The organism is Paenibacillus sp. MBLB1832 (genome assembly GCF_032271945.1).
In the GTDB taxonomy this organism is placed as follows: domain Bacteria; phylum Bacillota; class Bacilli; order Paenibacillales; family NBRC-103111; genus Paenibacillus_E; species Paenibacillus_E roseopurpureus.
This window is the reverse complement of record NZ_CP130319.1, coordinates 1,769,387-1,827,057: the sequence shown is the minus strand read 5'-3', so window position 1 is coordinate 1,827,057 and position 57,671 is coordinate 1,769,387. Positions and strand designations below refer to the sequence as shown.

General features: G+C 44.5%; 38 protein-coding genes and 4 pseudogenes (2 of these 42 running past the window's edge). 8 read left to right on the top strand and 34 right to left on the bottom strand.

The window, feature by feature from the left end:
- The 3 genes in view from MJB10_RS08115 to MJB10_RS08105 are tightly spaced (at most 32 nt apart) and all read right to left on the bottom strand, a layout consistent with a single transcriptional unit that may run on beyond the window.
- Nucleotides 1-631: the 5' portion of a carbohydrate ABC transporter permease gene (locus MJB10_RS08115; RefSeq protein WP_314803311.1), read on the bottom strand. 200 nt of this gene lie to the left of the window's left edge; the window shows 631 of its 831 coding nt (coding positions 1-631); it begins with the start codon at nucleotides 629-631; its stop codon lies off the left edge, out of view.
- Nucleotides 628-1,581, bottom strand: coding sequence for a carbohydrate ABC transporter permease (locus tag MJB10_RS08110; protein ID WP_314803309.1), 954 nt, complete (start codon nucleotides 1,579-1,581; stop codon nucleotides 628-630). Before MJB10_RS08110 ends, MJB10_RS08115 begins: the two co-directional genes overlap by 4 nt.
- A gap of 32 nt (nucleotides 1,582-1,613) precedes the next feature.
- On the bottom strand, nucleotides 1,614-2,975 hold the full coding sequence (locus MJB10_RS08105) for an ABC transporter substrate-binding protein (protein ID WP_314803307.1): 1,362 nt from the start codon (nucleotides 2,973-2,975) through the stop codon (nucleotides 1,614-1,616).
- A 932-nt stretch (nucleotides 2,976-3,907) separates the two neighbouring features.
- On the opposite strand from MJB10_RS08105, the pseudogene MJB10_RS08100 reads away from it, so the two are divergent.
- A pseudogene (locus tag MJB10_RS08100) lies at nucleotides 3,908-4,045 on the top strand (IS110 family transposase); the annotation flags it as partial.
- Between the two features lie 115 nt (nucleotides 4,046-4,160).
- Here MJB10_RS08100 and MJB10_RS08095 read toward each other — a convergent pair.
- From MJB10_RS08095 to MJB10_RS08000, 20 genes and pseudogenes are all read right to left on the bottom strand, one after another.
- Nucleotides 4,161-5,696 (bottom strand): glycoside hydrolase family 88 protein, encoded by a 1,536-nt coding sequence (locus MJB10_RS08095; RefSeq protein WP_314803305.1) that lies wholly within the window; start codon nucleotides 5,694-5,696, stop codon nucleotides 4,161-4,163.
- Between the two features lie 7 nt (nucleotides 5,697-5,703).
- Entirely contained in the window at nucleotides 5,704-6,060 is a 357-nt protein-coding gene (locus MJB10_RS08090) for a Rieske (2Fe-2S) protein (protein WP_314803304.1), read from the bottom strand.
- A 15-nt stretch (nucleotides 6,061-6,075) separates the two neighbouring features.
- Nucleotides 6,076-7,137: an amidohydrolase family protein gene (locus MJB10_RS08085; RefSeq protein ID WP_314803302.1), complete on the bottom strand. Its 1,062-nt coding sequence runs from the start codon at nucleotides 7,135-7,137 to the stop codon at nucleotides 6,076-6,078.
- Between the two features lie 112 nt (nucleotides 7,138-7,249).
- Nucleotides 7,250-8,080: a carbohydrate ABC transporter permease gene (locus MJB10_RS08080; RefSeq protein WP_314803301.1), complete on the bottom strand. Its 831-nt coding sequence runs from the start codon at nucleotides 8,078-8,080 to the stop codon at nucleotides 7,250-7,252.
- Nucleotides 8,081-8,103: 23 nt separating this feature from the next.
- Nucleotides 8,104-9,033: a carbohydrate ABC transporter permease gene (locus MJB10_RS08075; RefSeq protein ID WP_314803299.1), complete on the bottom strand. Its 930-nt coding sequence runs from the start codon at nucleotides 9,031-9,033 to the stop codon at nucleotides 8,104-8,106.
- 10 nt (nucleotides 9,034-9,043) lie between these two features.
- Complete coding sequence (locus MJB10_RS08070; protein WP_314803298.1) at nucleotides 9,044-10,357, bottom strand: ABC transporter substrate-binding protein; 1,314 nt, start codon at nucleotides 10,355-10,357, stop codon at nucleotides 9,044-9,046.
- A 185-nt stretch (nucleotides 10,358-10,542) separates the two neighbouring features.
- Complete coding sequence (locus MJB10_RS08065) at nucleotides 10,543-13,350, bottom strand: cache domain-containing sensor histidine kinase (RefSeq protein WP_314803296.1); 2,808 nt, start codon at nucleotides 13,348-13,350, stop codon at nucleotides 10,543-10,545.
- A complete protein-coding gene (locus MJB10_RS08060) occupies nucleotides 13,347-14,663 on the bottom strand; it encodes a response regulator (RefSeq protein WP_314803294.1) in 1,317 nt (438 codons plus the stop codon). The genes MJB10_RS08065 and MJB10_RS08060 overlap by 4 nt, the downstream gene beginning before the upstream one ends.
- A 121-nt stretch (nucleotides 14,664-14,784) precedes the next feature.
- The gene (locus MJB10_RS08055) at nucleotides 14,785-16,575 is read right to left on the bottom strand and encodes a golvesin C-terminal-like domain-containing protein (protein WP_314803293.1); all 1,791 of its coding nucleotides are present in this window, start codon (nucleotides 16,573-16,575) and stop codon (nucleotides 14,785-14,787) included.
- A 424-nt stretch (nucleotides 16,576-16,999) separates the two neighbouring features.
- Nucleotides 17,000-17,670, bottom strand: a pseudogene (locus MJB10_RS08050) (ABC transporter ATP-binding protein).
- Between the two features lie 109 nt (nucleotides 17,671-17,779).
- Nucleotides 17,780-17,872, bottom strand: a pseudogene (locus MJB10_RS08045) (RNA polymerase subunit sigma); the annotation flags it as partial.
- A gap of 67 nt (nucleotides 17,873-17,939) precedes the next feature.
- A pseudogene (locus MJB10_RS08040) lies at nucleotides 17,940-18,128 on the bottom strand (IS4 family transposase); the annotation flags it as partial.
- A 312-nt stretch (nucleotides 18,129-18,440) separates the two neighbouring features.
- Nucleotides 18,441-19,682 (bottom strand): Gfo/Idh/MocA family protein, encoded by a 1,242-nt coding sequence (locus MJB10_RS08035; RefSeq protein ID WP_314803290.1) that lies wholly within the window; start codon nucleotides 19,680-19,682, stop codon nucleotides 18,441-18,443.
- Between the two features lie 65 nt (nucleotides 19,683-19,747).
- On the bottom strand, nucleotides 19,748-21,121 hold the full coding sequence (locus MJB10_RS08030; RefSeq protein ID WP_314803288.1) for an ABC transporter substrate-binding protein: 1,374 nt from the start codon (nucleotides 21,119-21,121) through the stop codon (nucleotides 19,748-19,750).
- A 46-nt stretch (nucleotides 21,122-21,167) separates the two neighbouring features.
- Nucleotides 21,168-21,989 carry a carbohydrate ABC transporter permease gene (locus MJB10_RS08025; protein ID WP_314803286.1) on the bottom strand — a complete coding sequence of 274 codons (822 nt, stop codon included), beginning with the start codon at nucleotides 21,987-21,989 and terminating at the stop codon, nucleotides 21,168-21,170.
- A gap of 15 nt (nucleotides 21,990-22,004) precedes the next feature.
- On the bottom strand, nucleotides 22,005-22,928 hold the full coding sequence (locus MJB10_RS08020; RefSeq protein ID WP_314803285.1) for a carbohydrate ABC transporter permease: 924 nt from the start codon (nucleotides 22,926-22,928) through the stop codon (nucleotides 22,005-22,007).
- Between the two features lie 203 nt (nucleotides 22,929-23,131).
- Nucleotides 23,132-24,841 carry an extracellular solute-binding protein gene (locus MJB10_RS08015; protein ID WP_314803283.1) on the bottom strand — a complete coding sequence of 570 codons (1,710 nt, stop codon included), beginning with the start codon at nucleotides 24,839-24,841 and terminating at the stop codon, nucleotides 23,132-23,134.
- A gap of 37 nt (nucleotides 24,842-24,878) precedes the next feature.
- On the bottom strand, nucleotides 24,879-26,507 hold the full coding sequence (locus MJB10_RS08010) for a response regulator transcription factor (protein ID WP_314803281.1): 1,629 nt from the start codon (nucleotides 26,505-26,507) through the stop codon (nucleotides 24,879-24,881).
- A 28-nt stretch (nucleotides 26,508-26,535) separates the two neighbouring features.
- Nucleotides 26,536-28,302, bottom strand: coding sequence for a sensor histidine kinase (locus tag MJB10_RS08005; RefSeq protein ID WP_314803279.1), 1,767 nt, complete (start codon nucleotides 28,300-28,302; stop codon nucleotides 26,536-26,538).
- Nucleotides 28,303-28,787: 485 nt separating this feature from the next.
- Nucleotides 28,788-29,006: a hypothetical protein gene (locus tag MJB10_RS08000; protein ID WP_314803277.1), complete on the bottom strand. Its 219-nt coding sequence runs from the start codon at nucleotides 29,004-29,006 to the stop codon at nucleotides 28,788-28,790.
- Nucleotides 29,007-30,021: 1,015 nt separating this feature from the next.
- Here MJB10_RS08000 and MJB10_RS07995 point away from each other — a divergent pair.
- A complete protein-coding gene (locus MJB10_RS07995) occupies nucleotides 30,022-31,002 on the top strand; it encodes an aldo/keto reductase (protein WP_314803275.1) in 981 nt (326 codons plus the stop codon).
- On the top strand, nucleotides 30,983-31,873 hold the full coding sequence (locus tag MJB10_RS07990) for a creatininase family protein (protein WP_314803273.1): 891 nt from the start codon (nucleotides 30,983-30,985) through the stop codon (nucleotides 31,871-31,873). Before MJB10_RS07995 ends, MJB10_RS07990 begins: the two co-directional genes overlap by 20 nt.
- A 236-nt stretch (nucleotides 31,874-32,109) precedes the next feature.
- Here MJB10_RS07990 and MJB10_RS07985 read toward each other — a convergent pair whose 3' ends face one another.
- Nucleotides 32,110-33,321, bottom strand: a complete 1,212-nt coding sequence (locus MJB10_RS07985; protein WP_314803271.1) for a Gfo/Idh/MocA family protein — start codon at nucleotides 33,319-33,321, stop codon at nucleotides 32,110-32,112.
- 177 nt (nucleotides 33,322-33,498) lie between these two features.
- Between MJB10_RS07985 and MJB10_RS07980 the strand changes: the two genes are divergently transcribed.
- The 3 genes from MJB10_RS07980 to MJB10_RS07970 all read left to right on the top strand — a co-directional run bounded on the left by MJB10_RS07980 (nucleotide 33,499) and on the right by MJB10_RS07970 (nucleotide 36,541).
- Entirely contained in the window at nucleotides 33,499-34,374 is an 876-nt protein-coding gene (locus tag MJB10_RS07980) for a helix-turn-helix domain-containing protein (protein WP_314803269.1), read from the top strand.
- 563 nt (nucleotides 34,375-34,937) lie between these two features.
- Nucleotides 34,938-35,261, top strand: coding sequence for a hypothetical protein (locus MJB10_RS07975; RefSeq protein ID WP_314803267.1), 324 nt, complete (start codon nucleotides 34,938-34,940; stop codon nucleotides 35,259-35,261).
- Between the two features lie 341 nt (nucleotides 35,262-35,602).
- Nucleotides 35,603-36,541, top strand: a complete 939-nt coding sequence (locus MJB10_RS07970) for an alpha/beta hydrolase family protein (RefSeq protein ID WP_314803265.1) — start codon at nucleotides 35,603-35,605, stop codon at nucleotides 36,539-36,541.
- 245 nt (nucleotides 36,542-36,786) lie between these two features.
- Here MJB10_RS07970 and MJB10_RS07965 read toward each other — a convergent pair whose 3' ends face one another.
- From MJB10_RS07965 to MJB10_RS07945, 5 genes are all read right to left on the bottom strand, one after another.
- Nucleotides 36,787-38,490, bottom strand: coding sequence for an S-layer homology domain-containing protein (locus MJB10_RS07965; protein ID WP_314803263.1), 1,704 nt, complete (start codon nucleotides 38,488-38,490; stop codon nucleotides 36,787-36,789).
- 102 nt (nucleotides 38,491-38,592) lie between these two features.
- Nucleotides 38,593-43,230, bottom strand: a complete 4,638-nt coding sequence (locus MJB10_RS07960; protein WP_314803261.1) for a sugar-binding protein — start codon at nucleotides 43,228-43,230, stop codon at nucleotides 38,593-38,595.
- Nucleotides 43,231-43,361: 131 nt separating this feature from the next.
- Nucleotides 43,362-44,927, bottom strand: coding sequence for an extracellular solute-binding protein (locus MJB10_RS07955; RefSeq protein WP_314803259.1), 1,566 nt, complete (start codon nucleotides 44,925-44,927; stop codon nucleotides 43,362-43,364).
- 52 nt (nucleotides 44,928-44,979) lie between these two features.
- Nucleotides 44,980-45,861: a carbohydrate ABC transporter permease gene (locus MJB10_RS07950; protein WP_314803257.1), complete on the bottom strand. Its 882-nt coding sequence runs from the start codon at nucleotides 45,859-45,861 to the stop codon at nucleotides 44,980-44,982.
- A gap of 29 nt (nucleotides 45,862-45,890) precedes the next feature.
- A complete protein-coding gene (locus tag MJB10_RS07945; RefSeq protein WP_314803256.1) occupies nucleotides 45,891-46,799 on the bottom strand; it encodes an ABC transporter permease in 909 nt (302 codons plus the stop codon).
- A 299-nt stretch (nucleotides 46,800-47,098) separates the two neighbouring features.
- On the opposite strand from MJB10_RS07945, the gene MJB10_RS07940 reads away from it, so the two are divergent.
- Nucleotides 47,099-49,270: a helix-turn-helix domain-containing protein gene (locus MJB10_RS07940; RefSeq protein WP_314803254.1), complete on the top strand. Its 2,172-nt coding sequence runs from the start codon at nucleotides 47,099-47,101 to the stop codon at nucleotides 49,268-49,270.
- Nucleotides 49,271-49,374: 104 nt separating this feature from the next.
- On the opposite strand, the gene MJB10_RS07935 is transcribed toward MJB10_RS07940, so the two are convergent.
- The 5 genes from MJB10_RS07935 to MJB10_RS07915 all read right to left on the bottom strand — a co-directional run bounded on the left by MJB10_RS07935 (nucleotide 49,375) and on the right by MJB10_RS07915 (nucleotide 56,450).
- Complete coding sequence (locus MJB10_RS07935; RefSeq protein WP_314803252.1) at nucleotides 49,375-51,132, bottom strand: right-handed parallel beta-helix repeat-containing protein; 1,758 nt, start codon at nucleotides 51,130-51,132, stop codon at nucleotides 49,375-49,377.
- Between the two features lie 254 nt (nucleotides 51,133-51,386).
- Nucleotides 51,387-52,907, bottom strand: a complete 1,521-nt coding sequence (locus MJB10_RS07930; protein WP_314803249.1) for an extracellular solute-binding protein — start codon at nucleotides 52,905-52,907, stop codon at nucleotides 51,387-51,389.
- A gap of 41 nt (nucleotides 52,908-52,948) precedes the next feature.
- Entirely contained in the window at nucleotides 52,949-53,989 is a 1,041-nt protein-coding gene (locus tag MJB10_RS07925; protein ID WP_314803247.1) for an SIS domain-containing protein, read from the bottom strand.
- Nucleotides 53,976-55,127, bottom strand: a complete 1,152-nt coding sequence (locus MJB10_RS07920) for a hypothetical protein (protein WP_314803245.1) — start codon at nucleotides 55,125-55,127, stop codon at nucleotides 53,976-53,978. Before MJB10_RS07920 ends, MJB10_RS07925 begins: the two co-directional genes overlap by 14 nt.
- A 144-nt stretch (nucleotides 55,128-55,271) precedes the next feature.
- Nucleotides 55,272-56,450, bottom strand: coding sequence for an ROK family protein (locus MJB10_RS07915; protein WP_314803244.1), 1,179 nt, complete (start codon nucleotides 56,448-56,450; stop codon nucleotides 55,272-55,274).
- A 136-nt stretch (nucleotides 56,451-56,586) separates the two neighbouring features.
- Here MJB10_RS07915 and MJB10_RS07910 point away from each other — a divergent pair, with 136 nt between their 5' ends.
- Nucleotides 56,587-57,671, top strand: the 5' portion of a protein-coding gene (locus MJB10_RS07910; RefSeq protein ID WP_314803243.1) for a glycoside hydrolase family 38 N-terminal domain-containing protein. 1,354 nt of this gene lie beyond the right edge of the window; the window shows 1,085 of its 2,439 coding nt (coding positions 1-1,085); its start codon is at nucleotides 56,587-56,589; its stop codon lies beyond the right edge, outside the window.

Below are 57,671 nucleotides of genomic sequence, written 5' to 3'. Positions count from 1 at the left end.
AATATTCATTCCACATGCTCATAAAGCTAAATATCACCAATGCAAGTACGCCAGGTTTGGCCATTGGCAGCATAATGGAAAGGAATGTCCTCCATTCGCCAGCGCCATCTACATAAGCAGATTCCCGCAGCTCCCTAGGCAAATCACGAAATGTGTTCCTCATTAAAAAAATTCCAAAAGGTATCCCAAGCCCCACCATGGAGAAAATGACTCCCCACAACGAATTGACTAACCCTAAGCTTTTTAATTGATAAAATAACGGAATGATGATGGTTTGGGTCGGCAAGGTAAGACCAATTAAAAATAAATAAAATACCAAATCCCTTCCCTTAAATGAAATCTGAGCAAGCGCATATCCTGCCGCAGATCCCACAAAAACGACTAGTATTAATCCGAAGAAAGTGACATAGGCCGTATTGTACAAGTATTTTCCGAAGTGTCCTAATTCCCAAGCGCTTATATAATTGTGAAAAGAAAAGGATGTTGGCAAACCGAATGGATAATTTAATATGTCCGTATTCGATTTTAAGCTCCCCAAGATCACCCAAATGACCGGAGTAACCAACATGATCAATAGTATCGTTAGTACGGTCCGCAGCAGGAGTTGACCATATTGAAGCTTTTCAGTCATGAACTCTCCCTTCTTTCCCTTACATAGTTGAATAGAACGGTAACCACAATGACGATAAGGGCCAATATTACACTGCCTGCTGCGCCATAACTGACTTTAAACATACTAAAAGCTGCTTTGTATACATAGGTAGCAACCACCTCACTTTTATAAAAGGGGCCTCCCTGCGTGATGATCCACACCATTGAAAAGCTTTTCAATGAATTGATAATAATCATACTAATGACTAAATTCATGATGTTTCGTAACGATGGCAGTGTAACATGAAAAAATTTATCTGTTTTGCTAGCTCCGTCGATGTCAGCCGCTTCGTACAGCGTATAATCAATGGATTGAAGCCCCGCTAAATATAAGACCATATAAAAACCGTAGGCCACCCATATGCTGGCAACTACGAGTGAAGGTAATACGGTCACGGGGTCCCCTAGCCAGTTAAGCGCCATTTGAGGCAGGCCTACCATCTTCAATAACGCATTGATGGGGCCAATAAATGGATCATAAATTTTACCCCAGATGACAGCAACGACAGGCAATGAAAGGACAGCCGGCAAATAAAAAGCAGACCGGAAAAACATTCTCCCCTTTTTCAAACTAGAAATCATAATGGCAAGAATCAGGACGGGGAAAATAACCAGGACACACTCCAGCAGTACCCAAACAATATTATGGAGCAGCGCATTGATAAAAATTTGATCTTTGATAACTGTCGTATAGTTCTGAAGACCAACGAAATTCATATGTTCCGTGTTCCCATTCCAATCGAAAAAACTGAGTTGAACTGCTTTTACGATCGGATAAAGGATAAATACACCATAGAAAAACAAGGCCGGTAATAAAAAGGATAAAACGGTAACCATTTTTCTCCATGCAACTGCATGAGATCTACGCTGCACAATCACAGTTCTTTCATCCCCCTCTCCCGCGAGGGAAAGGGAATTAAGATGACTCATCTTATTCCCTCCTTGTGCCCACTAATCAGCTGCTATTTGCTCTTTGTTAATTTAAATCCGGCACTAGCATCCTTGTCAGCACCAGCTTGAATGTTCGCCATTGCATCCTTTGGTTTCACAAGTCCGCCAATGATACCTTGCAGGTTTTGATAATAGGCACTTTTCGTCTCAGCTCCGATGAAAACGCTCGGATTATAAGCGGCTCCTTGCTCAATCGATTTAATTGCTTGTTGAAGAAGCTTACCTACCGGTGGATTACTTCCGAATGCTTTAGAGGCAGAAATGGAATTGGAATTCGGATCTTGCCCTAAGAATTTTGCATAATCGTTCGAAAGGATGAAGTTAATCCATTTGACGGAGAGATCAACATCTTTCACTTTGGCCGGAATAACCCATGAATTAGCCGGGCCTCCTGTCGGTAACGTACTTTCACCAGCTACAAAGGAAGGTAAAGTGAACATGCCAACATTCTCTTCTGCTTTTTTCGCAATAATATCCGTAATAAACCAAGTTCCTATCGCGATCATCGCTTGCTTCTTATCTAAAAATCTTGCTTTTGCGTCATTATCCGAAATCGTTACGGATTCTTTATCGATAAAGCCTTGCTTAACCCAATCGCCTAAAGTTTCAACCGCTTTTACATAAGCATCATCGTTCCACTTCGCTTGGCCATACAACACTTTGTCGACCGTTTTATGTCCGGCAGTAGCTTCTAGAATGTTTCCAAATAACCAACCGCTTGCGAATCCATCTCTTGCTCCGACGGAGATTGGGGTCATTCCGGAAGCTTTAATCTTTTGCAACGCGTTCATGAAATCCGTGCTCGTTTTAGGAACTTCGATCCCCAGATTCTGGAAGATATCCTTGTTATAATAGATTTCAATCGCATCAATCGCATTCGGAACTTCGAATATTTTGTTGCCAGAGATGTAGTTATAAGCGCCTGGATTTAATTTATCAGCCCAACCGTTCTTCGCGTAGAAGTCATCCAGCTGCATAATGAGATTGGCTCCTGATAGTACCGCGACTCTGCCTGGCCCCGAGCTGATATTTATCGCATTGGGGAGATCCACGCCTGAATTTAATAAGGTTGTTATCTTACCGCTCTCTACTTTATTGTCCATTTCAACGAATTCCAATTTATATCCAGGGTTTACCTTTTCAAACAAGTCTTTAATTTTCTTGTTATTCTCTTTATCCACGTCATTGACAGCTGCCGCAATGACTACTCGCACAACTTTTGTGACAGCGCTTTCTTTTTCGCTCGGTTTAGATGAGTCTGATGCTGTTGTTGCCGGGGCTGAAGTACTTGAACTTGTATTGCTAGTACCACATGCCGTAATCGTGACCACGACTAGAAAAAGCGTTAATAAAATACCCATTGATTTTTTCATTCGCATTTTCCCCCAGGATTTAATTTATTGGTTGACTATTAGCCAAACTTTTCAACGAAAACATGTTTCTTTGTGATCAACGACTTGAAATCGACTCCCTGACCCAGCTTCCAAAAACAGTAATTGATTTGAGTATGTATTAACTTTACTCTTTCCTCTCACCTCCAGATTTAGCTCCATGCCAATCGTGAATATATTGTATATTGTATAATCTTTGCATGTTTATCTTAGCATTGGTCATCCCAATTGACAAGTATTTATTTCCAAATTTTTATACGTCAGCTTCTATAGATGCTTGACTATAAAAAAACCGGTGTGCGTTATCCGCATACCGGCTTCTCCACTATCTTCAGGGGTCATAAAAAATATCACATAGCTACAAAATTGTAATTCAAATCAACACCCGCCATCATAATTTAAAGCTAATACGATTGTTAGGATAGCAAAGGTATCCTTCTGCTGGTGTGTACGAGGTACGCTGTTATTAGAGCAAATAGGAAGCAAGACCTTTCTACAAGGTCTCGCTTCCTATTTTTTATACCTAATTTGTCTGTCCTATAATTGGGTTAGATCCGCCAGTATGTATCTGTGAATCGTTAACGTTCCTTCGCTTAATGCGTATTGTCTTAATTTCGAACGGTGCTAGTTCTAGGGGATTCAAATAGTCCCTTTATTCCCTTTATTCATCTGCGTTTGCGTTATACTTTCACCTAATAAAATAGGCGTTCACCCAACGGAGTGAACGCAGCTGAAATAATTAAACTCCACTACCTAGTGAGAACTAGAGGAAGAATCTTTCCTCCCGCGCTTTCGCTTGAGCTATGCCCCCACCAGTGGACAAACTCTATTAGGAATAAAAAATAAACCCTCAATTTGCACGGGTTTTATTTCTTCATTCCAAACTCAATGCACCAACCGCCCATCCCGAAACCGTACTTGCACGAATACCTTATGCAGGCAAAATCCTTGCCATTTCAGGCATAAGTGCGATCGCTTTAGCTGGTGTTTTAGGGGAGTCAGGTGATCTCAGCGGTTATATTCACGGGAACACACTGCTGCGTCATGCAGGCCGTTGGTATATTCGCCCTATTCCCGCACGCCTTCTAAAGGGGCAACATAACAAATCCTTACTCTCTTCATTCTTTAATCGAATCCAATAGGGATATGAAATCCTGCGAATAATCTCTATCTGTTCATTACACATACGAGCAGCTCCATCCAAGCGCCATAGCCCTGATCCGAATTCCCGCTAAAATCCGTCACCTCATACTTCTCATGAAAATTCATCGGAAAGCATGCACGCATATCGATACCCGTGCGTGTATATTTGGTGATGCCTTGCAAAGCATCATCCACACACCGGGCATAACTCGCATCCAGTACGCCTTGCTGAAAGCCGTACTCGTAGCCAAGCGCAATGAGCGCTGTGCCCGTGACCTCCTCCGGCCTGTGCTGAAAATGTACGATACTGCGCCACATGCCGCCTGGCGTTTGCATCGGCTTCAGTGCATGGCTTAACTGGATGAAGCGCTCGCACAGCTCCCCATAGCGCCGATGCCGCCTCACGCCGGTGCTAGCCAGCAGCTTGCCCATGCCCGCCATCGTCCAGCCCATGCCGCGGGACCAGCCTTTACTGCCCGGCCGATTGCTGTTTTGCAGAGGAATGCCGTCGGGTTGATCCAGGACCATGACATCATAGATGGCAATTGTTTGATCGATCGCCAAATCCAAGCTGGACCGATCGTTACATGCATCGTGATAATAAGCGAGGAACGCACATACACAAAAGATCAGCTCGATCTCGACGCGATCATGTGCGGTAATAATGCCTTCCTGGCTTCTAGGTAATGCATGAATCCCGTCGCGCAATTGTTGCAGCGCTGTTCTGTACTTGGCTAAGCCAGTTGCCGCATGCAAGTGGATTAACGCCTGTCCGCAGGCTCCTACATAGAAATATTCCTCAGAAACGTTGCGGAACTTGCCATCCTCCGTTATGCAGAAATCAAAGTACGTCTGCAACGCCCGTCGATACTCGATTCCCCAACCCCATGCATCGGCCTGGGCCTGCGCGTTGCGGACAAAGGAGCCCGACCAGCTTATATCACGAACTAGATATAGCTGTGATAGCGCTTCGAGTGCAAAGTTTTGCTTTTGCCGATCCGTTAGCGCTCCACTACCTTGCTTCGTGTATGAACAAACGATCACAAGCATGGGATTTAAGCCTTCATATTCGGTTCCCGCTTTAATAAATAAAGGACTATACTCACAACCGCCCTGAAGGTGCAAACCTTCGTTTGGAATCTTCCCGTTCATCCAGCCCTCTGCGATGTCTGTGATGTCAATGAACCACCCCGGCTGCCATTCGGGCACGCGAAAGACACGCTGTGTGATGGAAAGCTGCTGGGAGATCGCTTCCTGACTACTTCTTGTCTCCGAGCTCTGCGGCCTCGCTGCACTTACCGTTACCTCCGCTGTTGCATCCCAAGCATGGCCTGCGCCATTGACCAAACGCAGGTAAGCACGCCGAATGACTTTGCCCTTCAGCAGCTGCAAATCGAACGATAACCACCCGACTTTACGTTTTCCTACCTGCTCCCACAGCTGTAGATCACCGTGATGACCAGCTTCGCCAGACTTTTCTTCATCTGCGTATCCAGCTTCCGTGCAAGGAATTCTTACCAATTTCACATAAGTCTCCAATTCCTGCCTCCAATTAATCATGTTGACTCTATCCCCCGAGAACGACTGAGATTTGCCCATTTTCCACGACAACCGGATAGGAACGAATCCTTACCTTATCACTGAAGAGCGACTTCCCCGTCTTGATATCAAATTCCCACCCATGCCAAGGACAGCGCACGATCTCCCCTTGCCGGCCGAAACTGTACTGATGTACTTCAGAAGGAAGCGTCGTTCCGCAGACGAGGCCTTGACAAATTTCCGCCCCTTGATGGGGACAGTAGTTATGAATAGCATAATACGTCCCTTTTACGTTATAAACACCAATGGAACGGTTTTCGATTTGGACGACTTTATGAGAATCCTCTAGAATTTCCTCAATGGTCCCTACCGTATAGGCTGGCATGAAGCACCTCTCCTCTCACAGTTGATACAACACTTTAGCATTGCGATAAAAGATTTTCTCCCGCGCTTCTTCCGAAAGCTTTCGCAAAATTTGCGGCGGCGCGTCGAAATCCCAGTGTGGGTAGTCGCTGGAGAAGAGCAGAATATTCTCCGCATCAATCATTTCGAACATATAGGCAAGGTGCTTCGCATCCGCTGGCTCTTCGATGGGCTGCGTGGTCAGGAAGCAGTGGTCACGCACATACTCGCTGGGCATTCTCGTCAACCATGGCACCTGGGCGCGGAGTGCTTTATAATTCTTGTCCAGCCGCCACATCAGGTGAGGCAGCCAGCCAATACCGCCTTCTGCGAGGACGACCTTCAAGCCGGGGTACTTGGCAAACACGCCTTCACAAATCAGACTAAGCAAGTGTGCCATGTAGTTCTGCGACAGGCTCGTATGCCACTCCAAGTAGCTGCTCGGGTAACCGGCTGCCGTAGGCGCATTGGACACACCGGAGCCCTCCGCTCCCGGATGTAAGATGATGGGCAGCCCCTGACGCTGCGCAGCTTCATAAATAGGATGATAAAACCGCTGGCCATATCCCATTCTCGCGCCAGTACCCATCATCACCTGCACGATATCCGGGTGCCCCCCCAGGCGGTCAATTTCCCGGGCGGCCGCGTGTGGATCCTGCGGTGCTACAACGAGTGCTCCTTTAAACTCCTTATACGTGCCGAGCCATTTATCGATCATCCAATTGTTGTAGGCGCTAGCCAATGCTGAAGCATAGTCAGCGTCAGGGTGATTACAAATATTCATGATACGGTCACCGAGCAGCATGGCATATGCCATGTTGTAAGGCTTCACCAGATGCTCGTATACAAAATCAGGATCAGAGCCTGGGGCTCCGCCACTTGGCGGAATCGCATCCTTGCGATAAGGACCAGCAGGGGAATACCAGCCGTTCGGCACCGCCATCATGCCTGTCTCCCGCAAACGGGTGGCGAAGGGCTCCGGCAAATAAGGCACCAGCTCAAGCGGGCTGGTTAATGCGTTGTGGACATCACAATCAATGACTTTTGTAGGCAGACTCATTTCCGTTCCTCCTCTTGTCTACGGCTAACTTTCAATTTCATTCCCATGTTGAACAAAGACCCGGACTTGCCTGCTTTCGGCACATCCGGGTCGAGTTTAGCGCCAATCGTGCCTATCCTTTTACCGCACCGGAAGTGAGTCCCTGAATGAAATAGCGCTGCAGGAAAATAAACATCAGCGTCACTGGAATCGACACAACAATCGATGCCGCCATCATCGCTCCCCAGCTTTCCTGAAACTCGCTGATATAGTTCAAAATCAAACCTGGAGCCAGCGTCCGTTTCTCAGGCGAAGTGACCAAGGTTAAGGAATACAGCAGGTCATTCCAGCTCCACACGAACCCGTAAATGGCCGTGGAGACCAATCCTGGAACCGCAAGCGGTGCAATAATACGGTGGATAATGGTCAATTGACTGGCCCCGTCAATCTTCGCCGATTCAATAATGGCGTCCGGCAGCTGATCGAAGTAAGCCTTCATCGTCCATGTGCCTACCGGCAGGGAGAACGTAACGAACGCTAAAATCAATGAAAGATAATGATCGAGCAGCCCGTAGGATTTCATCATCGTGTAAATGGTCAGCAGCAGGATCGCATGCGGAAACATTTTGGAAAGCAAAATCAGCATCATAAAAGACGTTCGCCCTCTATATCGGTACTTCGAAAAGCTGTAGCCCGCATACGCAGAGATGACCATTGTGAAAAAGCTGCTGACGATCGAAACATATAGGCTGTTTCTCAGATACATCATGATTGATTTATCCAGTATGACGTTGACAAAATTGCTGAAGGTCAGATGCTCCGGGACAAACGAGAGTGTGAATGTCTCCGTATGTGGCTTTAACGCGGTATTTAACATCCAATAAAGTGGAAAGAAAACAAATAGTCCAATAGCAATTAAGGCAATCCAGAAAAACAAGCGAAAGCCTGTTGTTTTTTCAAACATGCGTGCACCCTCCCTTCTTAGCCTCAGGCATCTTTACTCGCATTGCGCAAGTAGAAGTATCCGAATACGCCCAGCAGAACGACCCAAACCGCTCCGATAGCTGCAGCATTGCCCAAATTAAACTCCTGGAAAGCACTGCGATAAACAGCGATGGACAAGGTTGTCGTCGAGGTAGCAGGTCCACCTTGCGTCATGACCCATGGAAGATCAAAATGCTGAAGGCTTCCGATCGTTCCAAGTAAAAGTACCAAGGAAATGATTTCTTTCATATCCGGCAATACGACATGCCGCAGCACCTGCCAATTGCCTGCCCCGTCAATTCGAGCCGCTTCCACTTGCTCGGTAGAAACACCTTGAAGGCCCCCTAGCAGAAAAGCCATAAACCAAGGCAGCGTCTGCCATGATTTGGCAATAATAACGACCATCATGGAGGTTTCTGTTTGACCGAGCCAATTGATGTTGTTGTCAATAAGGCCGAAGAAGCTTAACACACCATTTAACACGCCGTATTGGGCGTGGAATATCCACATCCATAAAAAACCAATGGCTGTACTGGGTACGATCCAAGCAACCAGCGTTAGCCCTCTAAGTATTTCAGCTCCCTTAAAGCCTTGATTTAGAACGATCGCCCAGATCAGTCCCAGAACGAACGGAGCTAAGGTGCCTCCTGCTACAAATATCAACGTATTCTTGATGATGGCCAAGAAATCAGGATCCGTGAACACTTGCTTGAAGTTGTCTAATCCAACGAAGGAACGGTTTTGTTTCAACAAACTCTGATTGGTCATACTCATGTAAAGCGAATTGATGAAAGGATAAAAAATAACCATCATAAAAACCAGCAAGGCCGGTAGGACTAACAGAAAGCCGAATTGGCTTTCTGTCAGCTTTTTACCTAGCAATGGGTTCTTCCGCGCGTTCGGCTTCAGCCGGGTCGCAGCATGATCACTCATGCGAATCACCTCATTTTTTCAAAGTCGATTTGATCTTGGTTGCCGCATCGTCAAGCGCTTTCTGTGGCGTCTTGGCCCCCATGACACCCGCCTGAAACTCTTCAGTGATAATATTGTCCAGCTCCTTGGCTGAAGCGAAGGGCTCTGTTTCCGCACGCTTAGAGAAGGTTGTCAGTTCAAGAAATTTCTTCGTATAGGCATCCTTTTGGATTAGCTCATTCTTAATGGCTGAATTGAATGTCGGCAGGTTGCCGCTTTCCTTAAAGAACTTTAGCGCTTCCGGCTCGCCAACGACATGCTTGATATAGTCAGCAGCCTTCTGCTTATACTTGGAATCCTTGAAAACCACAAGCACCGTACCACCGATTTTGGACTGCGGCTGATCGCCAGCTTTGATTAGCGGTCTAGCCATCGGGCGTATGATTTTATCCAGATCCTGATCCGCGATGCCATTGGACTTCATGACACCCTTCGCCAGAACTAGATCGTCGTAGAATGCCGATTGGCCTTTGCTGTGGAGCACGCGGGCATCCGTTTGGGCCAGGTCCATTTTAATCAACCCGTTATCGTACAAGCTCTTAAACCACGTCAAGGTTTTCACGCCTGTTTCATTGTTGATGATCACCTTGCCGTCCTTGTCAAACACATTGCCGCCATTTTGCCACAGCCATGCTTGGAAGTTTGTGGAAACACTGGAGGCCACTTTCGTGGAAATCGCGTAGGGAACTATGTTTTTGTCGAACGCTTTTACTTTTTTCAGTGCATCCTCAAAATCAGTGACAGTCGTCGGAACATCCTTCACACCTGCTTTTTCCAGCAGTGTCGGGTTGTACAACATGCCCAGCGCACCCAACGTCCACGGAAGGCCAACCTGTTTACCCTCCACTTGCCCGATCTTCAGAAAATTGGCATCAAAATTGTTTGAAATCCAATTTTTGTCAAACAAGGTGCCCAAATCCTCCAGAAGACCCGCTTCCGCTAATGAATTCACCCAACGAATGTCGACTTGCGCAACATCAATCTGGTCCTTGGACATACCTCTTAGTATTAATTGCTGTTGAGTTTGATCCCATGGCCAACCGAGCCATTTGACCGTCGCGTTCGGTTCCTTCTTGTTCCAATCCTCGATAATCGAATCAATGACGGGCTTGAACGCTTTCTCTTCCCCTGTCCAACCTGCCCATACCATCTCGATCTTCTTATCCGATGGTTTCTCTGTTTTCACAGGCTCGCTTGTGCTTTTGTCCTGTCCGGCTTTGGTACCACAGCCTGCTGCAAGGATAACTAATGATGAGAGTGCGACTAGCATTAACTTTTTTTTCAACTTCATCTGCCCCTTTCGAATCCCGATAACTACTTGATGTGCTTGGTCATGTACTAACTATACGTCCATAAGCAATTCCTCACAATGCGGGTAAATTTCGATTTCTTCCGATTTTTTAATGTCTTCTCCAGCAGGACAACGAATGAAAAAGAACCCCCGCTCTATTAAGCAGGAGCCCTTTAGATTTAGCTCATCAGCGGAATGCTGATCGTAATTTTCGTGCCCATCATCATGTCACTTTCAACCCTCATCTGAGCCTGATCGCTGTAATACAGCTTGAGCCGCTGGTACACATTGCGTAGTCCGATACCTGTATCCGAAGACGCCTCTTCCGTCAGAGAGAGAAGTAACTTATGCAGCGTAGGTTCATCCATGCCCACTCCGTTATCACGAACCTCCACGATAAGCGTTCTTTCCGCTACCATGGCTGAAATACAAATTTTTCCACCGGAAGGAAGCTCAGCAATCCCGTGGTTTACAGCGTTCTCGACGATAGGCTGCAGGATAAATTTTAACACAGGCACATAAAGTGCTTCCTCCGCAAGCTCCCATTCGACCTCAAACCGGCTGCGGAAACGTACCAATTGAATCGTCATATAGCTGCGAGTATGCTCGATTTCTTGCGCCAGCTGCACAAGTTCCGGCCCCTTGCTAATCGTAAAGCGGAAAATCCTCGCCAATGCGCCGACTGTTGTGCTCACATCCTCCGCGCCCGAACGCTTCGCCATCATATTGATGGATTCCAAGGTATTATATAAAAAATGAGGATTAATCTGCTGCTGAAGCATGCGCAGCTCAGCTTGGGATTTGAGCTTGTGCAGCTCCTGCTCCCTCACCTTGCTGTCAATATTCTCCTGCATGAGGGTATTGATTTGAACTATCATCTGATTAAAGCTGCTCTTGAGCTCGCCAATTTCGTCTAAAGACTCATAGCTAAGCTGCTGCTTCAGATCGCCTGCCCCTGCTCGCTGCATGGCTGTCTTCAATGTCTTGATTGGCCGAACCATGGAGCGGGAGAGGAGATACGCGCATAGAGCGGTTATACAAGTGAGGACAGCGAGAATAGCTAAGTTTTGCATCAGCAGGTCTCTGCTTTGTGTGTTAACTTCACTAAGCGGCTTCAGCACCATGAAGCGCCAATCGCTGCCAGCAAGAGGCTGCACCACAGCCAGCTGTTCCTGACCCTGCCAATGAACGACGCGCTCTTTTCCCATCTGGCTGTACAACAAGCTTGCTGCCCAAGCGATAGCTTCTGTATCCTCTGTCCGATAGGGGGCGACTACTCGCCCTTTGGTATCCACAATCGCTGTAGATACGGTCCTGTTGGCGGCTAGTCCCATCACTTCCTCAAACACGTTTTCCTTCCAGTGAACCTCCAGGTAGCCTGCCTTCTGTCCAAACGTTTGCTGGGGGATTTCGTATACTAACGTGAGTCCGGATTGATTAAAAAGATCCAGATGCTCAGGCTGCCACATCATCGCCTGCTCATCCACCATAAGCGCTTTCGTATCCAGTGTGAACAGTTCCAGATTATTGGCATACATGGAGGAATAGATGGCTTTGCCTGCGGTGTCATAGAGAACATAATAAGAGACACCTGTCAATCTGGGGTCCAGACCTGCAGAAGGGGCTATAACCACTTCCCCTGAGAGAAAGGGACCCCTCTTCGTCATATTTTCCAACAGCGATTGAATCGGCCCACTTACCGCGAGTTGCCTCACGAACCGACGGTAGGCTTCCGTCTGGTAATTCACGTTAGCACTCATTTGCCTCGAAACAGCATTAAGTGAATCCACCAGCTTGTCTCGGGAATACATCGTTAGCCAACCCGTATATATCGAACCGACAACCACAACCGGCAAGATGACTGAGACAAGGAAAAACATTAGGATTTTGTTGTGAATCGATAAGCGTTGCCATCTCGGGATCCTGGTCTCCTCCATTTGCAGCGGTCGTAACGGAAAGTTTCTCGCTTGCCTTTTAATCGACATGGATAGCCTACGAATCGGATGACTAATGGGTTTAGAAAACAAATAGGCCAAGAAGAGACATACGCCAAGCGAACCTGCAAATATAAGCAGCAGCGAAGCCCCATTGGCACGAATGCTTTTCCATAAAGACTGTCCGGACGAGGTCAGCACTAACTGGAAGCCGTAAGGCTCGAGTTCTACCGTCTCTTGATGTGCTACAGGCAGATACTCGTCACTCTTCCCTGACAGCGACGCGCTAAAGATGGGACGCTTCTCTGCATCCAGCAAAGAAATACGTGTCTGGAACAATGGCTCCCAAGGCAGAAACTCTTTCAAAAAGTGATCCTGCAGCACAATCATATATAGCACACTATTCTCAATTCCGCTGACGACGATATGATTCTCTAGATGCTCCGCGAGTGCAACGAAACGCGCAGTTTGAGAAGGATCCATTTGCGATTGCACCGCTGTGATACGGTTCATCAGCTCACCGGGTGCATAGTAGACGGGTACACCATTTCCTTTCACAAGAGGCCCGAGCAAACCTGCCTGTTCGAGCTCATCAATTCGCGGCAGCTCATCGTTCTCCAAGCCAGGCTTCGCTGGATCCTTGGCAAAGCTCATCTGCTTGTCCTGCTTGGCAATGAGAAAAATTTTACCTATGAATCGGGTAGGAAACGCTAGGGAATTTAGCTGCTGATTCAAGTGATAAGCAAGTTCTTCCCTGGCACTTGCGTTGGAGGCATCCCCAACCTGTTTAGCCGCATTCAGCACCTCGGGTGTACGGATTAAAGCGGTGAAGGAATCCAATTCACGAAAGAAGGTAACAATATTGCGCCTGATCATATCCAGCCTGGCCGATTCAGCCTGACGCTCAAAGTCCTGCTGCGTGTTCCCTGAGCTCCATACAAAGTTCGCTACAAATAACAAATGCGCCGCGAAAAAGATGACAACCGCAGCCCAGACCAGGCGTTTGCGATGTGAACCCGTGAATTCCTGCTCGCCTTGCCCTATCTCTGTCATTTGGCCCCCCTGTAATCATTCGGTGTTTTCCCCGTCATTTTTTTGAAAATCTCAGAGAAGTACCTTGGATTCTCGTATCCGACCATTTCACCGATTTCGTAAACTTTGTAATAACTGTCTTTAAGCAGTTGCTTTGCCTTCTCTACACGACAGGTTGTCACATACTGCACATAATTCTCCCCCGTCATCTCCTTGAACAAAAAGCTGAAATACGTAGGACTGATATGAATATGTTCCGCTACCTCGGAAAGCGTGATAGAGCGTTGATAATGATTATGGATATAAGACTTGGCCTTATCAATTAAAAAGGTAGAGGCCTCACTGGTTTCCCAAACAGCTGTGGATTCCTCTCGTGCGCTTCCCTCTGCATGGCTAATGCTGCCAGGAGCCTGCTCATCGACAGCCATTCCATTCGCGCTCGTCCCTTTGATCAATGCGTTCTCGGCTTGCCGACGAGAGAGATGCAACTGATCAAGCTTCGCATAGGCGCCCCCTAATCCGATGGAAAGCGTCGTGCGGAGAAGTCCGCGAAAACGATATAACTGCTGTCGCAAGGCTTCCAATTGTGACATACATGCCGTTTCCTCTTCACTATTCACCCCGATCAGCATACAATCTCCTGTGGCTTCATCCACGAGATGATATCCGTGCCCTTCCGCATCCCATAGCTCCGTAAGCACATTGTCTAAAGCAAACAGAACAAGCTCCCACTCCTTCTCCGCGTAGTGCGGCTGACGATGAATCGGATGATCCTGGCGGATCATCATGATTCGATAGGCCTTCCCATCCAGCATAACCTCGCTGACGGACGAGCCCTCATCGATTTCAGCCCGCGTCAGTGGACGGCTCGTCAGCTTATGCAGAAACTCCTTGCGCAGCACACCGGCAAGCAATCGGGAGCGCCGCTCAACGAGCAACAGCCGCTGCTCCTCTTGCTTCTCCTTGTCCATGGTCTCTTTCACACGGAGAAATGTTGCCATCATAGGCTCATCTTGCGTTGGCTTCAGCAAGTAGTCCACCACGCCTACACGAATACTCGCCCGTGCATATTCAAAATCATCAAACCCTGTCAAAATCACCGTTTTGACATAAGGAAACTGCTTGTTGATCTTCTCCGCCAGTTCCAACCCGTTCATTAACGGCATTCGAATATCGGTAATTACGATATCTACGGGATGCTGCTGTAACCAGTGATAAGCATCCAAACCATGCTCGCAGATGCCTGTAACCTCTATATGCAATCGGTCCCAGGGAAAAGCAGCCAAGCCCTCCCGGATATCCGCCTCGTCGTCAACTATGAGTAATTTATACATGATTGATTCACTCCTTAAAGCCATCTTATGCCTGATTCCGAGCTAAATCAACAATCTTTATGGGAAGACAAGACCCACCTCTTCCTATTTCGAAGAGGTGGGTTACTAATAAACGGTACGCTTACTGCTTGACGAACTTCACGGCATCCGCAATCACGTAACCGGAAGTTCCTGTGTTGCTTATTGTAACTGAGCCCGTGCTTCCGCTATTGAACGTATAGGTACCCAATTGAACCCAAGTACCACCATTGATTTGTTGATTGACACCGACCGACGCTGTTCCAGAAGCATGCGTGATGGTAAAAGGCACATTATTCGCGCGATTCGCCGCTGCATTGTAGTACACGTAAACCGAATAAGTACCGGTTACCGGTAAAACTGGAGTAAATGTAGCGTTCAACGCCCCTTTATTCGTATTCCCATCCTGCAAGTAATCGCTGCCGATGCGTAAACTGCTGGTCGAGCTGCTTAACCAGCCGGAAGATTTCGTTACGCCGCCATCCGAGTTATCCACAATGATTTCCATAGAAGGAGCTTCATTGGTAAGTGTGTATTTATTTTGTGCCGAAATCCATTTCGTCAAAAATGCACGGCCCGCATGCTGAGCTACCCATTCTTCGCGACCCCCGTAGGTATCCTCACTGTTGCCGCTATAGGTATGTCCATCTGTGTAGCGGGTCTGCATATCGAGCACCTTCTGCGCATGGTACGGCTCCCAATAGGCGCCTTTCTGAGAGGCCAGGGTATCGTATCCCAGTGCACGAGCTTGCGCATCGAGATGGGCAAAGTTCATCCTTCTGCCAATTCCCCAATCATTCCCCTGAGGATAATAAATATCTGACCCTCCATCCACGAAGATCGTTCCCCCAGGAGCAGCAACCGTCCCGCCGGGCGGGATATTCGTGCCTGCTGTGAAATTTAGATCAACCATTGTATCATAGACAATATCCAAATTGAACAAGGCTGCACTCGGCGTAGCTTTACCTGCCAGTGTATACAGCAACGCCGCGTTACCATTCTGGATAGCAGTTGCCATATAATCCGGATGTATGATGTTATGATTCACCATGGTACCATCCTCATTAATATTGGAGCCTTTAATCCAAGTTGCTACACTTTTTCCATTGATTATTGTGTTGTTCGTAACATCAGACGGACGAGCAAACGCCGAAAGCATCAACTCTACATTTTTATTCATCCATGTCAAATAATTCGGGTGATTCGGCATCATACTGGTGGCCAGCTGAAGGATCATGGCATTCCAGGAATTCTCCTCGCCTTTGGAATCACCTGCTATAACAATGGTTCCCGATGCATTGCGGTAATAAGGAACGGTATATGTGTTGAACCTATTAGCTTCATACTCTACCATCTTACGGACATACTCGCGATCTGTCACGGATAAATCATCCCACATGAGCCAACCGGCAGTGCCAGCAAGAGAGGCCCAGAGCGCCGATTGCCAATGGTTCCCCCACCCACCGCTTGTATTGGCTGCATGTTGGTAAGCAAGAGACGAAATCAGCTTATTGGCAATGGCTGTCGCGCTGCTCACTGAAACGCCTGTGACTGCAGCATCATAGGCACCAAGCTTGAGCGAAGCTGCCAGCGCGATGGCTTCACTGGCTGAAGGACGGATATTATCCTCTGCAGTTCCGCCAAAGCTAAGGTATGTACCCGTTTGCGCATCATAATTCTTTACCGTTGGATACCACTCAGTCAATGCATACTTATTGCTGTTCACTAGGATACTTCTAATTCGTGCTGTATCCGCATCCGTTGGGGCTGCTGCTGTAAAGGTGGACCAAGCTATTGGAGTTACCTCATTGGCTGCGGCGCCAACCTCCTTCACAGATACTACAAACGATAAAATCAACATCAGACATAAACTGCTTAACCATGCTTTTCTCATGTTATTCACCTCATAGATTGTCAATTTGATAACAAAATGTTTCTGCCAGTACAACAAAGTTTTCTTCCTGCATCAACTCCCAATGATTAGAATAAGCCCTTGTAACCGATTACAAAAAAACTACAACATCATCATATCGCTTCATACTCACAACTCACAATGAGGAAAAATTGCGATTTATTCTGTTTTATTACGAAAATAGGACTTGGTAATACTTTGGACCCTGAAAAAAGAAATGGGCAGAAAAGCAAAACCTTCTCTTTTTTGGTGATAAAATTCAAATTTTAACTTCAGACAACCACGGAATGCTGCCCATTAGCGGGGAAAGTCAGCTGAACCATGACTGAACCATTATAAAAACTCAAATAACCCTACGAATTCTCGTAGGGCACTAAATTCCATTTTCGTGTACTTAAAATCGCATTCAATGCAACAACCGCCCATCCCGAAACCGTACTATCCGCCTCGCGTGCTCTGCTACCTGCCGATCTACGTAATCACAATAATCGTCCGCCCATGCTCATTTAACCGTCGGATAATATCCATGATATCCACACCTGTCTTTGAATCCAACGCTCCCGTTGGCTCATCCGCCAAAATAATCGGCGGATCGCCTGCCAATGTGCGCGCAATCGCAACGCGTTGCTGCTGCCCTCCGGATAACTCCGAAGGCATATGCTTCCTCCAATCCAACAAATCCACGGCTTCCAAAGCTTGCAAAACGAGTGACTCTTGTTCTTTTCTCGATAATCCACGATAGATCAATGGTAGCTCTTCATTCTCATAGGCACTTAATCTCGGCAGCAAGTTGAAGCTCTGGAATACAAACCCGATCTTCCGATTCCGTATCTCAGCCAATTGTGAATCCTTTAACGAATGAATCTGCTTGCCGTCGAGCACATAGAAGCCTTCATCCGAAACGTCCAAACAGCCGATGATATTCATCAGCGTGGACTTTCCGGAGCCCGAAGGCCCCATAATAGCAACAAACTCACCTTGCGCAATATGCAGCGAAATGTCATCCAACGCACGAATCGTTTCGCCGCCCATATAGTAAAACTTACTCACATGCTCAATTTGAATTAAGGCTGTCATTGTCTTCGCCTCCATTATTTGATGCCAAATGAATGAAGTCTGCGATTCACCGACCTGTCGACCTTAAGATGTTTACCTTACCACTTCACCTTATCAAACTCATGATATTGATCAAACCGATTGTCCCAATGGAGATTAAATCTTCCAAATCTTCTCCGGTATTGTCGAATTTTTCAAGGTTGTGGACAACAAGCAAGTTAATAAAGTAGGGGAACCACTCTCATGGCTCCCCCCTTATAATTAAATCCATCTTTTATAGCTATAATCGTACAAATTCGGTTTGCAAGCTTAGCTGAAGAAAGCATGATAAAGTTAATTGGAGCAAAGCTAAAACCATCCGACCAATCGAGTGTCAGCATCGTAAAACCTTTGGTAAAGCGACCGGTCCTGTGGTCAATTACGCGTGCTAAAAGTTCGGCTTTCTTACTACGATTACGATTTAAGACGGAGTTGTCAATTTTGTCAACTTTGGCTGTGTTGACGAACAGCGTGCTATCGTGAATCAGATTTAACTCACTATCCACAATCATTCCTATGGTAGGTGGATTCTGTCAGACAACTGTTCACTGAGATAATTTGACTCGTTTGAAATAATTCATCCATTGAAAATAGCTACATACCTAGAATCGCAGACTGTTTAAGTGTGCAATTGCGGGAAGCTAGTTTGATCGTACTCGGAAATCTAAGCCGAGCAATTACTGCTCAACCCCACCAGTTTTCATGTGCTTCTTAAGCCATGTATTGCTTAAAGTAGTGGGATTGCAGACCATTTAATATGGATAAGCCACAAAACTATCCGGATCCAACAAATCCCAGCCCGAAGGCGCTTCGCCATGATCAGGCACCTCAAGCATCTCGCCATTCCGTAGCGAGGACTCATGGGCAATTAAGCCCGGCATCATATAATCTGCTGCTCTCCATGCATGGTTAGGAGGAAGTTTATTGGTTCTGACGGCTTTCATGAAATCATCTACCAGGAATTGATGTGAACCATGGTGGCCATTAGGCATGCCCTCAAACGAATCAGGGAGGCGATAACTGTGATGGACCTTGGCAAGCGAGGCATTAAAATCATGCTCAAGCACGTGATGTGTGCTTTCGCCTTCACTTAACTGCACATACTGATCCTTGCACTGGAGTTCGGGGGTCAGATTCTCCACCTCTCCCCATTTTAAATTGGACCACGCTGATCCACCGGCATGCTCTTCGTAACTGCCACTCGTGCCAAACATACTCATATACACACTGTTTTTACCACCCCAACCAACACGACGAAATTCATTCAACCGCATTATTCCGCCATCCGATGTACGGACAAGAGCGCTTTGATTGCTGAAGGGATTGTCCCAGAGGTTGCCGCCTTTTTTAAATATGCCATCCTCATGCTGGTCAACGAACCCTAAGCATGACACATGTGTTGACTTAGCTCCGGTTACGGAAAGGATCATGCTTGCCGAATGGGTTGGATAATACATCGGAGGTATCCCTGCAACCTTTTTCCAGTCAGCCCCGCCGGAATGTTTAAAGGCATCATAAAACCCATGAAGCATATCGTGCAGATATTGCGCTTCACCATATACAAATTTGCCTAAATGCCCCGCATTATATCTGTCTCTGCAAAGGACTGTGCTCGGATAATAATAGCTTGTTTCTCCGGTCATATAAATAAGTCTGGAACGTTTAATCTCCTCCAGTATAAGGGAGATCTCCTCCTGTGATTGAGCCATTGGTACTGCGCAGTAGACGTGCTTGCCTGCCTTTAACGCTTTCAATGTATGCTCCCCATGGAGGTGGCGCTGAGTAAAAATGGCTACCGCATCCACATCACTTAGCAAGAGCTCATCCAGCGAAGAAAACGTGCGCTCCAAGCCAAAAGCAGCTGCATATTTATTACACCGTTCCGGATGTATATCGGCAAGAACCACCTCATCCACGAATGGATGAGCCTGAAACAACGGAATAAAGCATTTGGAGAATTGCCCTGCACCCACTATACCTACTTTAAAGCCCATGTATAAATCCTCCTATAATGTTGAAAATTGCATGTGGGAGGTGAATATCCCCCCACATGCACATGTTATTTGGCTTGCGCTTTGTTTCCTTTTTCTACAATCGTTTTAATCGCTTTATCAATATCCAGCTCTCCGTTAAAGGCAAGTGATATATTCTTGGTCCATTCATCCATAACTAAATCCCATTTAGCAGAGGATGGGTCCCCAACCGTGATATGGTTCATGGCTTCGACAAACGGGCTGGTATCCAGCTTCTGTGTTTTATAGAAATCAACAAACTTATTAATTGAATCCTTATAAGCAGGGAATACCGTTCCTGTGTCTCCCAGAATATCTTGTGTCTCTTTTCCAGCTAGGAATTTGGCAACAGCCAAGGCTTCTTCCGGATGTTTTGTATTAGCATATATGCTGTCAGTAAGTCCGTTGATTCGCGTAACTTGGCCTTTAGGGCCTGCAGGATTTGCTGTAATTCCCCATGCGAATGGCGCATTTGCTTTCAACGGCTTCATCATCCACGGACCTGTCATCCATAACGCCATTCTTTGTGAATTGAACATCGCTTCTGCGGCTGTCGCGGTCAATTCCGAAGCTGTTGGCGCAACATGATACTTGAACACTAGATCATGGAGAAACTTTATGGCTTCCATTGCTTCAGGACTGTCAATGACCAGGGATCCATCCTCACCTTGAATCTTGCCTCCATTACCAACAAGATAAGAAACGATCATTTGCGGCGAGGTTTCTACTGCGAAACCATATTGTTTAATATTCTTTGGATCAAAGCCGCTTTCGTTCGGATGCTTGCCGTTCTTATCCAGCGTGAGCTTCTGGAGAAATTGGAGGAAGGTACCGCCATCCTTAGGGTTCCAAGCTAAATCAGAAGGCACTTGATCATATCCAGCTTTTTTGAGCAAATCCTTGTTGTAGAATAATGCCAGCGAATCCCAATCCTTAGGAAGTCCATAGGTTTTCCCTTTATATTGCAAATTCTTGACTAACGTATTGTTATACTTGGTCATGTCCACATCTTTGGCTAATGCAGTCATGTCATAAAGCAAATTCTTCTCGGCAAGATCTGGAATAGGCCCTACATAGGTCCAGAACAAATCGGGAACAACTTCTCCGGCAGCTTGTGTTTTTAATTTCTTCCAATAGTCTGCCCATGCTACAACCTCGATTTTAACTTTGATGTTGGGATTTTTCTTCGTGAAGATATCCAATGCTTGTCTGTAGGCAGGCTCCTGGTTCTGGTCCCACATCATATAGCGCAGTTCCACATTTTCTGTCGATTTCGTTGGCTTGCTGCTTTCTTGACTGCTGGAAACCGTGTTTGCTGCCGCTGATTCTGTCGGCTCCTTACTCTTCGTGGAACATCCCGTCAGAATGACGAACAGGATAAGAAGCAAGGCTAATGCTGCAGTTGATCCATTTTTCCTCATTTTTTAATCCCCTTAGTTAATTTTATTTCCAGAGAGATTTCAAATTTCACTTGAAACCGCTCATCTGGATGGATTGGACAAAATACTTCTGAGCGACGATGAAGATGATTAGAATCGGAGCCAAGGTAATCAAGGCGCCAGCCATCATTCCCGTCATGTCCGCTGTGAATTGACCTTGCAGGCTGGCCAATGCCACGCTTATGACTTGCTTCTCCGGTGAATTTATAATGATAAGCGGCCATTGAAAATTGTTCCAGGATTGAACAAATGTCAGCACGCCTAGGGTAACTAAAGCTGATTTCGCCATGGGAAGAATGATAGTCACGAAAGTCCGGACAATGCCAGCACCGTCTATCCGTGCAGCGTCTTCAAATTCTTTAGGAACACCAAGAAAAAACTGTCTCAGCATGAAAACCCCAAAAGCATTACCGAACATTCCCGGAATAATGAGTGCTTTGTACGTGTCAATCCAGCCTAGAGATTTCATTAGAATATACAGCGGAATCATGGTCACAATTTGCGGAATCATCATACTGCCCAGCAGCAGTACGAAGATAAAATCACGACCTGGGAAAGTCATTCGCGAAAACCCGTAAGCAGCCATTGCACAGAACATTAACTGACCTGCTACCAGAATGACGGTTACAAAAAGCGTATTCGACATATAAGTGGCAAAATCAATTTTGTTCCAAACCTTTGAAAAGTTGCTTAGGAGGATTTGATCGGGAATCCATTCCGGCGGATATACGAAAGCACGCTTGCGGTCTTTTAACGATGTAATAAGCATCCAATAAAAGGGAAACAATGATATGACAGCGAAAAATATTAATAGCATGTAAGTCAGGCCATAATCCAATACTTTTTTCATTTGCTTTCTCACCTCCTAGGATAGATCGTATGTGGTATTGCGAAATACGGTAAATTGCAGCAATGTAATGATCATCAAGATCAAAAAGAGAATGACAGACATGGCGGATGCATAGCCCATATCTAGGAAGTTAAAAGCCTGCTTGTAAATTAGAAAATAGAGTACAGAGGTACTGTCTCCCGGACCGCCATTTGTTATGGTATAGACAGCGTCAAAAATCTGGAAGGATCCTATAATCCCAGTTATAAAAAGAAACAAGAGTGTTGGCTTCAATAGCGGCAATGTAATGTGCCAGAATACCCGAGTGACAGAAGCTCCATCAATTTTTGCCGATTCATAGAACATCTTAGGTATACTCTGGATACCTACAAGCATGATTAAGGTAGAGAATCCGGTATGTTGCCAAATGTTTACCATTAACACCGATTTCATTGCCATAGCGGAGGAGAACCAATCCACACGATCCATACCCATTTTCCCCAGCAGGTAATTCATCACACCAGTAGTAGGACTAAGCACCCATTTCCATACAATTGAAATCGCAACAGGGGTTGTAACCCACGGCACCAGATAAATAACACGGAAAGCCTTTACCCCCCGCAAGGGTCGACTCAATGCCAGTACGATAATTAAGGAAAGAAGATATTGGAGCGGTACGTTATACAAGACATAAGAGAATGTAATTCCTAACGATTTGATAAATAAGGGATCATGGAAAAGTCGGTTAAAATTCTGAACGCCGACAAAGGATGGATTGTTGACAAAGTCCCATCTGAACAGACTCAGTACAAATACCGCTAATGTCGGTATTAATGAGAAAAGCAAATAAGCTCCAAAGGTCGGCAATATAAATAAATAGCCATATAACCAATTTCTATTTATTTTTTTCTGTTTATTTAATAGCGGGGGGGCATGTTCAAGCGTTGGATTCGAAATCATACGGCAGATCCCTCTCTCAGTAAAGTAATTGTTCTCGGTAAGCTTAGTACTAAGATTACTTGAAACCTTGCCGATTCGTAACGGGTGTAATTTCTACTTTGGGGAGCTTTTATCTACTACTTGATCTGCAGCACAAAAACAACAAAAAAGCACCCAGCCTTATACGGAGGGTGCAGTATTACAAGTATTTATTTAATGGATTTTCATTTCTGAAGTGCCTTCCAATCATTCACTTCTTTGGTTATTTGGTCACCTCCTAGTTTTTTCCATTTTTCCACAAAGCTATTAAATTGATCAATTGGAGCGACTCCCATAATGATCTTCGAGAACTCCTCTTTTTCTAGTTTCTTCAGATAGGCTTCCTTTTCGAGCATTGCAGGGGTAGGCGAGCCATAAAATTCTGCCGGCATATACCCTTTTTGAAAATATTCCCTAAGCACATTATACGATGAATCGACTATTCCCCTTTGCTTATAGGTTGCATATTGTGTCCGGTCACCTGCAAGATACCTCTGAATGCCATCGTAGTAGTCCTTTTCATCTACGCCCAGCTTGGAAGGATCCTTATTTTCCAATGCTTCTTTGAGATGGGCAGCAACATAAATATCAAAATTAGTGGGAATCGCACCCATTGTTGCCGCCCATTCATTTTTTGAGACAGTAGGAAGACCTACATTCGGATCAAAATCCAGGATAAATTTATGGTGAACATCAATATCTTTGGATTCGTATTTCTCATAATACAAATTCAACATTTTAATCAAGGCTTCCGGATGCATATATTCCTTCCTAACCAACAAGTATTTATTTATGGAAAAGTTAGTACCTGGAATAGCACGTTTATCATCTGCCGACAGCAGGGGGAATGGCTTCCAATCCATCTCCAGATTGCTTAAAGTGCCTTTGGCTATCGGAAAATAAACCAGGTGGTTTACTCCATATAGAATGCCTACTTTATTCTGTGCAATAGCTTCCTCTATGCTTTTTGCATCTTTGAGTCCATACTCCTGATCAATTAGTCCTTCCCTATAAAGCTCCTGTAATTTAGCCAAGGCGTTCTTAGCCTCAGGCATAATGCTTCCGTAATTCAACTTCCCGGATGCGTCTTTTACCCATAGCTGGGGGTAGGCGTGATAACCTTGAAAGAAGCCCTCGACACCGATCCTCGTACCATAAAAATCCTTGGTCAAAGCAATTCCAATGGTATCTGCCTTACCATTACCATCTGGATCCAATCTCGTAAAAGCTTTTGCAATTTCTATCAAATCCTGCATAGTTTGAGGTTCTGATAAATGCAGCTTTTTAAGCCAATCCATTCTAACCCAAACCATCTGCATAAAGTTAAGGTCACCTGCTTGCAGCACAGGTATTCCCTGGAGTTTTCCGTTAATAGTAGCCGATTTTAAAGCAAGTCCTTGATCCCGGTTATAAATTTCCTTTAACTGCGGTGAGGCATACTGATTGTAAGCCTCAGTGAGATCCGCAAGCTTGTTCCCCTTTGCCAACAGTGTTATCTGTTGAGGGTCTGCTACAAACATATCCGGAAGCTCATTAGAAGCAATGCTGACATTCAGTTTCTGTTTATAGGGTGAAGGCTCACCGTCTCCTTTTGCAATGAAGAGATACTTTACTTTAATGCCTAGCACATTCTCATATTCTCTGATCCAGTCATTATTTTGAATATCCTCGCCTTTTATAAATTGAGTAAACGAAACAACACTGGCTGCTGAATTGAGCACTATAGGAGGATCATATTTGCCTAAGGAAGCTGTATTTGCAGTCATATTGACCGAGGGTCTTGGATCACTTGTGCTTTTAGGTGTAACAGCTGCTTTATTATTCGTTGCAGAGCCTGGTATAGCTGCTGTCAATGAAGTGAATAACATTAAACAAGCAAGCCAACTTTTTTTCATTTCCATCCCTCATTTGCTTTGAAATATGGTCAGATGTTTAACGGTCAAGTGGCAAAGAGTCCCGATATTCTTGTGGAGTCATATTCGTCTCCTTTTTAAACCATTTACGAAAATATTTCAATGAATCCAAACCAACAGCAGCCGGTATCTCATAGATTTTAATATGGGGATCCATCAACATGCGCTTAGTCTGCTTCATGCGCGCTTCTGAAATGGTCTCAGAAAGCCCCTCCCCTGTCAATTGTTTATATAGCCGTGATAGATAGGCTGGATTATGAGAAACTACCTCACCAAGTCGGGTTAATGAGAGATCATCAGCAATATGGTCTTCTATGTAATGCTTCAAGCTTTCTACCAATTTATGCCCTTGCTCCTGCCAGCCGCTAAAACGCAATTGGAAGATAAGCTCGGCCAGCAGCGCGTAATACTCAATAATTTCTGACCATTGGGCGAATTGATCCAAACGTGTTAACTTCGTCAAATCCATGCGGCTTCCAATTTCCTCCTGAAGATTCCATTGTTGTATATTGGACAAATACAAGCTTCCCATTGATAAATATATTTCAGCTTTTAACAGATTGATATTTACATTTGGCTGCTGGGAGACAGCCATTATTTCATGAAAAGTTTGAAAAAAGGCCTCGCTTTTATTGTTCTCAAAGGCAAATTGCAAAAAACCTATCCATTTCTTAATTTGGCTACTTGGGTTATGCGTCTCTATCCTCTCTATTTGATCAGACGTTTGATAGTTAATCAAAAGCAGCTCTTGTTCCAAACCCATTCGTTGATTCAATAGTATTTGCAAGGATTCGAATTGCTGATGCAGCTGCTCCCATTCAACATATTGGTTTGCAATGGCAAATGAGATTTTCAGACTCAATAAATTGCCGCATGTTAATTGGATTTCTTCAAAAGTACCTTGAACAAACCGGATTTGCTGTTGGGTACGCTCCAAATCAGGCTGCTTGGGTTGAATAATCCAGACAAATCTAGTGCTGTCCAATTGTATGGACATTAATTTTGCGGATTTGGTGAGATATTCCTCGGCAATATTCTGTATGGCAAATTGGTATAAGGCGCGGTCCGTACGTTGAGAGGATTCCAGCCATTTATCCACTTTGCCGAGTACCAGCAATACTTGCTCCTCACCGTCTAAATCCAGTTGCAGCTCTTTAAACTGCTGTTGGCGTACCTTTATTACCATTTTGTCACCCAAGAGAATATCCTTAATATATTCCTTTTGCACAGCAGCTTTAGACTGATGTAATTGTTCCCGTGCTTTAGCCATAAACTGCTCTTGAGCACGATCCAATTCAATAATTTGAATAGCTTGCTTTACTTTTTCCATTAGCACCTGGTCACCTTCAGTCTTGAGCACAAAGTCCAGGGCTCCATGCCTAAGCGCTTGCTGCGCATAATTAAAATCATCATAACCAGTGAGAAAAATAACTTTACAACTTGGCCATTGCCGCTTAATTTCCAACTGCAAATCCAGACCATTCATTCTAGGCATTCTAATATCAGAAACGACGATATCAATTTTGGTACGATTGAGCCAGTTCAATGCCTCATCGGAAGAATATGCACGATACATCTCCAGATTCAACTCCTCGGCATCCTCTAATGCCTCTGCCAGCCCGTTTACAAACAGCGGCTCGTCATCCACTATCAAGGTTCGATATATGTTCAATTATTTATCCCGCCCTTTCCATACCAACCGGAATTGATATTTGTATACACAACCCGCCCATAGAGCCTCTGCTTAAGGTTAAACCATGTGCTTTTCCGAATTTAAGCTGCAAACGGCGGTGAACATTGACCATTCCTGTAGTTTCAAACGTCTTTTCCGACTGCAGCTGCTGTTGTAATTGCAATAAAGACTCCTCATTTAAGTCGTCTCCATTATCCTGAATGAATATGGTGAATATCCCTTGGGTAATGGAAAAGGAGATTGTTAACTTACCCCCGTGCATTTTATGCTCCAATCCATGATGGTACGCATTCTCTAATATAGGCTGGAGGATCAACCTCGGCAGTATGATATGCCGGCTGTCTCCATCTTGAGGTATTTCTTCTATTAGTACATCAATTCTCGAAGAAAACCTCACAGACTGGATGTTAATATAAGCCTTGGCATGAGCCATTTCCTCTTCAAGCGTTATCTCGTCTGAACCGCTGCGTGTGATAAAGCGAAAGTAATCACCGAGATGTTTCGTGTAATCTTTTACCTTTTCCGTCTCCTCACGTTCCGCAAGCCTATAAAGCACATAATAGCTGTTATAGAGAAAATGCGGATTGATCTGCGATTGAAGCTGCTTCAATTCGGACTTCTGCGAAAGAATCTTCTGTTCATATACCTCACTAATCAGAATATTAATTTGGCCTACCATTAGATTAAATTGCTTGTATAAATAGTTGAATTCGTCGTTATAAAGATGTTGAATGTTTATTGTAAAATCGCCGTTTTCAACCTTGCGAAAGGCGATTACAAGACGTTTCAAGGGTGTATGGATTTGTCTGAAGTTCCAATAGGCAAACAAGGAAATTAAAAACGCAGATAGCAGGGACAAGAGCCAGAACCACTTTTTGTACGCTTCCAGAGGCCCCAGTATCCAGTCCTCAGGTTCATAAACAACTAGGGCCAGGTCCAACAGAGGTGAATGCTCCATACTAACTATATACTGATTGCCATTAATTTTTACCCGTGTCGGTTTAATGGTATTATCCACGAGTGATTCATTCTTCAGATATTCCTTTAGACTTTGCTGCAGTTTAGGATTTTTCCCATCCGAGACGAGCCATCGAGTAGTCGGTTGATATAACAGCGCTCCTCCTTTATCCGAATTGGTTATACTTGCTAAGGTTTGTTTAATTGCTGAATTGGAAAGCAGAAGCTCCATTACGAATAACTGCGGGTCGGATGCCTGAAGCATGGGAGGATAAATTTCACTGAGTAAAAGATGGTTATTCCAAACGGTAAGCCTCGCCCCACTTTGAGCTGCTTCATTGATAACCCTTAACTCCTCATCGGATATCGTATCCTCAAGGCTATTGGCAATAATGCTTCGTCCAAGTTTTGGAATAAAAATTTTAATATTTTCAATGTATGGACTGGAGGTTTCGAAGAAATTCAGTTTACTAATCACATTCAAAATCGCTTTTTGCTTTTCGAAAACATTATAAGTCTCAGGAACCACACTTAGAGTTTGCAGATCATCATCATTAATGAATTCAGTTTTCAGCCTGTTCAAATTTTCTATCTCCGATTGGAGTGACTCGATATAAAAATGTACTTTAGAAGCTATGCTTTGTCCTATCTCGCTTCTCACTTTCGCTTCACTGAACTGATTGATATATAAGCCAACTAAAAGAATAGGTACAATTACCATTAAAAGCGATCCTACCAACTTATAATAGATCGACCATTCTGTCAGATAGACGTATTTTAGATGTTTCCTCATGCTATCATCTCCATCCTTAGCCAATCATAAATCGTTTAATTAGGGCTTGCTGAACAGGTTTTTACGCGACCTTCGCCTGACGCACAGTGTAAAACTGTGAAACTCCGAAATACTCAGTGAATTAAAATTACGATAAAACGGCTGTTGTAACGGCCTTAATTCTTATTGTATTAATGAATGGTTAACTCGTATTTAGTCCAAACCTATAATTTGGTGTCCAATATTACGATTTATTCACGATTGCAAAAATGATGTGAAGACATCTGTCACAATGAGTGAGTTCTCATCCGGCATATTACTGGAAAGTCGCTCTAGGATTTACTGCATGAAATTCGACTACGTCAGGCTTACTTCTTATTAAGATACTCCGAAATTAAAATATCAGACATTGCCTCAGAATCAATCTTTCAGTCCTTAAAGACATTTTAACGTTTTTTGAAGTATCCAAGAATGACAAAGGAGTTATGCATTGAGACCACCCAAATTCATCTTTTCGTTAGAAAAGGCATGCTTTCAATGGTACATTTCGCACTGCCGTTTATGACATACTGAAGCTGAAATTGCTTGAGGACACGGTTATAAATTCCCCAACCAGCAGGCGCATTGAATGTATGGGCCAAAGTAATATAAGGCGGAAAATACGTGTCGTTAAGCTCACTGAGCGTATCAGTTGGGCTTAAATAGAAAAGCGGTTTTTTCGGCATAGACGGCATCCTCCTTTCGTTATCATTTTATAATAATATTCTAGTAAAGACCACGATTTTGGCAACCACATTGTGGATATCGTCTAAATACAACTGTTGATTCCCTCTCTATAATTATAAGTGTAAGCGTTTTTAAATGTAAAACTTGATTGGAGGAAATAATAATGAGGGCCAGCCGCTACAGACCATAAAAGAGATTATAGTCTTATAGGATCAGAACGTCTTCGAGCTACATTTACGGCATACTCTACTCCTCACCTGGTGATTCACGCTGGTATGAGTGTGGTCACGGTACAGCTTTCAAAACGCCTTGGATGAATGCGGTTATCTACCAACTTGCGTCCTCATGGTCATGCGTCCAGCAACACCTTGGCGCTGGAGCCACACAGCCATCACACCGACACATATATTGTTGGGCTTGATCCTGAAATAGCTCAGCCTCGTCCCCTGTCTGGCGCATTATTCTGATGGAATTTGGTCTTTCGAACTTCGAGGTGACAGCGTTCGAATGTGGGTGCATGGTGTGAACGTTCCCTATCAATTCGCTAAAACCTATAAGTTATGCGGCTTACACTACAATCTCAATATGAAGTACATAATCCCACTCCTTTTCCATTTTGTTATCTTTGGTGTGCACACAATCTGCTTAATGTTCATCCAGGTATGAAACTGCTTGTTCCAACGAGATTGGACTCTGTGCAATATCAGTATTCACATAAGAGTCGTTTGACTTCGTCTGCTTAAGGACGATCATCCTATCCCCTTGCAATAGTTGGTTCCCTTAAGGTTGATTTATCCGTACTCGAAGCAAATCTTGGTGAACATGCGGAAAAGTATTGGTTTGAGGGAGATCTACCTGCGGGTTCCGTCGGTGTACTAGACCTAGAGCCATCTACTGGCTATCTGGATGACGTGTACATGCGAATGTAATGAACAAAGTCAAGACGGTTGCACCTTTTAGCAGCAACGTGTGGGACTTTGATATTTCGATCAACAAATTTGAGGAGGACTTAGCATGAAATATAATCGCTTTCGATCAGATTTAGATCAAGTATCTCGACTAGGTTTTGGCGCAATGGGGCTAGGCGGCTCATTCGGTGCCCATGATGAGAATGATTTAATTAGGAGTGTACTTAACTGTCTAGAGCAAGGTGTTAATTTCATTGACACAGCACGCGCTTACGGTAATTCCGAACATATCCTTGGAAAAGCGCTGAAGGCATGGAACGGAGAAAGGCCTTTTCTTGCTTCCAAAGTAGAGTCGCTCGGACCAGGGTCCGTTGGCTGGGGCACTCATATCCCGATCGAATCCGCATATCCCCAAGGTTGGATACGCAAATGTACGGAGATTTCTCTAAAAGAATTGGGTGTTGATGTCATTGATTTAATGCAGCTGCATCAGTATTGGCCGCAGTGGGATAAAGCCGATTATTGGATGGAAGAGCTTCTCCGCTTGAAGGAAGAAGGAAAAATCCGATATATTGGCATTTCGCTTCCCGATCAACGTCATGATATTGCGCTATCCATTGTCCGCAGCGGAGCTATTGACGCCGTGCAAACTGTCTTTAACATTTTTGACCCGCTGCCGCTTGATTGCTTACTGCCGTTTTGTGAGGAGCATGAGGTTGCCTTTCTAGCTAGATGCGTCATGGATGAAGGTGGTTTGACCGGTTTCCTGACAGAAGACACGAGCTTTGATGATTCTGACTATCGCAAGTCATATTTTGACTATGTACCAAGACAGATGTACATCGAAAGAGTAAATAGGCTCCGTAAGTTTATTCCAGATTATGCAAACAATCTAGCAGAATTGGCACTTAAATTCGTGCTCCATCACCCTGCTGTTACATCTGCACTCGTGTCTATGCATATTCCGGTATATGCCAATCAAAATATAGCGGCACTGAACAAAGCACCACTACCAGATGAGATTTTTGAGGAGATTCGTAAATATCATAGATGGGTGCGCAATTTTTATGACACCAAGTTCTGGTAGGATGATGGGTAAAGTACTGTGGTCTGAGATGTTCCCCTATGAAATAAAACAAAAAATCAAAGAATGCCCAGTTGTCTATCTGCCTCTGGGCATATGTGAACCGCATGGTCAGATCAGTGCATTCGGACTGGATACAATTAAGGCTGAATGGCTCTGTACAATGGCTGCAAGCCGCGTTGGAGGTGTTGTGGCACCTTCCCAAAGCTATCATATTCATGAAACGGGCTACCATGCTCGTTGGTTGGAGGACGTTATTGGGGAAACAAATCCGCATATGACCAGCATGCCGCCACATGTGGTGCTGCATTTCTTTCTCTACCAGCTTCGCGCATTCGTTAATAGTGGCTTTAAAGCTATTATCGTCATCTCTGGGCACAGTGGTGGTAATCAGGTTGATTTACGGAGAGCCGCCGAGCTGTTCATGCAAATATCCCCTGTACGGATATGGGTTGTCAGTGATCCGGAACTTGTAGCTGGACAGTACATCGGTGATCATGCGGGTAAATATGAAATCTCACAGCTTAAATACTTACGCCCTGATCTCGTTAATTTGCCCCTCCATCTATTCGAGCAAGAGGCTGGCTCTGGCGGTAAATTCGCTGTTGGCGTTGATGCACACGATGCAACAACCCTAGAGGGGGAGCAGATTATGCATGCCTGCTTGGAAACAGTTTGCCGTAAAGCAGAGGAACTGAACAGGGAGGTTGCACATTTACCACTACTTTCCAGACTAACTTATTCACCCATAGAAACATTATGGCAATCCCTATTGGCTCAAAAAGAAGAGTGGATAACTTCTAATCCACATACCGATCAGAAACCCGTCAGCGAAATGTCGCAATGGAAAACCTACGAAAATTTCAGAATATGATACGTTGTATGGTATTTAGGCCCTATACTTTTGATAGGGCACGTCAGAGTAATTTTTGAACATTTTAATAAAATGATGCCCGGTGGTAACCAAGCTGGATCACGTATATTTGTAAACTTTGTTCAGCCTAGGGAAATAGAAACAATGTGATATTCATTTCAGTTTGTTAGGCGATTAATAAATCACATAAAAGAAAGCGAAGCCCTTCTCCATCACTGGAATGAGCTTCACTTTCTTTACTCTAGATGGCTCCAATTGGCTTTGGGCTCGCCAAAATCAGGAACCGACAGCATCTCGCCGTTACGAAGCGCAGATTCATGTGCAACGATTCCAGGTACGCAGAACTTCGCTGCATGCCAAACATGAATTGGTGGCAGCTTATATTGTGAAATAGCTTTAACAAAGTCATCTGCCAGAAATTGATGAGATCCGAAATGCCCGTTCGGCATGCCTACGAATTCTTCAGGTAAACGTCCTATCGGATGAATCTTGCTTAGACCACTTTCAAAGTCACGACGCAGGCTTACAGGTATGGTAATATCCACATCCTGGTTCACATAATCGTTGCTATGCAACTGCTCTTGTAGATTCTGAATGTCCCCATGTTGAATCGACGTCCAGATCTGGGAATCTCCATTTTCTTCGTAGCTCCCTTGTGTGCCAAACATGCTCATATAGACGCAGTTTTTACCTGCCCAGCCTACACGGCGAAACTCATTGAACCTAGCCATTCCGCCGTCTGAGGTTCTAACCAATGCTGTTTCGTTACTGAATGGATTGCTCCACTGGTTGCCCTCTTCACGGAAGATACCGTCCTCATGCCGTTCCCGATAACCTAGACATGATACGTGAGTTGCCTTAGCTCCGGTAACAGACAAGATCATACTGACAGAGTGTGTTGGATAATACATTGGCGGAAAACCAGCTACCTTCTTCCAGTCACTGCCGCCAGAATGCTGGAAGGCTTCGTAGAATCCATGGGACATATCATGTAAATACTGCGCTTCACCATAGACGAAATCACCAAACTCGCCTTTTGCAAAGCGATTACGGCAGTAAATGGTACTTGGATAATAATAGCTAGTCTCTCCTGACATATAAATAAGTCCGCTACTGGTCACTTCATTTACAATTGCGTTAACATCCTCAAGCGAATGAGCCATAGGTACGGCACAGTATACATGCTTGCCCGCACGAAGTGCTTGCAGTGTATGAGATGCATGTAGGTGCCTCTGAGTAAATATAGCGATAGCATCTACATCACTTCCGCAGAGGTCATCTAAGGAAGAATAAGTTTCCGATATCCCGAATTTATGAGCGACCTCGCCCAACCGCTCAGTATCGATGTCAGCAAGTACAACTTTATCAACAGCTGGATGAACCTTAAATAAGGGAATAAACGACTTCGAAAACATTCCTGTACCTAATACACCTATTTTTATACCCATATGTCATAGCCTCTTTCTTCTTGTAGTGTATATTGCCTTTCTCTTCTCCTAGTATATGGACTTAGAATGCATATGTATTTAGAACAGAATCGTAATTTGGTTGCCAATTACACTATTCAAACAATTTTAGTTACGATATCATAAAAAGGAAGAGTTAGAAGGAAAGGATGATCTTACTTGCAGCGGATCGATATGGCTTACTGGGAACCTTTTGAAACCATTGAATGGTTGGATGATTATTTTATCCCCCCTTATCTGACGTTGGCTCATTTATTCCATGCCCCGGAAGGTTGGCAGAAACCTTATGGTTACCACAAACAATATCAAATCCAATTCGTCTGTTATGGCGCTGCGCATTATGTCATTGAAGGAAAAACCTATGTAACCCGCAAAGGTGATTTAATTCTCCATCGACCTTATCAAAACCATGAAGTACTGACGCTACCCGGGGAGTCTTATTCGTGTATCTCCATAGTATTTCATTTTGGCAATTCGCCTCTCCCTTTTAACGAGTTATATGGAGACTGCCAATACTTTGCCTCCCTTACAGACCATCCAATAATGGAATGGCTTCAGCAGATTGTTACCCATTATCATCAACCGGGTGTTATTCATCAATTGGAATGTCAACAGCTTATTTTAAAGACATTATTAGAATTAGCTAAGTTATCCAAGCAAAGTGAATTAACGCCTATACAAAGAAAAAATATGACACTGCTCCTTCATGTTAAAAACTATATCCAAAATCACTATACAAATGATATTCGCTTATCCGAATTGGAAGAAGTCTCCGGACTCTCTCGTAATTATTTATGCAACCTGTTCAAACAGGAATTCGGCATGCTGCCTCTACAATACGTTACCTGGTTGCGGGTACAGTATGCAAAGGAACTTGCAATTCAAACAAAGCTGTCGATCGGCGAAATTGCTGAAAAAGTCGGGTACGCTGATGTCCATACATTTGGTAAAATGTTCAAAAAAAAGACAGGCTTCAGCCTGTCTCAATTCTGTTCCAATTTTTATATGACGGATGGGAAAAAATCAATGAATTAACATAACTAAGAACTATTTAGACGAGTTCCTGTATTTTAAAGTCACATAGGGGCCTCCATTTTGATTAGGGATATTCGTTCCGACCCCGCTTGAACATGTCGTGGCATCATCGGAGAGCTTTTAATGAATATTGCAATTGTCACTGCCGCATTCCTCGAAAACCAGGATATACTTGCCATTGTTCGTCTTCGTCCATACGGGCATTCCAGGTCTCGCAGTAGAGTTGCCTGAGCCCATGCCGCAAAAATCCCACTGCCCCAACTAGCTTTTCGTACCAAAAAAATACGGCAGCATGCGAATATTGTTAGTTTGCTGCTTTTTTATTTTTTGGTTGTCCCAGAAAATGCAATACTTAAAAAGCTAGCAGCACAGCATCCCTACACGAGTTTGCTGCACGGCTAGCTTTTTAATTCAAACTCTAAATGAGTCAGTTTGAGGTACATTGCGATTTTTGGATTTCATAGAAAATCGCCCCTTTCAATGTTCAGATAAAGGTTATTCATTTCTGCAATTAGCCCTATCGAATCTAACTCATGTCCTGCTTGAACTTTCTCAAGTGCCGCATGCAAGAGAACACCGGCCAGCTCTTGGAAGGCGAGAAATGCCGGTCAGTTTATGAGTCGAATGAGCTACTGAAGGCAGGCTGGACGATCGCCCAAACCAAGTCGGAGTCAGGAAAGCTACGTATAATGGCCATCAGCACAACGCCAGGTCTTGCTATCACAAGTGAAGAAGATATTCTAAAGCTAAATTGGAAGGCGAATTTACTAAATCAGACAGCGACCACCCAATTGCGAATTACATCCGCGCAGTTGTCTAATTTGAGTGGGCAAATAAGTGAAGCGGTACTGGTAAATCATAATCTAGTTGTAAGGTATATGGACTAGAGTATTCTTCAGCAACTGATCGCAATGGTTAAGACATCACTAACTACTGCCGTGGAAGGAATAAAAAAAAGGTGAGTATGAGGCGGGTTCGAAAGCCCAACTTCAGGCGACATGTCGACGTGGCGTTTAAAATTACGATAAAACGCCTCCATGCTCTGTAACCCGCAGACGTAGCAAATATCGGTCACACTCATGAAATAACTGGGTTGATTTACGACAATTAGCGATATTTTCATGGCTCAGATTCCCTTTTAATTCAAGAAAAAGAATGCAATTGAACGAAATGATTTCGCCTGTTATAGTGGAGAAAATTTAATGATTTAGAAGGAGATTGCTGCTACATGAATCACACAATGTTTGAATTAAACGGCAGGATAGGCCATGAGAATGGGCTAACCTGCAGACAATTGGCTGAAGACTCACACCCTTTGCAAATCAAGATCACCGGCAATGCGGAAGGATACCCTCTTCATTTGGCAACGAATTTCGTCAATAAAGCGCTGAAGCTGGAACCAAGCGAGACAACGCTGCTGCTGGAACACGCGGTAGTGACGGAACGCAGCGTCCCTGTTCTCTACTGTTACCCGAAGTCGGATACACCGCTCCCTACTGTTCTATTTATTCACGGGATGACCGGGGATAAAGTGATGGATTTAGATAAGGGCATCCAACTTGCCCAGAACGGTTTTTTCGTCGTCCTCATCGATGTCAGATGGCATGGCGAGCGCAAGCATCCCCAGTTCCATTCGTATTTCTATGACAATGACAAGCAAACGAATTGCCGACGTTTCTTTGAAACGATTCATGAGACCGTGGAAGATGTCATTGCATTGCTTGACCATGTGCAAAAGGATTCACGAGTGGACCCGAATAGATTGGGGATGTCCGGTATTTCGATGGGCGGGTATATCTCTTTCGCAACGGCCGCACGTGACCGGAGAATCAAGGCGATTGCACCGATGATCGCATCCCCGGATTGGAACGTCAATACGGAGAGTTTGGACCCGAACGAATATGTGCCGGAGCTGCAATCGTTAGTTAATTTTCACAATCCGATGAATCATTATCAACGGCTGTATTCGATCCCTCTTCTGGTGCAGAACGGCGTGATTGACCGTGTCATCAACATCAGCGGTGTTCGTAAACTGCATCAATTGGTTACCCAGGAATGTGGAGAACTACCGAAGGGATACATCTATATCGAATATCCGGAAGTAGGTCATACTGCAACCTCGGAAATGCTTAACCAGATGGTGACGTTCTTCCGATCGTATTTGTGAGGCTCCTGAGGGTCATATAAAATCAGTAAAAAGGGACTCGTCTGAGTCCCATTCGATAAGAGATCCCTATTGTTTATACACGCTGTAGTAACAATAGAGCAGCCACGCATGAGCATGCGCGCAAAAAGGATGAAAAGCATCCTTCACCCAGAACGGATACCCCTCCCGCTTCGAGATCGACGCCTGCGTCATCTCTAATTGAAAAAGCCTCCCATTTAGGAAGGCTCCGAACAGCGTCTTGGCTCTTATAATCTACTATATAACCGATAGACCAATACGGCGGTTTCAGCTCTCGATGTAGGAGCGGCGGGCCATAAATGTACGCCATCCCCCTGCACTATGCCAGCTTTAACCAAGGTGGCTACACTATCGAGCGCATATTCGGAAACATGCCCGCTATCGCTGTAGGTGGATAGATCTTTCAATGATGCCGCAAACAGAGGAACGACAGCGGCACGCATAGCTCTTGCTGCAAGAACCATCATATCTTGTCTGGTAATGGTTTGTTTAGGCTGAAATTGGTTAGCGCCTGCCCCATTTGCAATGCCAAGTTGCTTCGCAATACCAATCTCTTCATAGTAATAATCATCCGAGGTCACATCCTCAAAATTAGACTGGAAATCTGCTTCCAGACCTAATGTACGAATCAAAAGGGATACGAAATCAGCCCGAGTGATGTGATGATCCGGTGCAAAGGTTTCCTCACTTGTCCCGTTAACGATGCCTTTAGATACTAGTGTTTCTATTGCATCTTTCGCCCAATCGAAATGATCTAGATCGGAGAAACTCTTCCTTTCATAGGCAACAGCATAGGTACTGAAATGTGTCGTTTTAAAAGTAACCGTACCTGTGACTGCATCGTATCTCCCAGATGGTATCTTCGTTACCTTTCCTTCTCCATCCAAATACCAAATGGCAATATGAGTGGGATTCTTTAATTCATCTGGTGTTGATTGATACGGAATCGTTACGGTTACGGGTGCTTGGTTATTTTTCCACTGGACTTTACTACCGTCCACCCAAACGGACAAATCCAACACGGGCTTGTTACCGATTTTCTGCTTCAATTCCGGTTTTAACAACGAGGTATCCGCTACTTTTATCGAGATCTCTACTTTGGATGCTCCCGCTATTTGCTTTTCTTTGAACATATCATTAGGTAACGAAATGGAACCAATTGCCGTTTGAATTTCCAATTCCCTTTCCCCATTTCCGTTCTTAAAAAATACCGCAGGCAGCCCTTGGGTATAGCCTTCTGCGCCTGTCGTCGTCTTAAGATCAATGATGCTTCTCTGCAATCCCTTCCCATCGTTCACAGCTTTGGAGAGCAGCTGTTGAAGAAGTTCCTGGGAGAGCTCTGTCTTGGCCATCGTGCCCGAGAGGGTAGGCGTTATTGACAGTTTAGATCCGTCAAATGCAGACAGGGGAGGAATGGGTGTTGGTGGTTGTGATGTTGGCGGATTACTTATAACCGAACCATCGCCTGCTTGAATCTGCACCGATGTTGTTTTTCCTATAGCATGAGTAGTAGACGTATCACTCCCATTCACCGTTTTCCAAGTATCCCACTTAACAATTGCTTCACCAGTAACATTGGCTTTGCTTTTGAACGTGAGCTTGTACAATTCCTTGGACGTGTTCTCAGGTCCTTGATTCATGGATTTAGTGTAGGCCAGCAATAATTTACCGCCTTCATTCTTGATAACAAATGAGAAACCGTCGCGAAGCATCGATTCCGCCTTTACAAACTCCAGTTTCAAAGCATCATAGGTGAACTCGGCATCAAAAGCATACATATCCACCATTTTTCCAGAAGCTATTATGGCTATTTCCTTTCCTTGCTGAACCGTGGTTGTATTTGCAATCAGGGTGTAATCCCCTGCCGATTCTGCGAAAACTCCCCTAGGCAGGCCAGCTATCGAGAGCATCGTTGCACATAGCAAGAACATACATAATCGTTTGAATATCAAAATGAACAGCTCCCTTCTCTGGACAATAAAATCGGAGAATTGAACTCCGCGCCAATTCTCCGATTTCATGCTATGCCTTTATCATTGAAGTATTTTCCTAGCAATAGTTAGTAAGTCTCTGATGTCGATGATGCCATCTTGATTCACATCACCTCTACTAGCTTGCGGCCAATCCGAACTAGCATTCGACTTTCCATAGTTTAAAGCAACGAACAACAGATCGTAGAGATTTACCAGCCCATCTTTGGTACCATTTAAAGGTCCGCTTATATCCTCAGGAATATTCGTAACAGTTACAGGTAAGCTTGCAGCTGTAGTCGATAATCTCTCGTTCTGATTGTTAAGTACGATAGAATACGTTGACAAAGTAACTGTCTGATTAACCTGCTTAGCCTGCCAGGTGATATCCAGCAAATCTCCACTCGTACTCACACCAGAATTCGTACTAGTAGCAAGAAGTCTCAGCTGGCCTGGTGTACTCGTACTTTTCCCGACAAGGTTGTATCCAGATTTCAATGACACGGCATCAACGAACTGAAGCGCATTCGAATCGTAATAAATGATCGTATCCTGCGCATAAACGGTACTTTGTACCGTATGCGTCATGCCGTATTTCGTCGTGAAGCTGCTTCCAGCTAATGCGGAAGAAGGTCCTGTCAACGTTTCAACCAATGGAGCATTCGTTGGCGCTGCGTTCACGATAAGTGTGACTGTGGAGGACATACCAACGCCACCCATGTCATCGTATGCGATGGCTTTAATCGAGTGAGTCCCGGCCGGGATATTCATCCAATTCAATGAGTAGCTATTCCCTGCGCCTGCAATACCATTGCCTAGTAGAGAGCTGCCGTCATAGAATTCTACCCTGTTGATCGCACCATCGCTGTCCACTGCCGTTGCCATTAACTCGACATTAGCTGGTGCTGTGCGGATGGATTCACTAACGGGTCCAGTCAGGCTGACTGTAGGCAATACATTAGGTACTGCAGTTACCGTAACAGAAGCAACAGCTTTCATATCAGTGCCAGCTACAGTACCGTTCACTGTAAAACTTCCCACAGTTGCATAACGGCTTGGGCTTATGGCATCCCAATTCACATTCACCGTAGATGTAGAGCTGTTGCTGTACACAGCGGTCACGACGGAAGGAAGCGTTGGTGCAGTCCCCACCATTGTACTCACTGCTACAGGAGTTATTCCTGTCAGGGTAACAGGAGCTACCAACGTAACATTGCCAAACAATTGCGTAGATGCATATGAATTGATCCTTCTGTTGCTCCACATGGTTGCATTATCCCGAATACCATCATAATTGCTGTCATCGCTGGCGCCAGCGTCAAATCCTATGACAGTACCAACCGAAGCGGTAATGCTTGTCAGAGGGAGTGCCGCTTCAATGATGTATCCACCTGGAACAACACTTGTGGCGGATGTGAAGATATCTGGGGTAACATTCGTACCGCCGCTCTTCAAGTTCAAATAATTGACACGATAGTGTCTGTCGTCAGCTTGATAGGAAAGTGTCTTGGCGTCATTCTCATCCACGAAAAATTCCATCGAATCATGCTCCCACAGGTTTCCGCCTGACGCATTTAGCGTAGTGTCGGCCACTTGAGCGTGTACATACAGGTGATGTTCGTCCCATAACAAACGGACAGTTGCAATGGGTGCAGGTTTCGTATTGTCGCTGACATAAAGGGCTTGGAAACTCTCTGTTGTAGACCATAAATCATCGGTTTGCCCATCAATCACTGGTGTACCTTTGGCGGCTGTTGCCGCTTTGGCCACTTCTGGCGTCGGCTCAGTAATTGTTACGGTATCGTCCACTAAGTAGGCAGGGTTATTATACTCTGTTTCGTAGGCACCAATATCTACACGATTCTGTGATCCCGCACCTGCATACGGGCGCAAATGACCATCATAATCAATAAGGGGTGCAAGTGTGCGAGTACCATAATCAATAGCAGGTGAATCTGGAAGCAAGTGGAAATCATAAACGACTCCCGTTACAGATACAAACTTCGGATCTATTACACGCTCATTTTTTCCTAAGAAACGGGTTAAACCGCCATATATATTGTTTGCAAAAAGATTATTCCATCCACCGCTTCCATTTGCATATTCTCCAGCTTCATCTCTGGCAATAGAGATATTATTTAAGAAGATATTATTATCACCGGAATTCACATCCATATTGGGATATTTTAAATATGGACTCCTACTATTATGATAGATCGTGTTGTTGATAACATGAACATTATTGCTTTTATAGATGTGTATGCCGCCGCCGCCATTGTCATAAACAATGTTGTTCGTTACCAGCTTTTTGCCCTTGTATTTATCATCTACATCAAAGATGATGCCATTGCCATCGGAATATCCTTTGGTTTGTTCCCATTTCACCTTGGTTTCATTGTCATAAACGCGGTTGTTCCGAACGAAAATTTTGTAGTCGGTGGTATTGTTGTCGAAATCTACATCATTAATTAGACTGATACCGCTAGTGGCATAGAAGGTATACCAACTGTTGGAGTGAATATCATTGTTCTCAATCGTGATGTAATCGCCGCTGCCTGTAATTCCTCCACCCGACAAATGATGAACATGGTTGTTTCGGGTAATAATGTGATGACCGTGCATGGTCATCCCGTTAGTGTTGGTCAAGGCATAGGTAGACCAATCAGTGCCGCCGGCTACCTTACTCGCATAATTGGCTTCTCCTTGTGCCAATGTTATGTTTAAATTATTGCCCTCGATTTCAAGACCATCGATGATAATGTAATTTGCGCTTACATCTATCATATCCCATACACCCTTTATGTTAGGGGGAAGCAGCAGCTTCGGTTTATTAGCAGGGTCATAAGCTTTATAAGTAATGTAAGATTCTACCCCGGTCTTCACGTCTTTCGCTCCTGAGCGATTTATAAGAACAAAATCGTTCGCATCGTTTCCAGGAGAGTAGGTTCCTGGCATGATGTTGACGGTATCACCTGGATTCGTTACGCTTACTGCTTTAGTAATCGTTTTGAATGCGGTTGTTGTCGTCAGACCGTTATTTGTGTCGAGGCCTGATGGGCTTACATAATAAACGACTGGCTGACCAATATAAGGCTGTTCGACGAAAATTGAGCCTGGGCTCGGGTTTGTGATCGGTGCCGTTCCTGCGGTATTCGACCCCGACAGTTGGACATCGTCAACGAGAATTTTGGTTTCCTGCCGCGCTCCATCTTTAACTTCAAGGAAGAAACCCTTTAAACCGCCCAGATAAGCATCATTTTGAAGCGGTTCGCTGTTCACGATTTTCGTATTATTCAGATACATATCATAGCTTTTCGTATCTAAGTGGAACACAAGTTTCACTTTATAGAGGGTATTAACGCTCCAATCAGCTCTTGCTGCCAATGCCCCAGCCGCAGAGTTGTTGGAACGGGCATAGATTTTGTTGTAATCCATGCCAAAGGCGAAGATCGGGCTTTCCATCCCGGCTGCGGTAATCAGCTTAAAGATGTAATTCGCCTTCTCATCCTTCAGCATAAAGCTGGATTCCAACGTATAACTCTTCATCGGCACCGGCGGAAGCCAGCTAGAGTGGAACGGAAAGCCAATGATGCCCGGTTTTTCTGCCGGTACAGTCACTTCTGCCCAACGGTTTCCTGCAGTGCTCACAATCTTTACTGTGCTCGCAGATGTGCTCTTCAGCGCACTTCCAATGATTACAGGTGAATTCAATACACCATCTGTCGCCGTATTAGCAATGACGGGGTCCACATCGGAAGACTCGAAGGACGTCGTGCGGAACGTTTGATCCCCAACATCAAACGGTTTTTCGCTCACGAGCTCAAACCGATCAATAACAGGGGTAGCATTCACACCGATTCGTTCGATCTTTAGCGTATTCACACCCGCATGAAAATCTAACCCCGTCAGCTCCTCATAGGTCCAGTTGGCCCAAGTACCAGTTGACACTCCTTTGGCGTCCTGAACCCGGACACCATTTACGGTTACCGCATATGGCCGTGCTGAGTTGCCCAAGCTGTACCGCACTTTCAGCGTGTATTTCCCAGTCTCTGGCAGGACTACGTTGTTGTACAGCATATAACCAGTAATCCCAGCTGCTATGCTGGCATACCCTGTTCCTGAAAAACCGGGCGCAGTAGCCACATTTGCCGCGATGGATACATTAGAATGAGCGGCTCCAGCTCCATTTTCCGCTTCAAAAATGGTCGCAAAAGGAGTTAATTCAAAGTCATCCACCAGTGGACCGTCAGCACCTTCAGAAGCCAACTTGATGGTATTGTTCCCTTGATTCAATAACACAACAGCAGTGAGGGTACTCCAAGTAGGCAGCGGCCCGTCCCCCGTCTTGTCACCAGCGAATGTGGTGTACTTCTGACCATTTACGATTAAGCTAATCGGCTTAGGAGTCGCATCCGTATTACTGTATGCTATGTTGACAATGTAATTTCCGTATGTGACTGCTTGCACTGTTGTCCAAGTCACACTAGCCGAATTCGACTTCGCTCCCAAATCTACATAGCCAGCCCCCGAGTAAACAGCGCCTACGACTGTCTGAATAGGTGCATCTACTTTTGTTGCTGCTTCCGCTTCATAAATCGTCCCTCCTGCTGCATAAACCGTAGAAGCTGGTAAAATTGGCGCCATTGTAGCCATTAGAATGAGCGCCATTATTAACATCCATATACTAGTTCTTTTCAACATGCATGCCCTCCTTATTGATAGTTATAGCGTTTACTTCTAATCTAAGCGCTTACATTTAAATCCTAAAATGAAATGAAAACCAGCATAATGGCTTCATCAGAAGCCATTATACTGTTTATTCACCTGATCAATTATTTTCCGCCATAAATCGCTTTATAGCTCGCTAATTTTTCTTCTTGTATTTTGATATTCGTCGGATCTTTCTTCATGGCATCAACGAATTTATCCCAAGCTTCGATCGTCTCTTTGCCCAGAATGACCTTCATTCTCATATCCTGTACTTTCTTGCCTAATTCTGGCCCGACTTTTAGATACGTATCGGATGTAATACCGCTTGTATTGATAAATACGCCATACTGCAAACGCTCGTCGATGATTTTTTTATCACGATCACGCAGCTCCGATGTATAATCAGCTGTCGGCGCTATACGGGAATACGGATCTACCAGCGTCCAGATATTGGTAAGCGGCTGTGCAGCGATGTTTTTCCACTCATCCGTTCTTGTTTTCACACCATCAACAACTTTGAAATGAACATCTTTGACTCCATAATTGCCAAGCTCCATACCTTCAGGCGTAGCGCCGTAATCGAAGAAGGCCAGAATTTGCTTCAATTTCGCTTCCGGAACTTTCTTATTAATGAGGTAGTTGCCGAATACGCCGGCTTCTTTAATCGCATATTTCTTACCCGTAGCTGGAGAAATCAACGTTGGTACATGAGCCACATTCGCCTTCGGATCCATTTTCTTTAAATTTGCAATCCACTCACCCATATTTTTTGAATCCATGGATGTGCCAATTGCGCCTACTTTGCCTTGCTTCATGGCATCAATCGCTTGGGAGCCTTTCATAATGCCAAAGTCAGGCATTAGCACGCCTTCTTTGTAAGCGCGTTGAAGCCATAGAATCGCTTCTCGTTCAGAAGGTTCGAAGTCTCTCCACACCATTTTTCCATCTTTAAAAATATCAAAGTTATTATTGCCTGCAAATACATCACTGACCCAAACCAACTTATCCATATAGCCTTCCGCCACGGAGCCTGCAAGACCATACGTATCCTTAACACCGTTGCCATCCGGATCCTTTTCGGTGAACGCTTTCAGCACGGTATAAAGCTCTTCCATATTTTCCGGCATTTTCAGGTTAAGCTTTTCCAGCCAATCCTGACGGAGAGCAGGGAATGCAGCTCCGCCAACAAGTGGACGAGGTCTAGGAAGACCATAGATCTTACCATCTACTTTGGTATTTTCAAAGCTGTCCTTCGGATATGTTTTCTGAAGATTCGGATAGTCTTTCAAGTACGGTGTCAAATCCCAGAAAGCACCTTGCCTGATAGCCTGAGTCGTAACCGAATCTGAAATACCTGTGGTAAGAATAACGTCCGGAATTTCACCAGATGCTAGTACAACTTTAAATTTGTCTCCATAATTGTTGGAGGGCACAAAATTAATGTTCAGCTTCGTATTCGTGCGTTTCTGCATTTCAAGTAGTACTGCGTTATCTTCTTTGGGTACTACACCATCATAATTAATCGTCATTAAATCGATCGTCGTTGGTGTAGACGGTGTAGCTGGCGCCGCTGAAGTCGCAGGTTTTGCCTTATTGCCTTCTTCCGTTGATTTTGAACAGCCTGCCAGTGCTGTCGTAACAGCTAGAGCAGCAATGAGTACTACCTTACTTGCATGTCCTTTTTTCATTTTCCTTATCCTCCCTTTGTCTTTACAAGTATTCTAATTGTAACTTATATGATCATCCCTTGACGGAGCCAAGCATAACACCCTTGGCAAAATGTCTTTGAAGGAATGGATACACCATTAGAATCGGTACGGTTGCGATGACGACTGCCGCCATCTTGATTGTATCGGCAGGAATCGCGTGTTCGGAGGCTTGCTGTGCCGCTACCCCAGGATCAGCAATACTGGTTTCCGCTTGCAGCAGCATACCCTGTAGCAGCACTTGAAGAGGGTATTTGTGATAATCCGTCAAATAGAGAATTGCATTGAAGAAGGTGTTCCAGTAACCTACGGCAAAGAATAATCCGAAAGCGGCCATGGCTGGCAGGGAAAGCGGCAAAATAATTCGAAAGAAAATGCGCAAGTCATTAGCCCCGTCAATATAGGCGGATTCCTCTAAGCTATCTGGTATACTGTCGAAGAAGGTCTTGAGCAGCAGCACATTCCAACCACTCAATAAACCAGGAAGAATAATGGACCATAGACTATTAATAAGCCCCAAATCTTTAATTAATAAATAGTTGGGAATAATACCAGGACTAAACAAAATCGTGATTAACAGTGAGATGGTTAAAAATCGACGTCCGAACAATCGTTTTCTTGAGATCATATAGGCATACGCTGCGGATACGACCAAGCTTAACAGAGTCCCTACGATGGCAAGGTAGGCGCTGACGCCGATCGAATTAACAAAAATATCCGTAGACAAAATGTACTGGTAGGCAGCTAACGAAAACTTTTTGGGAAACAAGATAAAACTGCTCCTGATAAACTCATCTGGATGGGCAAAGGATACAATTACGACATAATAGAAGGGAAACAGCGAAACAAGCCCGATTACTAGCAGCAATATAAAATTAGTTTTAGCAAATATTCGCTCCCCGATTGATTCTTTCACAGCTGACACTCCTTTCAAATGGACGAGGTCTAGAAGAAACCATCGCCGCCAAATTTTTTGGATAACTTATTTGAGATAATGACGAGGGCAAAACCTATCACGGATTTAAACAGCCCAACCGCTGTGGTATAGCTGAACTGGGATTGCTTAATCCCCACTCGGTATACATAGGTATCGAATACATCAGCCACTTCGGATACCGCGGAGTTCTGCAATAGAAAGACTTGCTCGAATCCGACATCCATAATATGTCCGAGTTTGAGAATCAATAAGATCACAATCACGTTACGAATACTAGGAATCGTGATATTCCAAATCTGACGCAAGCGAGTAGCCCCATCGATCTTTGCAGCTTCATATAGCTGCGTGTCTACTCCTGTAATTGCTGCTAGGAATATAACTGTCCCCCAACCAGCTTCCTTCCAAATGCTTTGTCCTGTTAAAAATGCCCAGAAGAAGGAAGGTGTTGTCAACCACTCTACGGGTGTAAATCCATAAGTAAGCAGCAGCTTATTAACGAAACCCTCGCCGGTAGCGAAGAAGGTAAAAGTAAGACCTGAAATGATAACCCAGGAAAGAAAATGAGGCAAGTAAACGATCGATTGAATCGTGCGTTTGAAAGCCAGCTGCCTAATCTCATTTAGCATTAATGATAAAATAATAGGAACCGGGAAGAAAAAGACAAGACTCATGATGTTGATGGCCAGCGTGTTGCGAAATAATTTAAAAAAATCAGGATTTTGAAAAAAAAATTGAAAATGTTCAAATCCAACCCATTTGCTTTTCATAAAACCTAAAAAAGGCGAATAGTCCTGAAAGGCGATTAGAATTCCCCACATTGGCACATATTTAAATAATAGTAATGCTGCTATGCCCGGTAATCCCAGCAGGTACAAATATCTATCCCGCTTCAGCAGCATCCATAATCTTGCGTTCATACGCAACTCCCTCGCATTCTATCTGTTGTTATGGTTTCTCTTTGTGACCTAACTATAACTTCACAATGTAATTTCCGGCAATTAGTGAGTTTTGACAGGCCATTTCTACCCAATTCATACCGTAAAAAGAATTCAATTGAAGGAAATGGACAGTCCGTATATAGTTAATGAAGTCATTCATATTTTAAATGTAATGGGAGGTCGTCGAATTGAAGGGACTTGCGCAACATTCCTCCTTTTTCAGAAAAAGCTTAGTCTTAGTTCTACTTATTACCTGTCTGCCTACCGCTTTCATTGGCATGTCTTTATATATCCTTGGCGTGGATCGCATCGAGACCCAAGTAAACCGAACCTTTGAAATTCAACTGGATCAAGCAACACGACAAGTAAATGAACAACTCACTCAGCTGGAAGTCACCCTTTCTCAATGGGCTTTTAATCCTATCTTCGGTACCAGGCTTCGCGACAAATTGAATTGGGGACAAGAACTTGAACTAGCCAATAACCTGTATAAAACACTGATCATTATGAGAGAAACAAATCCATTGATTGCAGAGGTTTATTTATATGTGGAACCTACGAATAAATTAATTACTGGCAGTGGTGGTGTAAACGCTGTCTCCGATCCTGTTGCATCCAAAGCCTTGCACAACCTTCTGCAGGGAGAGAAAGATATGTATTGGACTTCTACCCTGCCAGAATTAACAAAAGTTGATATACTAGCTCCTAAGCAATCCTTCAAATACACATTGGTTCATCGTATTGCAGGCAGTATTCCTGAAAAATACGGCGCTATCATTGTACAATTAAATACAGATAAGATAGGGACTTATTTTAAGGATTTTGGCGATGCGGGTACTTCATTACTTATTGACAGCCAGGGGGATTCTTTGTCAACCCAAGTTAGCAAACGCGGCTATACGCCCCTTGAAACATCTTTGAAAAATACGGTTCTACAGCGATTAGAGAAACAGAATCTTGGAACCTTTATACTCAAAGATAACAATCGGAGATACTCCGCTTCTTTTGGAACCATATCTCGCTTGGGCACACATTGGATATTTGCGACAGCCACGGATGTATCCCAATTTTCCGCTCCTGTTGTTATCATGTCTAGATTAATTTTGACCGTGAGCTTAGCAGGCATACTAGCAGCGATTCTACTCGCTTGGTTTGCATCTAAACGACTTTATCGCCCTGTTGCCAAATTGATCGGGGAATGGCAGGGTCTCTCTGAGGAAAGGCAATTATTGCAAACCAAAGTAGAGGAACAACTGCCAACACTTATGGAAAGCTTTATGCTGCAGCTTGTGCAAGGACGATTATATTACTTAAATGAAAAGGAACTTGCCCATCGGTTAGCCTATTATGGGTGGGACATGGACGATAATCAGGTAGCGATCCTTGTGCTGCAATTGTCGGGACTAGATAATGCTGAGGGTAAGTTCAAGACTGATGATGAGCAGCTTGTCACTTTCGCTGCGGCTAACATTGTGAATGAGCTTACCAAGCTTCGTTTCAGTCAATCTCACATCATCAACTTTCAAGATCTATCTGTTGGGATTCTTGTTAAAATACCAAGGGATCCCGTTCAAACAACGCTGAAACTGGAACTAAAGCAATTATCCGCGGATATTTGTTCTGCCCTGCATCAGACACTTCATTTGCAAGCAACTCTATGCCTAGGTCAATTACGTACAGAGCTCGGTCTGATCCCAGACACGATGGAAGAAGCGAGACGCACGTTGAAATATGGGAATCTGACGAATATGAATACGTTGTTGGATATGGAGGAGCTCATTCCAAGAGGAGAATACACCTTTTTCTATCCATTTGAAATAGAGAAAGATTTGATTCACGCTATGCGGCTGGGCCAAGAGGAAGATGCGATTCGCTTTGCAGAGAGATTTGTTGCTGAGTTAAAAAACAGTGATGGCGTTGAGCTTTTCCTACATCAGGCCATGGCTCAGCTGCTTGGAAATATTCAAAACGCCTTACTGCAGGCAGGCTTTCACGTTTATGCTTTTTATGAGGGACAGAACCTGTTCGAAGAGCTCTTGGGAATTCGGCAATCGCCAGACATGCTGAAATGGCTTATCCATCGTATTATTCTGCCTTGCATGCAAGAGCTTGATCAATCCCATAATAAAAGCCTATCGAAACGAGTTGAAACCATTGTACGCCTCGTGGATGAGAAATATATGACCGATATTTCCCTGGAGGCATGTGCTGATTTGATCGGGATTCATATCTCTACCTTGAGTAAAGCTTTTAAAACAGCGACAGGCATGACTTTCCTAGACTATGTGTTAAAGGTTCGAATTGAAGCGTCTCAAAAGCTGCTTATTGAAACTGATTTAAAAATCAGTGAGATTGCCGAAATGGTTGGGTATCAGCATTCTTGGTTTCATCGCGTATTTAAGAAATACGTGGGTATTACACCCACGGAGTATAGGGAAAAGCATAGCTGAAAATTGCATACATTGAAAAAAACTGCCCTTCCCTAGGCTTTCGCAAGGGATTAGGCAGTTTATTTTTTACAACGTGATCTTGTTGCAGCCGCTAAGGAAGATTTTTACTGAACAGAGACGTCGTCGATACCAACCCAGCCGCTGGCACTTAGAGGGGCGCTAATCCACACCTTTATTAGTTGCCCAGCTGTGGCATTCACTGTGAACGTTATTTTCTTATAACCGCCTGTCGCAACGACTTGCTGTGCCTGGTTCACTCCTGCTACATCGGCCCCTACGATCACATTGCTTGCAATGTTTGTAACCACATACGCCGTAACCGTATAAGTCTTTGTCGATGGTGTTGTTACCGTTTGAGAAAGCTTCGTTGCCGCTGTGGTGTTAAAGGCAGCCTTATAAGTTCCGGAGTATGAGCCCGTATTTTGAATGGCGATACCGGCACTATTTTGTTCTTTGGTCCATCCCCCACTCAGGCTGCCCCATTCAAAGCTAGGATTACCAATGAGATTCTGACTTTCATAGGCACCTCGGTCGGGCGCTGCCCCTCTTGGGCGAGGATTGTAATCAAAGTCGTTTGTTGGCGTCAGGCTGGCACCACCAGTATCGATTGCTTTGGACCCGATACTGAGATGGAAATCGCCAGATGCCGCGTTGACGAATAAGGGATCACTCCAAATGTCATTTGGACCGCTAACAACCGGATTGCCATTATCGTACACATTGTAATTGGTCGTCACGTTTGTATTACTATAGTTCGTATTGATATTTTTACCTGTTCTAGCCACCAAAATATTATTTAGGATATTTACCTGATCCGAGGATTGGGCGAATATTTCTCCGTAGTTCAACTGAGATGAATTCTGGTAGGACGTGTTATTTATTATATCAACGTTGGAACTATGATAGGAATGTATGCCGGAACCGCCATTTAAGTAGGAAAGATTATTCGTCACTAGTGTTTTTCCTGTATAGGCTGGAGCTTTAAGTGTGCTATCAATAATGATGCCATTGCCATCTGAGTAATCTTGAGTTTTTTCCCATTTCACCAATGTTTTGTTGTTATATACACGATTATTACGAATCACGTTTTTATAGAGGGTCGTATTCGAATCCGCATCTTTTGGCGTTAGAAACGAGATCCCGCTTGTGGCATAAAGTGTATACCACGAGTTATTATAAACTGTATTATTCTCAACGGTCACATAATCAGACTTCTCAGCGCTTATACCTCCGCCAGGCACATCATGGACGATATTATTACTTATCCTAATATCGTGTGGGGTGGTAAGGTCCACTCCAGGCTTAATACTAATCCCATTGGTTTGGGTTTTACGCACATAATTCCAATCAATGGTATTTGTTGGTTTGTTCTGAACATAATGGTTATAGCGCGCTTCGCCATCGGCAAGTGTGAGATTGGCATTGTCACCTTCAATTTCGAATCCATCAATTTTAATATATGAAGCGCTTACAACGATATGATTCCAAGCATCAATGGCATTGAGCTTCGGATGATGACCTGGATAGGCTAGGTAGTTGATATATCCGCCGGTGGTATCCCCTGATCGTGTGACATGGAAGACATCTTGATCATTCGTCTTGTAATACGTTCCATTCATGACATAAACCGTATCTCCAGGGTTCGTTAAGTCTGCAGCATATTGAATGTTCTTGAACGGGGTGCTCGTAGATAGTCCATAATCACTTCGATCCTGCCCTGTTGTGATATTAACATAATACGTTTTGGGAGTCGCTGCATGTGCCGGTTTCGCACTAATGAGCATGACCCAGGCCGCCATCAGTAAGGAAACGATTAAGCTAATTACCAAACTACGTTTGGAGCGTTTAAAACCATGTACCATCAATATTGCCTCCTTCGATAATTGAATTTCTCCTTATGAAGCGCTTACATGTTGTTAAACATGATGCCGTCAACCAAGAACCAGCTTCTTGTCACAATACCTCCTTCGCCTTTTCCACTATAACCAGGAAAGTTCTGCCTTTCCTGTGGCATGACTATAACGCAACGCAACCATTTCCTGCAATTAGAGAGTTTTGGTACAGGAAAAAAGCGACAAGAAGGCCTTATTTTATGCCTCAATGTCGCTTATTTACTTTATTTATTCTTATAACCTTCGTTCATTTCCTTAATAATCTTCTGATAGTTATCATCAGACTTCAGCTTCGCAACAAAATCATCCCACGCTGTTAATGATTCCTTCCCTAAGATTACCTTTACTTTCATATCTTGAATCTTTTTATCCATATCCGGTCCGTAGGTAAGTGCCGTTGGGGAAATTAAACCATAGGCTGGATCAGGCTTACTAATGGCAGTTCGGTCGTCAATAAGCTTCTTGTTTCGGTCATAGTACTCTTTGGGGATACCGGCAAAATAAGCCCTTTGATACTTGTCATATCCTGAAAAAATATTAGGCAGATTATTCGTTACATCCGCTAAATTATCCTTCGTTGCCTGCTCTGTCGCAACTTTGAACCCATCTTTAACGGTATAGTGCACATCGGGTAACCCGTAAGTTGCTATATTAGCAATTTCCTCGCTGTACCCCTGATTCATTAACGCAAGAATTTTTTTCATCTTCGCTTCAGGAACGGTTTTCGGAATAACGAACATGCCGTTATTACCCGAGTCTCGCCCAGCAAACTTCCCATCAGGACCTATTAAGTAAGGAATGGGGTACGAGTCGCCTTTGGGATCAATTTTACGTATAGCATCCATGAACAACCATTGTGGGTTCAAGGCGGATCCAATAATGCCTGCTTTATTACCCATATATTGATCACGCGCTTGCGAATTTTTGATGGTCGCCCAATCGGATATCAATATCTTTTCATCATAAGCTCTTTTTAACCATTCCAGCGCTTTCTTCTCACTCTGTTCAAACACCGCTGGAGTTAACTGGCCATCCTTTAACTTCCAGTTGCCGGAAACGCCATTGAACGTGTTCTCCACCCAAGACAGCGATCCCATCCCATTGGCGTCTACATTCCCACTCAGCCCGTAGGTATCTCCCTTACCATTACCATCTGGATCCCTCTCCGTAAAAGCTTTAGCAACCGCATAAACGTCGTCAAGCGTCTCCGGCACCTTCAATCCTAACTTATCCAGCCAATCTTTGCGAAGCTGCAATCCCCAGCTTCCGTCAAGCGGTCTTGGCCGCGGGATACCGTAGTTCTTACCTTTTATCTTGGCATTGTCCCAAATATCTTTCGGCAGCGCCTTAAAATTCGGATAACTATCGATGTAAGGCGTCAAATCCCAAAATGCTCCCTGTCCGGCCATTTGAACGACTTGCGAATCAAAAATGTTCGTCACCAGCGTCAAATCTGATAAATCGCCCGATGCAAGAATAAGCTTTGATTTTTCTGAAAAGGTATTCTGCGGGATCCAGTCAATGGTAAGTTGGGTATTGGTCCTTTTCTCAATTTCCTTTAAAAGAGTGTTCGCAGGATCGACCGCTGTTGTACCAGTCTGATTAACGAAAATACGGATCGGCGTCGGTGTTGTGTCTGGCTTTGCACTCGGATTTTGCTCCGGTTTGTCTGTCGAGCAAGCACTTACGATGGTAGCCATACCAAGAGTTGCAACAAGTGTTGCGGCCAATTGACGTTTTTTCATAAACAATGACCTCATCTCCATAATTTTCTAGAAATGCTCCATTACTCCTTACTTGTAACTTTGGAAGACCATCGGAACGCGCCGACTTCTAGCTGACGTCGTACTGCCAATTCATTGGCAATCCACTGGACGGGGATGACATCCAGGAGAGGAGACATAACTTCATGAACAGGCGGCAGTGGGATGACCAGGATGTTCGGGTGTACGATATCACACATTTCGTTGATAATTAATACGGCCTTTCCACCCCGTTCTGCAATATCGAGTGCAAGTTTAAGATTCAGGGCTGCGGTTACTCCTGCCGGCGCAAAGACGATGGCCGTAAATTGCCCATCTACCATTTCCATGGGACCGTGTCTAAATTCTGCTGCATCAAAATCCAAAGCCGGATATTTGGCAACCTCCCGAATAAACAGCGCTCCTGCTCGAACCGTGCTCAAGGAGTACCCCCGACCGATTAAGCATAAATAAGGCGGGTCTTCTATAAACCCATTCAGTTTCTGCCGAAGGCTGTGGTTCTGAAGTACATGATCCATTTTCACCAATGCTTCACGCATGTCCCTTTTAAAATCGGCTTCATGCATCGTATCACTAAGCTCTCTTGCCAATAGATGCACCGCAACTAGTGAGGCTAGATAGGTTCTCGTGGTGACCGATTGCTCCCTCTCAACATGCAAGATCAGCTTCCATTGTGCACGAATGGCAAGCGTGCTTGCAGGTTCATTCGTTATGGCGAAGATGCTAAAATGTGAAGGCAATCGTTCGATAAGCCGAACAATTTCTGCACTTTCCCCAGATTGGGAAACAAGGACGAGCAGCGTGTTCTCATCGATTAGCCCCATCTCATAGTGAAGAAGCTCACTCGCTGATAGAACTCTTGCATCAATACCATTTTCGATTAAGTGGATGACAGCACCATGGCAAACAAAGTGAGAACTTCCCATCCCAGCAAATACAACTTTGCTCCATGTTTTCTTCTTCATTTCCGCGATGTTGCTTGATGTCACTTGTTCAAGCATGGTATCCAGAGCGCCTCGCACACATGCCGTCTGACCAATTACATCCTCCTCATACCGATTCATTTGCTAATACCTCCTTTTCATTATTCGGATTACCACATTCCCCTAACGCTAATAAGTCATCGAATGAAGGACTTTGACCGGTTGTAAGAAAAGAGGAAGCGGTTAAATTGCCGAGATGCAAGCATTGCAGGAGCGAGAGGTTCAACAATAAACCTGTGCAGAAACCTGCATTAAAATGATCCCCAACACCTGTCGTTCGAGCAGGATTTTCCAGGTGAAAGACATCCGTTTCTCCCAGGACGCCTGCCAATATGCCTGTGACTCGGTTCGAGGAATGAATAACAACACCATGGAGTTCAATGTCTTGTACAATCGCTTGAGCCCAAACTTCTTGTGGTTGATCCTGATCGACGTACCCCAAGGATTCGTAAACAATTCCCGCTTCCTTCCGGTTTAATCCCAACACCACTTTTGCTTTCGTGTTTAGTTCTTTTAAGATGGCCGCAAGGTTGAGGATGTCATGACGACTTCTTGCCGAAGGATCAGCAATGTCAACGAACACAAACTTCTCAGCCAATTCGTCACCTAAGAGTGGAAATACCTCCTCTATGATTCCGCGAAGTATTCCGTCCATGGCATAAATGGAACTCCAGTTCACAATCCCAAAGCACCTGCTGGATTGGAAAAATTCCGCGATTTTTTGAATGCCGAGTTGATGTTTGATGTGTTCCCATGTAACTTGGTGAAGCGGCTCAATCTCGCCAAGCATGATCTTTCCATCGCTAAACTCAATCGCAAGTGTGCTCGCCGGTTTTCCTATGGATTGCGGATTAAAAAAATGAGATAAGTTGCTGAACACGGGGTGAATCTCATACTCTCCTAGTGTTCCCACACATGTGCTTGGTACGCCAAGCCTTGCCATAGCCTGTGCCATGATGGGTGCGTTTCCACCGACTTCTTCCGTAACTGGGACAATTTCAATATCCCCGCTTCGGCCCGCGCAAGCTTGAAGATGATTGGCATATTCCGCGATGGTGTGGAAGCGCGTGTAGTTCTCAGGCGTTGAACGCTGTTTGACCGCATGTACAATTCGATCAATGTAACCGTCAAAACCAATACACACCGACTGGTTCATCAAACCGTGACGACGTGAGCGAAGCTCCACCAAGAGTGCTTCTATTTGCTGCTGCCGAGTCATAGTAGTCACTCTCTTTCACTTATTATAATACTTATAATAACTATGTTAATTTATGGAGAGCCCTCTGTCAACAACAAAAAAATGCTGTCCCAAAGTAGAAAAATCTACTTATGAGACAGCCTTACTTACTACATCTATTGATTTTTAGGGATTCCATAGTGTAATAACCATTTCCGAACAGCCCTGGAGCAGGGTTTGCTCGTAGTCAATTCCTTTTCTTATTTCGGGAAAAAAGAATTCTCTTGTAACCACTCTGCTCCTAGCTTCCTCTTGCATAAAGAGGTACAGCGTTTGAAAGATGGGTTCAATGATCCCGCCTACATAGACGACGTCTGGGTCAATCAGATTATCAATTACCGAAATCAGCTTGCCCAGCAATCTCCCTTTTTCTTCTGCAACCTGATGCGCACGTTCGTCTCCCGCTTTCAAGGCTGACACGAACTCTTTCCAGAAAAATGTTAGTGAAGTAGACGGCGGAACTGCGTCCGTTCCGTAATAGGTTCTCCAAAAACCCGCGAGGGACAATTCCGTTTCGACGCAGCCGACTTGCCCGCAGTAGCAGTTGTAGGGATGCAGGCCAATTGGCATGTGACTAACTTCCCCGCCAAAACCGCGATTGCCTGTTAGTATCGCTCCGCGATGCGTAATACCAACCCCTAGACCATCTCCTACGTAGAGATAGGCAACATCCTGGCGTTGGCCAGAGCTTAGCTGGAGCTGAGTTGAAGTTGCCACGGCCAAGATGTTGGATTCGTTCTCCAAATAGGCGGGCAGTTGAAACCGTTCCTCAAGCTCTTTTTTTACAAACTGATTCTCAAACATAGAAATTGTCGAGTTGATGACGGTATTATTTTTCTTATAAAAAATACCTGGAATGGCTACTCCTAAACCAAGGACATGCTCAATGGGAAACTTGATCTTCTCCAGCAGTCCCATGGATGCCTCATAACATGACTCAATTAGCGTTCCCAATTCTAGTAAAGGAGGAATGTCTACCTGACTCGCAGCTATGGTTTGATTCTGCAAGTTAAGCAGCGCGATCGTGGCCTTGTCGTGATGATTCAAATCCAGGCAAAGTATCCCTCGTGAATTTGGCTCTAGCGAGACGAAGTTGGGAATGCGTCCACCGCTTGAATTCTCCGATGAAACAATAGATAGAATACCTTCCTCTACCAACTGATTACATAGATTTGATACTGTGGCAAAACTTAAGTTAAGCCTATCAGCAATTTCTTTTTTCGTTATCGGACGTCCGTAGCGGACCGTTTGAATAATATTCTTTTTATTTTGGCTGCGTATATCAGCTGTATTTATAACGCTCATCTGTAATCCCTGCCTCACCTTTATCTCTCTGTTATTATAAGTAAAATAATCAAATAGGGCAATTCCTTCGGCTATATAGACAAAACTTATTTTAATACATATAATAAGTTTAATTCTACTTCGATTGAGGTGCTCGATGAAACCGATGAAAAAAACTTACATGGTTGTGGCAATAACGCATATTGACCTATCCTGGAAAAAAAATGAATGTGAAATGGCCGAGCTATTTGACATTTTTATCATCCGATTGCTCGATTCATTAGAACAATATCCCGCTTTCACTTATGTGCTCGAACAGGCATACCATTATCGCAGTCTGCAGCAACGGCGGCCCGATTTACTAGAACGATTGAAACGTTTTGTTCAGGAAGGCAGGTTGGAGGTTGTTGGCGGTATGGCCTCTACGCTCGAGACCAATGTACCGAACGGGGAATGTTATGTACGAAATCAGAGCATTGGCACCCAATGGATGCGAGAAACCTTTGGCGTCACACCAACGACGGGTTGGCTCGTTGATACCTTTGGCATTCATGCCCAAGTACCGCAAATTTTAAAGCAATTTGGCCAAACCCACTTACTCGCGAATCGCTTCGGCGGGACTAGTCATCACGATGTTTTTCGAGCACGCGGCCTTGATGGCACTGAAACGATCGTCGTTGGTTGGCACTCCTATTCCTCTTATGTAGCGCCCTTGCACGTCGCGAAGGCTGACTGCTCCGATTGGCAAGCTGTTGATACATTGTTCGCTAGAGCGGAACAGCTGCAAGGAGAAGGGCCGTTTATTGTGATCCCGTTCGTTGAGAATGAGATGATGCTTGGCTTACACCATATGGAGCAAGTGAGACATAGACAAGAAGAGAATGGGAATGAAGAATGGAAACTGGCATTACCGCGAGATTACTTTCAAGCTTTAGAGGTCAAACGACATTCACTCCCTGTGGTTCATAGCGATTTAAATCCCGAGTTTACAGGCACGTTCGCACTTCGCACAGAAATTCGCACAACGAATCGGCGGGTCGAAACGTTGCTGCTTGAAGCGGAGAAATGGAACGCATTAGCTGGAGGGCTGCCATCCAATTTACTGGAGGAGGCATGGTGGGGTATGGCGTACGCCCAGTTTCATGACGTATTTACTGGATCTCATCCGACTCCAATTTTCCGAGATTTAATGGTCCGTTATGGGCAAATGGAATCATCCGCACAAACCGTGTTGTCCCAGTC

Coding starts and splice junctions, on each gene's coding strand:
- MJB10_RS08110 (WP_314803309.1), bottom strand. CDS start 1,581: ATGAGTCATCTTAATTCCCTTTCCCTCGCGGGAGAGGGGGATGAAAGA.
- MJB10_RS08105 (WP_314803307.1), bottom strand. CDS start 2,975: ATGAAAAAATCAATGGGTATTTTATTAACGCTTTTTCTAGTCGTGGTC.
- MJB10_RS08095 (WP_314803305.1), bottom strand. CDS start 5,696: ATGATTAATTGGAGGCAGGAATTGGAGACTTATGTGAAATTGGTAAGA.
- MJB10_RS08090 (WP_314803304.1), bottom strand. CDS start 6,060: ATGCCAGCCTATACGGTAGGGACCATTGAGGAAATTCTAGAGGATTCT.
- MJB10_RS08085 (WP_314803302.1), bottom strand. CDS start 7,137: ATGAGTCTGCCTACAAAAGTCATTGATTGTGATGTCCACAACGCATTA.
- MJB10_RS08080 (WP_314803301.1), bottom strand. CDS start 8,080: ATGTTTGAAAAAACAACAGGCTTTCGCTTGTTTTTCTGGATTGCCTTA.
- MJB10_RS08075 (WP_314803299.1), bottom strand. CDS start 9,033: ATGAGTGATCATGCTGCGACCCGGCTGAAGCCGAACGCGCGGAAGAAC.
- MJB10_RS08065 (WP_314803296.1), bottom strand. CDS start 13,350: ATGACAGAGATAGGGCAAGGCGAGCAGGAATTCACGGGTTCACATCGC.
- MJB10_RS08060 (WP_314803294.1), bottom strand. CDS start 14,663: ATGTATAAATTACTCATAGTTGACGACGAGGCGGATATCCGGGAGGGC.
- MJB10_RS08055 (WP_314803293.1), bottom strand. CDS start 16,575: ATGAGAAAAGCATGGTTAAGCAGTTTATGTCTGATGTTGATTTTATCG.
- MJB10_RS08035 (WP_314803290.1), bottom strand. CDS start 19,682: ATGGGCTTTAAAGTAGGTATAGTGGGTGCAGGGCAATTCTCCAAATGC.
- MJB10_RS08030 (WP_314803288.1), bottom strand. CDS start 21,121: ATGAGGAAAAATGGATCAACTGCAGCATTAGCCTTGCTTCTTATCCTG.
- MJB10_RS08025 (WP_314803286.1), bottom strand. CDS start 21,989: ATGAAAAAAGTATTGGATTATGGCCTGACTTACATGCTATTAATATTT.
- MJB10_RS08020 (WP_314803285.1), bottom strand. CDS start 22,928: ATGATTTCGAATCCAACGCTTGAACATGCCCCCCCGCTATTAAATAAA.
- MJB10_RS08015 (WP_314803283.1), bottom strand. CDS start 24,841: ATGAAAAAAAGTTGGCTTGCTTGTTTAATGTTATTCACTTCATTGACA.
- MJB10_RS08005 (WP_314803279.1), bottom strand. CDS start 28,302: ATGAGGAAACATCTAAAATACGTCTATCTGACAGAATGGTCGATCTAT.
- MJB10_RS08000 (WP_314803277.1), bottom strand. CDS start 29,006: ATGCCGAAAAAACCGCTTTTCTATTTAAGCCCAACTGATACGCTCAGT.
- MJB10_RS07995 (WP_314803275.1), top strand. CDS start 30,022: ATGAAATATAATCGCTTTCGATCAGATTTAGATCAAGTATCTCGACTA.
- MJB10_RS07990 (WP_314803273.1), top strand. CDS start 30,983: ATGACACCAAGTTCTGGTAGGATGATGGGTAAAGTACTGTGGTCTGAG.
- MJB10_RS07985 (WP_314803271.1), bottom strand. CDS start 33,321: ATGGGTATAAAAATAGGTGTATTAGGTACAGGAATGTTTTCGAAGTCG.
- MJB10_RS07975 (WP_314803267.1), top strand. CDS start 34,938: ATGCAAGAGAACACCGGCCAGCTCTTGGAAGGCGAGAAATGCCGGTCA.
- MJB10_RS07970 (WP_314803265.1), top strand. CDS start 35,603: ATGAATCACACAATGTTTGAATTAAACGGCAGGATAGGCCATGAGAAT.
- MJB10_RS07965 (WP_314803263.1), bottom strand. CDS start 38,490: ATGTTCTTGCTATGTGCAACGATGCTCTCGATAGCTGGCCTGCCTAGG.
- MJB10_RS07960 (WP_314803261.1), bottom strand. CDS start 43,230: ATGTTGAAAAGAACTAGTATATGGATGTTAATAATGGCGCTCATTCTA.
- MJB10_RS07955 (WP_314803259.1), bottom strand. CDS start 44,927: ATGAAAAAAGGACATGCAAGTAAGGTAGTACTCATTGCTGCTCTAGCT.
- MJB10_RS07945 (WP_314803256.1), bottom strand. CDS start 46,799: ATGAACGCAAGATTATGGATGCTGCTGAAGCGGGATAGATATTTGTAC.
- MJB10_RS07940 (WP_314803254.1), top strand. CDS start 47,099: ATGTCTTTATATATCCTTGGCGTGGATCGCATCGAGACCCAAGTAAAC.
- MJB10_RS07935 (WP_314803252.1), bottom strand. CDS start 51,132: ATGGTACATGGTTTTAAACGCTCCAAACGTAGTTTGGTAATTAGCTTA.
- MJB10_RS07930 (WP_314803249.1), bottom strand. CDS start 52,907: ATGAAAAAACGTCAATTGGCCGCAACACTTGTTGCAACTCTTGGTATG.
- MJB10_RS07925 (WP_314803247.1), bottom strand. CDS start 53,989: ATGAATCGGTATGAGGAGGATGTAATTGGTCAGACGGCATGTGTGCGA.
- MJB10_RS07920 (WP_314803245.1), bottom strand. CDS start 55,127: ATGACTCGGCAGCAGCAAATAGAAGCACTCTTGGTGGAGCTTCGCTCA.
- MJB10_RS07915 (WP_314803244.1), bottom strand. CDS start 56,450: ATGAGCGTTATAAATACAGCTGATATACGCAGCCAAAATAAAAAGAAT.